A 57,671-nucleotide genomic window follows, 5' to 3' on the forward strand; every position below is an offset into this window, starting at 1 on the left:
TGCTGACTGCAGGCGGTCTGCATATCATTGGCACCGAGCGCCATGAGTCGCGCCGTATCGATAACCAGCTACGAGGCCGTTCGGGCCGTCAGGGTGATGCTGGCTCAAGCCGTTTCTACCTGTCGATGGAAGATAGCCTGATGCGTATCTTTGCTTCGGACCGGGTTGCGGGTTTGATGAAGAAGTTGGGTATGGAACATGGTGAAGCGATTGAGCATCCATGGGTCACCCGTGCGATTGAAAATGCACAACGTAAAGTTGAAGGGCGTAACTTCGACATTCGTAAACAGCTTCTCGAGTTTGATGATGTCTCAAATGATCAGCGTAAGGTGGTCTACGAGCAGCGTAACGAGCTGCTTGACGAGGGTGATGTTAAAGAGACGATTGATGCGATCCGTGAAAGCGTCGTTGATGGTGTGATTAGCGAGTATATACCACCACAATCTTTGGAAGAGATGTGGGATGTACCAGGCCTAAGCGAACGTTTGAAAGCGGACTTTGCCATCGGACTACCGCTGCAGCAGTGGCTGGATGAAGATGACAAACTACATGAAGATTCGCTGCGTGAGCGGATCATGAGTTCCATTGTTGAAGCTTGTGACAAGAAAGAAGAGATGGTGGGTGTTGATGTTTTACGCCACTTCGAAAAGGCCATCATGTTGCAAAGCCTGGATAGCCATTGGAAAGAACACCTGGCGAACATGGATCATCTGCGTCAAGGGATCCATCTGCGCAGCTATGCGCAAAAGAATCCGAAGCAGGAGTACAAGCGTGAAGCGTTCGAGCTGTTCTCTAACATGCTGGAAGCGCTGAAAGGCGACGTTGTCTCCATCATCAGTAAGGTGCAGGTGCGTGCTCAGGAAGATGTTGATGCCGTTGAAGCCAAGCGTCGTGAGAATGAAGAGAAGGCACGTCGTAGCTATCAGCACGCCCAAGCGGGAGCGATTGCTGAAGATCAGAACGCCGCAGCAGACGGACAGCATGGTACGTTTATTCGCGAAGACAAGAAGGTCGGCCGTAACGAGCCTTGTCCGTGCGGATCAGGTAAAAAGTATAAACAGTGCCACGGCAAGTTGAGCTAAATAGGCTTTCTGCAAGGAACTGAACAGAAACGGCGGCTTATCCCGCCGTTTTTTATATCTGGGGTTTGTCAGCAGTATATCAATGACGCTAGACGAGCACCGCCAGAACAAATCGAGAGCGATATGAAAACGATAGAGATAGCAGTTGGTATCGCTATTCGCGAAACCGATAGTATGGAGGTGCTCGTGGCGCAACGGCTGCAGGGCAGCCATTTAGCTGGGAGCTGGGAGTTTCCCGGGGGAAAAATAGATTCTGGAGAATCGCCCGAAAGCGCATTAGTTCGTGAATTTTCTGAGGAGCTGGCGGTTAAGCCGACGCATTTTGAGATGTTTACTCAGATTGATCATCGTTATCCGGAGCGTGAGGTTTCATTAAGCTTCTATCTGGTCACTCAGCTTGATGGTGAGCCGGTGGGAGCAGAAGGGCAACGCATAGCTTGGGTCAATATGGCTGAACTGGCAGAGCTGGATGTACCAGCAGCCAATCAACCTATTATTGAAAAGTTACAGGCTTATCTTGGGCGGGATTAACTCTCTCTTACCAGTAAAATGAGCTTAAACTTCGTAAAGCGGGTTCAACTTTCATCGCTGCTGGCTAAACCTACTGTTCAGCTTTGCCATGAAGCAGCTTGGCCGCTAACGCTTCTATCTGTTCTTCGCTCATGGCATCAACATCCTGAAGCAGATCAGCCATAGGGTTGTCTTCTTTGGCTGCAATTTTGTGTTCTTCATCTGCCCATTGTCCGAGATCTATCAATTGACAGCGTTTACTGCAAAAGGGGCGGTACTTGCTTTCGTTGCCCCAAATGACTGCTTTGGCGCAGTTCGGGCAATCGACAACTATTGGTTGCTTCGACATCTATAGATGGTCCTAGGTGTTAGCAGGCCGCGACCTGAAAGTTAACATCTTGCTCCAGCGCCCGCTGGTTTTCATCATCGAGCTGATGAAAGCGGATCGTATACCTTAGGCGGTTACCACTGACCGTAGGGTAACAGTGGAGATCCTGCGGTAATTGAATTCTGACCATCTGCACATCTTCTGCGCTGGCTTGATAAAAGCCACTGCGAGCGATGGTGGCCGCCAAATTGGTCTTCTCTCGTATCAACTGTAGGTTGAGCGCGATCCCTCGGCTAAGTAGAGACAATTGCCTTAACCATTCTGCCATCTGTTGGCTGCGCGTGCCCTGAGGTTGGTGCAGCCAAAGATGTAGTTGCGGTAAGTCGAAACAGCAGTGTCCACCGGGGATAGCGAAGCGTTGTCGTAACGCTGCCAGGAATTTATCCTCTCGCAGTGACTGACCTAATCGTGGCTCGGCGCGTAAACCTGTGATCAGCTGTTGTAGTTCACCTTTTAGCTGTTGCAAGGCATGCTGATCTACGCCCGGGGTGCCTTCCCATCGTTCGAGGCCGATCTGTTGTTTCTCCAGATCTTTAATTAGCTCTTGCCGTAAGTCGCCGCGTTCCAGTAGTTCGAGCAGTTCAAATACGGCGCGAAAGAATCCCAGGCAGGCGCTACTGGTCTCGGCACCAGCGTCTCGCATCTGATGGACCAGATACTCCACTCTGAGTTGGCTGCGGATCTTTTCGTTGAGGGGGTATTCAAACAGCAAGGCTGCGTCCTGCAGATAAGGGTTATGGGATAATGATAGCGCGTCACAACGCATTTTTTAATCGTCTTGTGACTATTTAGTGTTGGCTAAGCTGCAAATAGTGTTGGTGTAGCGTGGATACATCTCTCTTCACCTCAGAAAGCGGGCGGCTGTTATCGATTACGTCATCAGCAACGGCAAGACGTTGTTGCCGTGATGCCTGGGAAGCGAGCACCTGCTCTATTTGCGCTATAGATTGCCGATCACGAGAAGCGGCGCGAAGCTTTTGTTGTTCGACGGGGAGATCAATGACCAGCACTCGGTCTGCTTGTTGGTATAGCTTGTTTTCGACCAATAGTGGCACAACCCAAAGCACATAAGGTGATGAAGCAGCCTTTAACTGGACTTGCATCTCTTGGCTTATCAATGGGTGGAGTAACTGGTTTAGCCACCGGCGCTGTTGTTCATTGTTAAAAACAGCAGCGCGCAGTGCCGCACGATCTAAACTGCCATCCGTAAGGATGACACTATCACCGAAATAATATTGGATCTGTTGCAGTGCCTGGCTGTTGGGGGCAACAACATCTCTGGCGACGAGATCTGCATCGACAACATCGATACCCTGTCTTTGAAATTCAGCGGCAACGGTACTTTTACCGCTGCCGATACCGCCTGTTAAGCCGACGATGAACATGCTCTGATTAGAGTCTCATCAGGTACCACTGGGTGATCTGTTCGCCCCAGAGTAGAGCGATAAAGCCAGCGATAGCTAAGTAAGGGCCAAACGGCATTGGCTGCGCTTTGTCTCGGCCTTGCACCATGATCATAGTGATACCCAAAACGGCACCAACACCAGCGGAGAGTAATATAATTAGCGGCAGTTGTTGCCAACCTAACCAAGCGCCGAGTCCAGCCAGTAGTTTGAAATCACCATAACCCATCCCCTCTTTGCCTGTCAGCAGCTTAAAGCCCCAATAGACGCTCCACAATGCCAAGTAACCGGCAACTGCACCAATCACTGCATCGTTTAGAGAGACAAAGGTGCCATCCAGGTTAAACAGTAAACCTAACCATAACAGTGGATAGGTCAATTGGTCCGGCAGAAGCATTTTATCGATGTCGATAAAAATCATCGGTAGCAGCAACCATAAGAACAGCAGCGCACCGATCCCTTCGGCAGTAAAACTAAACTGCCAGGCGACATAGCCGCTTAATACGCCAGTGAGTAGCTCTATGGCAGGGTAACGTTTGGAAATAGCCGCTTTACATTGGCTGCACTTGCCTCTTAACAGCAACAACCAGCTAACGACAGGAATATTCTCTAGCGCTGTGATTTGATGACCACAGTGCGGACAAGCAGAACGAGGCACGACTAGATTATAAGGGGTTGGTAGCTTATCAATATCGTTATCAGGCAATGTCGCTTCCGGATAGCTTTCGCGGATATCACGGCGCCACTGGCGCTCCATCAGCAGCGGCATACGGTGAATAACAACATTGAGGAAACTGCCGATGAGCAGACCCATAACGGCAACCAGCAGCCAATAGGCTGCTGGGTATAGTTCAAATAACAAGATAAATTCTTTAAGCATGATTTATACAACAGCGCCCATGCCAAAAATGGGTAGGTACATGGCCACAATAAGTCCGCCTACAAGCGTACCCAACACCACCATGATTAAGGGTTCAAGCAGAGAGGTTAAACCATCGACGGCGTCGTCCACTTCCATTTCATAGATGTTGGCGATTTTTGCGAGCATCCCATCCAAGGCTCCCGATTCCTCACCAATCATCACCATCTGAGTGACCATATCAGGGAAGATACCGGTCATGCGCATGGCGACATTCATCTGCATGCCGGTCTGTACTTCTTTCTGGATCGACATAATGGCACGACGATAAACAGCATTACCAGAGGCGCCTGCAGCAGACTCCAGCGCACTGATCAGTGGCACACCAGCAGCAAAGGTGGTCGATAGGGTGCGAGCAAAGCGAGCAATCGCGGCTTTGTGGAGGATAGCGCCAATAATGGGCAGCTTTACTACTGTTTCATCAGTTTTATCACGAACCGCAGGGTATTTAGCGTGAGCTTGCTTAAAGGCGTAACCGGCAACTATCGTACCACCTAATATAATGTACCAGTAGGCCTGCATAAATTCGGAAATACCGATAACCATCAGTGTAAACCCAGGCAGTTCAGCGCCAAAACCGTCAAAGATATCTTTAAACTGTGGCACAACAAAAATCAGCAAAATACTGGTAACGATAAGTGCAACAACGAGTACTGCTGCGGGATAGAACATCGCCTTCTTTATTTTTGATTTTAGTTGTTCTGCTTTCTCTTTATAGGTGGCGATACGGTCATATATTGTGTCCAGAGCTCCCGATTGTTCACCGGCATCAACCAGGTCGCAATAAAGGTCATCAAAGTGTTTCGGATGTTGCTTCAAACATTCTGAAAACGGGCGGCCAGCTTGTAGCTCCACTAAAATTCCAGATAAGAGTGTTTGCATCGCTTGTTTCTCGTGGCCCTTGGCGATCATCTCTATCGACTGCACTAAAGGTACACCGGCCGATAGCATGGTGGCTATCTGTCGGGTAATAATCGCGATATCGGCGGCACTGACCGAGCCACCTCCTGCGCCGAACAAGGATTTAGGTTTCTTCTTTACCTTTGATGGTGTGACCCCTTGGCTACGAAGCTGAACTTTTATATCCGTAGGGCTAGCGCCACGCAATTCGCCAGAAACTTTGTCGCCTTTCTTATTAACCCCGTGCCAGACGTACAGTTCGGAAGCTGGCCCCTTGTTTTTCTTTGCCTTACTTGCCGCAGCTACAGCCATAACTAACTCTCTCTTATATATACGTTGGCTATATAATTAATAGGTATTGTTAGATTAGAAGGAGGTGATCCTTTCAACTTCAGAGATACTAAGTAACCCAGCCATCACTTTTTTTAGTGCCGACTTGCGAAGATCATCGACCCCTTCTGTTTCCGCTTGTTTGGCGATATCCAGTGAGTTGCCATCTTCCATGATTATTTTGGCAATGGCATCACTGATCTTCATCACTTCATAAACACCTACCCGCCCTTTATACCCGCCGGTACACTTGTCGCAACCTACAGGCTTGTAAACTGTGAAGTCTTGGGCGATCTGTTCGTCGTTAAAGCCCAATTCCTTCAGTGCTTTTGGTGTTATCTCCTCTGGGGCCTTGCATTCACCACAGAGCTTGCGCCCCAAACGTTGGGCGATAATCAGGGAAATTGAGCTAGCGACGTTAAATGAGGGTACGCCCATATTGAGTAAGCGGGTTAAAGTTTCAGGTGCTGAGTTCGTATGCAGAGTGGATAGAACTAAGTGGCCGGTTTGTGCCGCTTTAATGGCGATTTCTGCAGTTTCCAAGTCTCGGATCTCACCGACCATCACCACGTCGGGATCTTGACGAAGAAATGAACGCAAGGCGCTGGAGAAGGTCAATCCAGCTTTTGGGTTCATATGTACTTGATTGACCCCAGTTAAGTTAATTTCTACCGGGTCTTCTGCGGTGGCGATATTTCGTTCAGGTGTATTCAGGATATTCAAGCCAGTATACAAGGACACGGTCTTACCCGAACCTGTTGGCCCGGTGACTAGGATCATCCCTTGGGGCTGACCTAATGCTGCCATATACATCTCTTTTTGATCGGCTTCGTACCCAAGCACATCGATGCCTAGCATGGCACTGGAACTATCCAAAATACGCAGTACGACCTTTTCGCCCCAAATCGTCGGCAGTGTCGATACACGAAAATCGATCGATTTATTGCGAGATAACCGCAGTTTAATCCGCCCATCTTGAGGTACCCGGCGTTCCGCAATGTCCAGCTTAGACATCACCTTTAAGCGAGCAGATAGGCGACCAGATAAGGAGACTGGTGGTGAAGATATTTCGTGCAAAATACCATCTATACGAAAGCGTACCCGGTACGATTTCTCATAGGGTTCAAAGTGCAGATCCGATGCGCCTTTACGGATCGCATCCATCAATAGCTTGTTAATATAGACAACGATGGGAGCGTCATCTTTCTCTTCGCCAACCAAGCCCTCTTCATCTTTGCGCTCAGTATCGGCGACTTCCATGCTGCCGAAATCGCCATCGCCCATCTCCCCCATATCCAGGTTGGCGATATCCCCTTCGACAATCGTTTCGATAATAGGGGCTAGTTGGGCAATATTGGCAAGCAGCGCTTCAGTGCGAATACCAGTGCTGAACTGAAAATCTTCCAGCGCAGCTAGATTGGTCGGGTCGGCGAGGGCGATAAAAAGGCGGTTGCCACGCACCTCAAAGGGGATGGCATGATGCTGCGCGATTAGTTTTTCGTTAACGTATTCTTCTGGCAGTGTTTTGTGGTCATAGTCACTCAGGTCACAGGTGGGAATACCGTAGCTATCCGCCAGAACTTCGAGTGCTTTGGAGCCGTCAATCTTACTTTTTTCATGTAGATAATGAATAAAGGATTGCTTGTTCTCGGCAGCGAGTAGCGCTTGATTTTTGGCATCAGCTTCGTCAATTAAGCCTTTTCGGGCGAGCAGTGATGCGAGTGAACTGTTGGCGTTATAAGACATAAAGCGACATAACAAAAAGTAGGTAACAGTAAGTTACCATTTTACCTTTGCGTTTGCGTGAATTGAATTATAAAAGGTCGGTGTAGCTAACAAAAAAGGAGGCTAATGCCTCCTTTCTTAAGTGAAAACTATCTTATCTACATTCAGCTGGTACAAATTTCTCTGAACCTGCAGCAGTCGAACAAGCCCAAGCTACTGGAGCTGTAGCACTTAAAGTCGGTGTTAAAGAAATAGCAACGCTTTGAGCTGATGCATCCATTGATACCGCGATAACACCACTGGTATCATCACATGCTATAGTAGCTACTGCACCTGCAACATTTAGGTTGGCACCAGCACAAAGAGTAGTCGTAGTTGGATCGTTAGCATAGTTTTCTGCAACAACCGTCTTAATGCCTGACGCTAAACTTAGGCCTTCGGTTACACGAGCACGAACAGTGTAATCTTGGTAAGCAGGCAACGCGATGGCTGCCAAAATACCGATGATCGCTACAACGATCATCAATTCAATCAATGTAAAACCTTTTTGTACTGCTTTCATTTGGATGTCTCCCTCAGGGTTTTGCTAAATCTTACTGTTACGTGGCTAATTGTAGTGGCCATGTTCAGCGAGAACTGCAGTTTTGATCAAAGTTTTAGCTGCAATCAATAACATTTTGATAACAATTGTTAACTTTGTGATCGAAAACCACGTCATAGCACAATGCTATGGCGCGGAATCTATCAAAGGAAGCGCATAGAAAGGTCGATCGCGCGCACATGTTTGGTGATTGCTCCAACGGATATACGGTCAACGCCGGTTTCTGCGATCGATCTCACCGTGTCCAGATTTACATTCCCCGATGCTTCTAACAAGCAGCGACCAGCCGTCAGCTTGACGGCTTTACGCATAGTGGTTAGATCAAAGTTGTCCAGCATAATGATGTCGGCGCCAGCGTCGATGGATTGGTTAAGTTCATCCATGGTTTCGACTTCAATCTCTATCGGCTTCTCTGGATTGAGTTGTTTGGCTTTGTCGACGGCCTGAGCAATACCACCGCACGCGGCGATATGGTTCTCTTTGATCAGATAAGCGTCGTGCAAACCGGCGCGGTGGTTGTGGCCACCACCACAGGCGATAGCGTACTTCTGTGCAGCCCTTAGGCCGGGAATAGTTTTACGGGTATCAAGTAGTGCCAGCGGCTTCTCTAAACCTTGCAACTTATCGATGTAAGCGCGAACGGCGGTGGCGGTTGCTGACAACATCTGCACGAAATTCAGTGCTGCGCGTTCACCTGTGAGCAATAGCCGAGCAGAGCCTCTTAGCATAAAGAGAGGTTGGTTGGCCTCGACGCATTCGCCATCTTTAACCAACCATTTAATTTCAACCTGTTCCGCCAGGTTTGCCGTTAACTGGGCAAACACCTCCTCAACAAAAGGTTGACCGCAAAACACGGCTCGCTCACGGCTGATCACCCGTGCTTCGGCCATGTTTTCTGCTGGAATAAGTTGTGCGGTGATGTCGTTATCTGCGGAATAGTTGTTTTCTGCTGCAGTATGCAGCGCTAAAGAGCCACCGAGATCTTCGTTTAACGCCATGCGTACGTTATCTGTGATGATATGGGCTGGGATCTTGTTTGCTGGCAGGGAGTGTGGCGTCTTCAATGGCTTCTCTTGTATGCTTAGTCGGCTATATGAACAGAATCAATCGGTTAGTAATGATTGATGTGTGGTGTTAATAATAGCACTGGAAACGGTATCTGATTTGCGGTGTATTCTAATGGCATTAGCAACGGTTATTGAAGGGAATGATGGAAATTCCACGTATTTGTTGCCTGTAAAGTAGCGGTTTCTGCTTTACATGAGTGGTTATTGTTTGCTGCCGGGTGATGGATTAATAGCTGAGCGTCCTGCAGTGTTCCATTTCTTAGTTAGATCACATGAGGGACTGGCAGCCTAGTTTCCTCTATTAAGGAGAGAAACATGTTTTGCTCTATTACACTGTCAAGGTCAGATATAGGACGTTACAGTTACTTCTCTTACATGGGGCCCTGCTCAAATAGTTTGTTTCTGTGCAGATGCTTTCAACTAGAGATTGATAACTAGAAACACTGCATACGACTGGGGAGTCATCGAGTTTGCCAAAGATCAGCCCACACCATGATGAGCGTCCAGCAGGAGAGAACATATCCTTGTTGGTGATCCATAACATTAGCCTGCCGCCAGGTCAGTTTGGTGGGGCCTATATCGATGATCTGTTTATGGGGCGTTTAGACTCGCAAGCGGATCCCTTCTTTCAACAGATTGCAGGCCTGCGAGTTTCTGCCCATTGCTTGATCCGCCGTGACGGTGAAGTCGTGCACTATGTGCCGTTTGATAAACGCGCCTGGCATGCGGGAGTGTCATCATTTGCCGGTCGCGAGCGTTGTAATGATTTTTCCATAGGTATTGAATTGGAGGGAACCGACACGGTTGCTTATGAAAAATCTCAATATCGTGCGCTAGTTATGCTGACACAGGAGATCATGGCGCGCTATCCTATGATCACGCGGGAAAGAATTGTGGGTCATAGTGATATCGCGCCGGGCAGAAAAACGGATCCGGGGCAAGCTTTCGACTGGGACTACTTCTTCTCTTTACTGGATGATTAACCGATAAGGATTGAGCAGCATGGTGTTGTTCTGCTTGCTGTTAGCAATATTTTTAGAGCGTGTACTGCATTTGGGGCCGCAATGGCAGTTCCATTGGTATATGCAACATTATATGGACCGCACAGGCCAAGTCTCGGCGTTGGCAAAACTGAAAGATAGTTTTGCTGGCACGCTAGTGGTTATTGCTCTGCCTGCCTTTGCTGTACTGGTGTGGCTGCGCTTGGTGGAAGGGATGCTGTTTGGCTTAGTAACGTTGATGAGCTGGATGGTGATTTTGCTGGTTTGTTTTGGCTGTGGCTTTTACCGTCGACAGTATAAAAGTTACTTGAAGGCGAGTTGCCGAGGCGACGAACAGGCCTGTTTTGAGTTTGCGAAAGTCATTGAACACACCGTCAATGAGCAAGATCATCGCAGTTTACCCGCATCGTTGGGTCAACGCTTGGCTTGGATTAACTATCGCTACTATGGCGCGCTGATCTGCTGGGTGGTGTTGCTAGGCCCCGCTGGTGCCGTATTCTACTGTGGTTGTCGTTACTATTTAGCGCAGAGCGACAACGAGCATAGCGGTGATGCGGAGCTGGCTGATGTGCCTGTTGACGATAATGCGGGCGAGGAAGTGGTTGAACTCGAGACCGTGGTCGCGCCATCAGATGCGCAGCGCTCTATTGCTCATCTCATGCATTGGATGGATTGGTTACCCGTAAGAGTTGTCACATTAGGTATGGCGCTGGTTGGACATTTCAATCGAGCGTTTCCGATCTGGTTAGAACACCTGTTAGATATGAAATTATCAGCCCGAGAGTTTGTCTATAAAGTCGGCGATAGTACGCGAGATATGGACGCGTCATCCGCTGTTTGCGTTGCTGAGGCCACCCACATGGTATCGCTTGTGAAGCGAAATATTGTGATGATGCTAGCAATGATTTCAGTGTTGACGCTTTATGGTTGGTTATCGTGATAAGCTAAATCCACTTCAATAATTGGTCAGACCAATTACTTGAATCGTAGAAAAGCCGCATAGATAGCGGCTTTTTTCTTTTCTAACCAAAGATTGAGCCAGCTCAATCTTTTTTTTGCCCTTTAGCGGTATGGACTCCCACCTTTTCTTCTGTTAGTTTCTGCTACCAATTGTGTCAATTGGTAAGACCAATTGACTTGGCGCAAAGATATTTTGATAAATCGGTTGTGCCAGTACCTAATTAGTCAGTGAGAATCCTGCTTAGATGACGTTTCAAAAAATCAAACAGCCTCGAATCGCTGATGTGATTGTTGAGCAGCTAGAGCAGATGATCCTTGAAGGCTCCATGAAGCCTGGACAGAAATTGTTGCCTGAGCGAGAACTGGCCGCTCAGTTTGAAGTCTCAAGACCATCGCTGCGTGAAGCTATCCAAAAATTAGAGGCGCGTGGTTTGCTGGTTCGTCGACAAGGGGGGGGAACCTTTGTCGCTGAAAAACTTAGAGACTCTGTCAGCGAGCCACTGTTTGAATTGTTGGCAAAGAATCCGGAAGCGCAATTTGATCTGCTTGAATTCCGCTTAGCGATGGAAGGCATTTCAGCATACTACGCGGCGGTTCGTGGTACCGAGGCTGATTTTGCGCAGCTAGAAAGTTGTTCTGCTGCAATTAATCAAGCACATGAGCAGGGCGACGCCCAGGCTGAAGCGCAAGCAGTGATTGCATTTTATGAGCGTATCGCTGAAGCGTCACACAATGTCGTTATTTTGCAGTTGGTGTTAGCGATGCGGCCACTGCTACTGGGTAATGTGGAACAAAATTTACACGTGTTATACCGGAAGTCAGGCGTGGCCTCGACACTGGCAGAACACAGGCGGTTGGTGTTGGCAGCGATTGTCCAGCGGCAGCCAGAGCAAGCCCGTCAGGCGACATTAAGTCATCTGGCGTATATCGAAGAGACACTGCTGTTGCTGGGGCAAGAAAGTAACCGTCAGCAGCGTTCGTTGCGGCGAATGCAGCAGCAGGATGAAAGTGAAAGTAATACTGAGTGATAGGGCTATTTTGCCGTTATCGCGGTATTTCTGAACTATCGTATATGAACCGATTTAATCACTAACGATTGAACCTAGAAGATAAGGAACCCGCCATGTCTGACATTATCAATCACGACGTGGATCCACAGGAAACGCAAGAATGGCTTGAAGCTATGGAAGCCGTTCTTGAGGCAGAGGGCACTGAACGTGCTCACTACCTGTTGGAGAAGCTGATTGACAAGGCCCGTCGTAACGGCGCTCACTTACCGTATGACGCTACGACAGCGTATCTGAACACCATTCCTCCTGGACAAGAGCCACAAATGCCTGGTGACATGGCGATGGAGCAGAAGCTCCGTGGTTACATCCGTTGGAATGCGTTGGCGATGGTACAGCGTGCTTCAAAGAAAGATTTGGACCTGGGTGGACATATCTCCAGCTTCGCTTCTTCTGCCACTTTGTATGATGTGGGTTTCAACCACTTCTGGCGTGCGCCAAATGATATTGATGGTGGCGATCTTATCTATTTCCAGGGACATATCTCTCCGGGTATCTACTCCCGCTCTTTTCTTGAAGGTCGTTTGACCGAAGAGCAGATGGATAACTTCCGTCAGGAAGTTGAAGGTAAGGGCCTCAGCTCATATCCGCATCCTAAGTTAATGCCTGACTATTGGCAGTTCCCGACTGTATCGATGGGTTTAGGCCCGCTGACGGCTATCTACCAAGCGCGCTTCCTTAAATATTTGAATGACCGTGGCATCATGGATACCTCACGTCAAAAGGTGTGGGCATTCCTGGGCGACGGCGAAATCGATGAGCCAGAATCATTGGGCGCCATTGGTCTGGCTGCACGTGAAGGCTTAGATAACCTGATCTTCGTTGTGAACTGTAACCTGCAGCGTCTCGATGGCCCTGTACGTGGCAACGGCAAAATCATCCAGGAGCTGGAAGGCTCTTTCCGTGGTGCTGGCTGGGAAGTGATCAAAGTTGTTTGGGGTCGTTACTGGGATGCGCTGCTGGCCCGTGATACCTCAGGTAAGTTATTGCAGTTGATGGAAGAGACCGTTGACGGTGAGTATCAGAACTGTAAAGCCAAAGGCGGCGCTTACACGCGCGAGAAGTTCTTCGGTAAGTACCCTGAAACTGCCGAGATGGTGGCCAATATGTCTGATGAAGATATCTGGCGCTTGAACCGTGGTGGTCACGATCCTTCAAAAGTATATGCTGCATACGACCGTGCCGTGAAGACCGTTGGTCGTCCGACTGTGATCCTGGCGAAAACCGTAAAAGGTTATGGTTTGGGTGATGCCGGTGAAGGTCGCAATATTGCGCACAACGTGAAAAAGATGAACATTGACGCGATCAAGCATTTCCGTGATCGTTTCAACATTCCGGTAGATGATAACGAGATTGAAAATATCCCGTACTTCCGTCCAGCAGAAGACAGCCCTGAAATGCAGTACCTACGTCAGCGCCGTGAATCTCTCAGCGGTTATCTGCCTCGCCGCCGGGTGAAGTTCTCTGAAGAGCTGGATATCCCGGGACTGAAAAGTTTTGATGCCTTACTAAAAGGCTCTAATGGTCGTGAAATCAGCTCAACCATGGCGTTAGGCCGTTTGTTGACTGCAGTGCTGAAAGATAAAAATATCGGTAAGCGCGTCGTGCCAATCATTCCTGATGAAGCACGTACCTTTGGTATGGAAGGCTTGTTCCGTCAAGTGGGTATCTATGCCCATGGTGGTCAGAAATATGTACCACAAGATGCAGATCAGGTGGCTTACTACCGCGAAGACAAAACCGGTGCGGTATTGCAGGAAGGGATCAACGAAGGCGGTGCGATGTCTTCATGGGTGGCTGCTGCAACTAGCTACTCGGTAAATGATACACCGATGATCCCGTTCTATATCTACTACTCCATGTTTGGCTTCCAGCGTATTGGTGACTTGGCTTGGTTGGCGGGTGATGCCCGTGCCCGTGGCTTCCTGATCGGTGGCACAGCAGGTCGTACTACATTGAACGGTGAAGGTCTGCAGCACGAAGATGGTCACAGTCATATCATGGCAAACACCATTCCAAACTGTATCAGCTACGATCCGACATTCGGTTACGAAATCGCTGTGATCGTACAAAACGGTATGGAACGTATGTACGGCCAGAAGCAGGAAGATGTGTTCTATTACATCACCACCATGAACGAAAACTACGTTCATCCTGCGATGCCAGAAGGTGCGGAAGAGGGCATCATCAAGGGTATCTACAAGTTGGATGCTGTGGCTGGCAAAGGTAAGACCAAGGTACAGCTACTCGGTGCCGGTACGATTTTGCTGGAAGTACAAAAAGCAGCAAAAGTGTTGGCTGAAGAGTACGGTGTCGATTCTGATGTTTACTCTGTGACTTCATTCAACGAGTTGGCCCGTGATGGTCTGGATGTTGACCGTTACAACCTGTTGCACCCGGAAGCAGAGCAGAAAGTGGCATACGTCACTAAGACACTTGAAGCTGACGTGCCTGTGGTTGTTGCGACTGACTACATGAAGGTGCATGCGGATCAACTGCGTAACTTCATTCCAGCATCATACCGTGTGTTAGGTACCGATGGTTTCGGTCGCTCTGACAGCCGTGAAAACTTGCGTGCACACTTCGAAGTCGACCATCGCTATGTGGTATTGGCTGCTTTAACTGAGTTGGCGCAAAAAGGTGATCTGGACAAGAAAGTGGTTGCGGAAGCAATTGCCAAGTTCGAGATCAATGCTGACAAAGTTAACCCACTGTTCGCTTGATAGAGGATAGAGACTGATGGCCGACATCAAAGAGATTCTGGTACCGGATATTGGTGCCGATTCCGCCGACGTCACCGAGATCCTGGTGGCTGTGGGTGACACTATCGAACCTGAACAGGGTTTGATCTCCATCGAAGGCGATAAGGCCGCGATGGATGTACCTGCACCGTTTGCCGGTGTGGTGAAAGAGATAAAGATCGCTGTGGACGACAAAGTGTCTGAAGGCACTTTGATTTTGGTAGTGGAAGCTGTAGGTGCCGATGCGCCAGTGGCAGAAGCACCGGCTGCGGCAGCGCCCGCGGCGGCTCCTGCGCCAGTAGCTGCACCTGCTCCTGCCCCCGCGCCTGCTGGCGGTGGTGCGGTGCAGGAAGTGACCGTGCCTGATATTGGCGCAGACAGCGCCGATGTTACCGATCTGTTAGTTGCCGTAGGCGACAGCATTGAAGCGGATCAAGGCTTAATCACCATTGAAGGCGATAAAGCGGCGATGGATGTACCTGCGCCGTTTGCTGGTGTGGTAAAAGAGATCAAGATTGCCGTGGGTGACAAAGTGTCGGAAGGCACTTTGATCCTGCTGGTTGAATCGGGTGCGGCCCCTGCTGCCGAGGCGCCAGTCGCTGCGGCTGCGCCGGTTGCTGCTCCTGCACCTGCCGCTGCGGCAGAAGTAAAAGAAGTCACCGTGCCGGATATCGGTGCTGATAGCGCCGATGTCACCGACGTATTGATTGCGGTAGGCGATACTGTTGAAGCCGATCAAGGTCTGTTGACTATCGAAGGCGACAAAGCGGCGATGGATGTGCCTGCACCGTTTGCTGGTGTGGTGAAAGAGATCAAGATTGCTGCCGGCGATAAGGTGTCGCAAGGTACGCTCATTGCTTTGATTGAGACGGTAGCATCAGCTACTGCCCCAGCACCCGCTGCAGCACCGGCATCTGCACCTGCACCTGCACCTGCTCCGGCAGCTACGCCAGCGCCTGCTGCGAAAGCTGATCCTGTGCCACATCATCCCCATGCGGCGAAGACGCAGGGTAAAGGTGCGGCACATGCGACGCCTTCGGTGCGCCGTATTGCTCGCGAGTTCGGTGTTGACCTGAGTAAGGTGAAGGGCTCGGGCCGCAAAGGCCGGATCTTGAAAGAAGATATTCAGGCGTTTGTTAAGTTTGAACTGTCTCGTCCTAAAACCTCGGGTGCAGTGACAGGAACTGGACTGGCCGTTGCAGCACAACCAAAAGTAGATTTCTCCAAGTTTGGTGAGATTGAAGAGGTTGCACTGTCGCGGATCCAGAAAATTTCTGGCCCGGCACTGCATCGCAACTGGGTGAGTATTCCTCATGTTACCCAGTTTGATGAAGCGGATATCAGCTCTGTAGAAGCGTTCCGTAAAGAGCAGAATGTGATCGCAGAGAAGCAGAAGTTGGGCTTCAAGATCACACCGCTGGTATTCATCATGAAAGCCGCTGCGAAGGCATTAGAAGCGCATCCTAAATTCTGCAGCTCACTGTCGGAAGATGGCGAGTCACTGGTGATGAAGAAATATATTCATATCGGTGTGGCAGTGGATACGCCTAACGGGCTGGTGGTTCCAGTGTTCCGCGACGTCAACAAGAAAGGCGTGTTTGAGCTGTCGAAAGAGCTGCTTGAAGTCAGCGCCAAGGCGCGCGAAGGCAAGCTGACGGCCAAAGATATGCAGGGCGGATGTTTTACTATCTCTAGCCTTGGTGGTATCGGTGGCACGCAGTTCACGCCAATCGTCAATGCACCAGAGGTGGCTATTCTTGGCGTTTCTCGTTCTGAGATGAAGCCAAAGTGGAACGGCAAAGAGTTCGTCCCACAACTGACGTTGCCATTAGCATTGTCGTATGACCATCGGGTGATTGATGGTGCTGATGGAGCACGCTTTATTACAACACTCAGCGGTGTCTTATCTGACATCCGCAGGTTAGTGCTGTAATCATAGGCTGACAAAGGGGCGTGCCGCTAAGGTAACGCCCCTTTTCGTATCACTTGTTTTCGTCTTGCCGTAAGGCAGGTAGACTGACCGGACAAAAGATATAGCAGACACTTGTTGAAACAAGTGCAAATGTTCCGGCTAAAGAACACACAGGATTAAAGAGGACATAATGAGCAACGAGATCAAAACACAGGTAGTGGTACTCGGTGCCGGCCCTGCTGGCTACTCAGCAGCGTTTCGTGCAGCAGATATGGGCTTGGAAACGGTTCTGATTGAACGTTTTGATACCTTAGGCGGCGTTTGCTTGAACGTTGGCTGTATCCCATCAAAAGCCTTGTTGCACGTGGCGCAGGTGATCGAAGATGCCAAACATCTTGGCGCCCACGGTGTGGTATTCAACGAACCCACCACAGATATCGACAAGATCCGTATCTGGAAAGACAAAGTTATCACTAAGCTGACTGGCGGCCTGGCAGGTATGGCCAAGATGCGTAAAGTGAAGGTGGTCAATGGCTACGGTAAATTCACCGGTGCCAATACCCTGGCAGTAGAAGGTCCAGACGGTGTTACCACCGTTAATTTCGATAACGCTATTATTGCGGCAGGCTCACGTCCGGTGACGTTGCCATTTATTCCCCATGATGACCCTCGTGTTTGGGATTCAACTGATGCGCTGAAACTGGAAACTGTGCCAGAGAAGATGTTGATCCTGGGCGGCGGTATTATTGGTCTGGAGATGGGTACCGTTTATCACTCATTGGGTTCGAAGATTGAAGTGGTCGAGTTTATGGACCAGTTGATCCCAGCAGCCGATAAAGATGTCGTGAAAGTCTACACCCGCGAGATCAAAGACAAGTTCACTTTGATGCTGCAAACCAAAGTGACAGCGGTTGAAGCCAAAGAAGACGGTGTCTATGTCTCTTTTGAAGGCAAGAATGCGCCAAATGCAGCGATCCGTTATGACGCTGTGCTGGTGGCCGTCGGCCGTGTGCCAAACGGTAAGCTGCTGGATGCTGAGAAAGCTGGTATCAATGTTGATGAGCGTGGCTTTATTACCACAGATACCCAGATGCGCACTAACGTGCCTCATATCCACGCTATCGGCGATATCGTCGGCCAGCCAATGTTGGCGCACAAAGGTGTGCATGAAGGCCATGTCGCTGCCGAAGTGATTGGTGGTAAGAAGCATTACTTCGAACCTAAGGTGATCCCATCAATTGCTTATACCCATCCGGAAGTCGCATGGGCGGGTCTGACCGAGAAAGAAGCAAAAGAGCAGGGCATTAACTACGAAACATCAGTATTCCCATGGGCGGCCAGCGGCCGTGCTATCGCTTCTGACGCCGATACCGGTATGACTAAACTGATCTTTGATAAAGACAGCGGTCGTATTCTCGGTGGCGCTATCGTGGGTACCAATGGTGGTGAGTTGCTTGGCGAGATTTGTTTAGCAATTGAGATGGGCTGTGACGCAGAAGATATCGCGTTGACGGTTCATGCTCACCCAACCTTGCACGAATCGGTTGGCTTGGCGGCAGAGATCTTCGAAGGTTCAATCACCGATTTGCCAAATCCAAAGGCAAAGAAGCGCAAATAATGCGTCGGTAAGCTGATTTTATCATTACGAAGCCCCGCCAATGCGGGGCTTTTTATGTTCAGGACGAACGGTCGAAAAGTGCTCCAGGCATTTTCGACATTCCCGCCATTCATGGCGGTCCTACGCCCACAGTGCTTGCTGCAAAAACTAGGCAATATTTGGTTTCTTTGCTGTTGGCTCCCGCTAAGGCTTGCCTTTATTCGCTGTTTTGTAACCAGAGGTTTCAGAACCCGCAACTTTCTACCTGCTGACTGGTCAGTTTTGTCTTAGCTGGGTAATATCGATGCGTTTAACGTTTTGATAACAGAGCACGACCACGTGCCAGTACACTCCAGAGGATAAATAGATGAACCGTCTGACAACCACCGCATTAGCCGTGGCGTTTGGCCTTGGCTTAACAGCCTGCCAGGACGCCCCAGAAGATAAAGCGGCTGCACCAGCAGCACCAGCTGCGACGAGTGAAGCGCCTGTACCCACCGTGACCGAAGTGAAGCCCGTTGCGCCAAAAGTACTGACTTCCGGTATCGATAAAGGTAATTTTGACGAACATATCCGTCATCAGGATGACTTTTTCCTGTCTGTTAATGGTAGCTGGTTAGCGCGCACCGAGATCCCTGCTGATCGCTCTAACTATGGCTCATTCACCGAGCTATTTGAGAAAAGCGAAACCATGTTGAAAACCATCATGGAAGACGCTGCGCTGCAGTCTTCAACGCCGGGCTCTGATGTGCAAAAGCTCGCTGATTTCTGGAAAGCTTACATGGACAGCGAGCGGGTTGAAAATGTGGGTATGGCAGCATTGCAGGCGCAGTTTGATGCCATTGAAAATGCTAAAACCCATGAGCAGATCGCTGCGTTGATGGGACAATTGTTGGTTGACGGTGTGTCTGGGCCGTTTGGTTTTTACGTCAATAATGACGCTAAGCAATCAGATCAATATGCCGTGTATTTGTATCAGGCGGGTATCAGCATGCCTGACCGTGACTACTACCTCAATGAAGATGAAAAGTTCGTCAAGCTACGGGAAAGCTTACGCCTGTTAGCTGCGGATCTGCAGGCGCAAAGTGGGGTAGCGCAGCCAGAGGCCGCTGCTGATTCGGTGCTAGCCATTGAAACAGCTATTGCCAGTGCACAGTGGAGCCGGGTTGAAAGCCGTGACGCGAATAAGACCTACAACAAGATGAACTTGGCTGAATTAGCGGCACTCATGCCGGGCTTTGATTGGCCCGCGTACGCAAAAGCCGCTGGTTTAGGTGATGTGGACTCAGTGATTGTGCGTCAGCCGAGCTATATGACTGGCTTTGCCGAGCTGTTTGCTAAGACGCCTGTGGCTGCCTGGAAAGCTTATATGCGCCACCAGTTGGTGAGTGCCTACTCTGATTACTTGCCACAGTCGGTTTCTGATCGTGCATTTGCTTTCTACGGTACAGAACTGAAAGGTGTTACTGAGCAGAAGCCGCGTTGGAAGAAGGCTGTGATCGCTGCAGATGAACAGATTGGCGATCTGTTAGGTAAGGCTTATGTTGCCGAAGCCTTTAAGCCTGAGGCGAAAGCGCGGATGGAGCATCTGATCACCAACTTGCTCGGTGCGTTTGAAGTCTCGATTAAAGATCTTGCATGGATGACGGAAGAGACCAAAGTTAAAGCGTTGGAAAAGCTTTCCAAGTTTTCACCAAAAATCGGTTATCCAGAAAAGTGGAAGGACTACGCCACATTAGAGGTGAAAGCCGATGATCTGTTGGGGAACTACCGTCGCGCTGCTAATTGGGAATACCAGCGTATGCTGGCGAAGCTCGGTCAGCCGATCGATGATACCGAATGGCACATGACACCACAGACAGTCAATGCTTATTACAACCCTGTGATGAACGAGATTGTGTTCCCTGCGGCGATTTTACAGCCACCGTTTTTCGATATGGATGCCGATGATGCAGTGAACTACGCCTCGATTGGTGCAGTGATTGGGCATGAGATCAGCCACGGCTTTGATGATCAAGGTAGCAAGTATGATGGTGATGGCAATTTGTCTAACTGGTGGACAGATGCTGACCGTGCTGCGTTTGATAAGCTGGGTAAGCAATTGGTTGCGCAATACAGCCAATACGAACCGTTGCCAGGGCATTTTGTTAACGGTGAATTGACCTTGGGTGAGAATATCGGTGACTTAAGTGGTTTGCAGGTGGCCTACAAGGCATACCAGATGTCACTGGCGGGCGCTGATGCTGAAGTTATCGATGAGCTAACAGCCGATCAACGCTTCTTTATGGGCTGGTCACAGATCTGGCGCCGGAAATATCGCGAAGAAGAGTTGTTGAGCCGCTTGAAGTCTGATCCACATTCACCTTCTCACTATCGGGTGATCGGTATTGTGTCGAATATGCCTCAGTACTATGAAGCGTTCAATGTTGCTGAGACTGATCAGATGTATATAGCCCCAGAGAAGCGTGTGAAAATCTGGTAAGCGCATGTTGTAACGCTGTTAAAAAGCGTTATTTTTCAGTGAGAAAGGGCCGTTTTTAATTGACTGGTCTAACCAAGGCCGCTATCGTTCGCGACAGCGGCTTTTGTATGCTTTCTAATCGATGGACGCTTCATATAGTTAAGCTTTATATAGGGAGTGGCAGTTATGCGCGAGCACGGTGAGTTTAGTTTAACCCGGCAGGGCAGGTTACTCAGGTTTAGGGTGAAAGGTGCCCTGAATCTGCAAACCGTTCAGCACAGCTTTGATGCTTTTAAACAGTTGGTTCCGCAGTTAGGCGGGCAAACTTGGTGCTGTGTATCGGATATCCGCGAATGGGAGCTGTTTACGCCAGAGTGTTTAGTATTGGCGCAGGAGATTAACCTGTGGTGCCATGCCAATGGCTTAACTCACGAGGCCGTCATCGTCTCTCATGCGTTAATGGAAAATATTTCAAAGAAAGCCCGCCCTGAAGCACACCCTGTCGAGACACGTTATTTTACTAATGAATTTGACGCAAATGCTTGGCTGGCCGAAGCAAACTGTGCTTGCTTCGACCAAACAGAGTGTTGTGCTGAAGGGGGCTAGCAGATCACCGAACGGATCTCTGGATCTTTACGATCCAGGTAGTGCGTGGATTGGATCTTACGCACCGTCCGTGACTTACCGCGAATAACCAAGGTTTCTGTCGTCGCTAGATTTCCCTCACGGGTCACCCCTTCAAGCAGATCCCCTTTGGTAACGCCAGTGGCAGAAAATATCACATTGTCGTTATGAGCCAGTTGATCAAGATGCAGTACGGCATTGACCTCGATGTTCATCTCCTCACAACGCTGTATTTCTATCGCTGATAGTCGCCGATTTTCCTCATTGTCGCCTTTCACTTGGCAGCGTGGCAGTAGGCGACCTTGCATATCACCGTCCAAAGCACGGATCACTGCTGCCGAGATAACGCCCTCTGGAGCGCCACCGATACAGTACATCATGTCAACTTCACTGCTGGGCATGCAGGTGAGGATAGACATGGCAACGTCACCATCCGGAATAGCAAACACCCGCACGCCCATCTTTTGCATCTCTGCAATGACTTCATCGTGGCGCGGCTTGGCTAAGGTGATCACGGTTAGATCAGCAATCTCTTTACCTACCGCCTTGGCCACCGCTTGGATGTTTTCACTTAACGACTTCTCGAGATCGATATGCCCTTTGGCAGCGGGGCCAACAACCAGTTTTTCCATGTACATATCAGGCGCTTTGAGGAAGGTGTCTTTGTCGCCGACGGCCAATACAGCGATAGCGTTTGACTGGCCCATCGCGGTCATGCGGGTCCCTTCGATTGGATCTACTGCGATATCCACTTTATCGCCACCGCGACCTACTTTTTCGCCGATATAGAGCATAGGGGCTTCATCGATTTCACCTTCACCGATAACGATTTCGCCGGAGATCTCAACCTTGTTCAACATAGCGCGCATTACTTCAACGGCGGCACCGTCTGCAGCGTTCTTGTCACCGCGGCCAAGCCACTTATGGCCAGCCAGGGCTGCTGCTTCGGTTACGCGGGAAAACTCAATCGCCAATTCTCGTTTCATACTTGGGCTCGCAATCTTGAAAGGTTGGGCGCGCAGGGTACAGTTCCCTCGCACAGACACATAGGATCCTAGTCAAACTTAGGCTGGCTTGCGACCAATTTCATCTTTGCTTCACGATTTTATTGGGTTTGCGTGACGTAGCCGTTTTCCAGAATGATACGGTTGGGAAAACGTGGCGTCGCTGGGGTAAAGATCCACTCTTTGGTGACGTTATTCCCGCCCGCAGGGTAGATGGTTTCACTGTGCTGCTTGTTACCAATGATGCGCTTGGCTTGTGCCTCCGTCATACAGGGCACTATCTCTAAAAAACGTAGACTCTGCTTTATCTGCTGGCGCTGCTTGATTGACAGATCCCGACACATAACCGGCACGGAGTGATCCACAGGCTGTTTCACGTCGATACTGCTGGTTTCATCAGGTACGCTGGGAAGTGGCTTAACAGACTTTGCCGTATTCGTTTCGGGTATTTCGATGATCTTGCTGCCAGGGCAGGGTTTGTCGCTGAATGTGCCATCTGCGCATTGGTAAAGCGTCGCACTATTTGATGCGAAACTCAGCATTAGCCATGTCAGCAGGCAATATGGTAAGTACACTTTCGACATCATCGTCTGGCTCCGTGTTTTTATCCTGTCGTACCGTTTAAATATTTCCCACCGTGAAGCAATTATATCGTCGATATCAAGTCGAGTGAAAACTACTGTTGGGGTAACTTGTACGGCTAGCCTACTTGTTCGATCTTTTTGAAGAACACACCCTACAATTCAAACGCATGTTTGAAAGTTCACTCTTCAACCAAAACTCTATATACTGCCCGCACCCCATAAGAGGGAAAAATAACAAAACCGTCAGGGATTGTTGCTGCAACTAGCAACTTAAAGCTAACAAGAGGAACTCACCGTGTTAGAAGCCTACCGTAAACACGTTGAAGAGCGAGCTGCTCAAGGCGTTGTTCCCAAGCCACTGAATGCTGAACAAACAGCACAGTTGGTTGAATTACTAAAGAATCCACCTGCAGGTGAAGATGCAATTTTACTGGACCTGCTGGAAAACCGTATCCCCCCAGGTGTTGATGAAGCGGCGTATGTAAAAGCCGGTTTTCTAGCTGCCGTCGCTAAAGGCGAAGTTAGCTCTCCTATTGTTGATGCCGAGAAAGCCACTCACCTGCTAGGTACCATGCAGGGTGGTTATAACGTACAACCGTTAGTTGATCTGTTGGATGTCGATGCACTGGCTCCGCTGGCTGCGACGGCGTTGTCTCACACTTTATTGGTGTTTGATGCGTTCTACGACGTGGAAGAGAAAGCCAAAGCAGGTAATGCTTTCGCGAAGCAGGTGATGGAGTCGTGGGCAGATGCTGAGTGGTATTTGAGCAAGCCAGAAGTCCCTGAGTCTGCGAAGCTAACTGTATTTAAAGTTACCGGCGAAACTAATACCGATGACCTGTCTCCGGCTCCTGATGCATGGAGCCGTCCTGATATCCCTCTGCACGCGTTAGCTATGCTGAAAAACGCCCGTGAAGGGATCAACCCTGATGAGCCAGGTAGCATCGGCCCAATGAAGCAGATTGAAGCGCTTCAGGCTAAAGGTAATCCTTTAGTTTATGTGGGTGATGTTGTTGGTACAGGCTCAAGCCGTAAGTCAGCCACCAACTCAGTGTTGTGGTTGATGGGTGACGATATTCCATACGTGCCGAATAAGCGCGGTGGTGGCTTCTGTTTAGGCGGAAAGATTGCGCCTATCTTCTTTAATACCATGGAAGATGCAGGTGCATTACCTATCGAGCTGGACGTTTCCAAGTTGGAGATGGGTGACGAGATCGTTATCTATCCTCACGCTGGCAAGGTCGAAAAGAACGGTGAAGTGGTTTCTGAGTTTGAACTGAAAACCGATGTGTTACTTGATGAAGTGCGTGCCGGTGGCCGTATTCCATTGATCATTGGCCGTGGTTTAACTGATCGTGCCCGTGAAGCCCTTGGTTTGCCAGCGTCAGAAGTCTTTAACCGCCCAGCGGTTGTGGCTGATACTGGCAAAGGCTACTCCTTAGCCCAGAAAATGGTGGGTAAGGCGTGTGGCGTAGACGGTATTCGTCCAGGCCAATACTGCGAACCTAAGATGACCACTGTGGGATCTCAGGACACCACCGGTCCTATGACCCGTGATGAGCTAAAAGATCTGGCGTGTTTAGGCTTCTCAGCCGATCTCACCATGCAGTCATTCTGTCACACCTCGGCTTATCCTAAGCCGGTGGATGTCACGACTCATCACACCCTGCCTGATTTTATTATGAACCGTGGCGGTGTTGCACTGCGTCCAGGTGATGGCGTGATCCACAGTTGGCTGAACCGTATGTTGTTGCCTGATACCGTGGGTACCGGTGGTGACTCTCACACCCGTTTCCCAATCGGTATCTCGTTCCCTGCGGGCTCAGGTTTGGTGGCATTTGCCGCAGCCACTGGCGTTATGCCGTTGGATATGCCTGAATCAGTCTTGGTTCGTTTCAAAGGTGAGATGCAACCGGGCGTGACGTTGCGTGATTTGGTACATGCCATTCCACTGCAGGCGATCAAAGAGGGTCACCTCACCGTAGAGAAAGCGGGCAAGAAGAATATCTTCTCAGGCCGTATCCTTGAAATTGAAGGCGTTGAATCGCTGACCGTGGAGCAGGCGTTTGAATTGTCAGATGCTTCTGCGGAGCGTTCTGCTGCGGGCTGTACGATCAAGCTGGGTGAAGATCCGATCATCGAATATCTCAACTCTAATATCGTGATGTTGAAGTGGATGATTGCCGAAGGCTACGGTGACCGCCGTACTATTGAGCGTCGTATTAAGGCGATGGAAGCATGGATCGCTGATCCACAGCTGATGGAAGCCGATGCCGATGCCGATTATGCTGCCGTGATCGAGATCGATCTCAATGAGATCAAAGAGCCTATTCTTTGCTGCCCGAACGACCCTGACGATGCGAAGACTTTGTCGGAAGTTGCTGGTGTTGGCATCGATGAAGTGTTTATCGGTTCTTGTATGACCAATATTGGTCACTTCCGTGCGGCTGGTAAGTTGCTAGAGAAGCATTCCGGTCAACTGCCTACTCGCTTGTGGGTGGCTCCGCCAACCAAGATGGATGCAAGCCAGTTAACAGCTGAAGGTTATTACAGCATCTACGGTAAAGTTGGTGCGCGTACTGAGTCTCCAGGTTGTTCGCTGTGTATGGGTAACCAGGCGCGAGTGGCTGATAATGCCACGGTTGTGTCTACGTCTACCCGTAACTTCCCTAACCGTTTAGGTACGGGAGCCAATGTGTATCTGGCGTCAGCTGAGTTAGCCGCCGTGGCTTCTATTATTGGTAAGATCCCAACAGCAGAAGAGTACGGCGTATACGCGAAATCTATCGATGCGACAGCTGAGGACACTTATCGTTACCTCAACTTCCATCAGATGGAAGAGTACACCAAGAAAGCGGACGAGGTGATTTTCCAGACCGCTGAAGTGTAGTGCTCCACTGCTATTAAAAAACCCGCTGCGGCGGGTTTTTTTGTTTGTCACTACTCGCTTCGTGAGCTATCTAAAGCTACTCAGGTGGGCGCTTGTTATACGGGGTGTTGGATTCAGTTAATTGATTCACTGCCATATTGACATCCACCTGATGGCTACGACAAACATCGAACGCTAGATTGAACATCGCTTTGCGATCACGATCCAGCGGCTCCTTAAATGCTTTGTTTAGTGCTTGGGTGCAAACAGCTAAGGCATACTCAGCTTCTAGTGCAGGTAAGGTGGCATTTGCCGCACTGGAAATTGACCACGCCAATAAAACCAGTCCGACAGTGGGTAACGACAGTTTATTCACGATATCACGCTCTAATTATTTTCTTTGGTCACTTTTCGGTTGATACAACAGCGGCAAACATGATCCTGAGCCGTTTGTCATGGTGTAGCAGCTATGGTGCGCGGTTGATATCTTTACGGTTTATCACCATCGCACACCATCGATCCTTAGAGGGCGTGATGTTGCAAAAGGTTCCAGTGTCGGATGACGTTTTACTATCTGTTGATAGCGTATTGGCGTGACATATTTAAGTGCAGCCATACGGTTTAGGTGACTGGGACGGACCTGAATTTGGCGTAAAAGCAGTGGCATCTGCGCAACCCACCTTGGATCGGTATCGCCCTCGGCTAATCGCTCCAATAATGCATCTAGGGGATCGCTGGCTCTGGGTTCCTGGTTGTCAATCACAGACTGCTCTACCAGCCAATAGGCTAACTCTGGGTAGCCGTTTTGAATGGCTAGAAAGCCTAGGGGGCGTCCGGCGTCATCATGATAACTATTGAGATCTAACCCAGCGATCTGCAGAGCTTTCAGAGTGGCTATGCGGTTGAATGACACCATGGAAAGAACGGCTTCGCCGGTCGGTTGATAGCCTTGGCTGATTAATGCTGAAAGTTCTGTATTTTCGAGTCCCTGTGTCATTCTCGAGTAGGCCAGCTGGTAGAGGCTCTCTATTTGGTCATTGCTTAACGGCTGTTTTTCTAGATGTGCCGCGAGTTGTTCTGACCAATCGCTACCTTCTTGCTGTAATGTTTCGAGTAGGGTAATAAAGTTCGCTTCTAGTAGCTGGGCTTCACTCGCTTGAGCGTTGGGTTCAGCTTCTTCATAGGCATTGAGAGCGGTATTACTGCCTTGAGAGATCAGCCGCGCATCGACCAGACTTGGATCTTGAACATACAGCTTATCTAACAGGGCTTCTTCGGCAATTGGCTGTTTTTCCGCGGCCGAGAGAATTTCAAAGCTATCAATTTTTTGCCAGTTGGCATCCGAGTGTTGTAACAGCTCGGCTAAATTTTTCTCACAAGCCTGTTGCGCACCTAGGGCATCTTCGTTTTTTTGCCACAATGCCAGCATCGGAGCTAGCTCATTGCGCAGTAACTGTAACCGTTGCAGTTGTTCGCCACTTAGTTGGCGAACAAGATCTCGCTGAGGTATTGAAATAGCTTCCAGTTGCTGCCGCATCTCCGCAGAGAGATCGTGGCCCCAGCCCCAAAGGTGCCACTGATCATACTGCTCATCGGGTAGGCGATAAGCGGCACTGTCTCCCTGCTCAATAAGCAGCTCAATCATAGGCTTGAACTGCTGCTCAAAGCTTGCTTTATCTTCGATGCTGGAGCGAGCATAGCCTGCCAACGCATGCTCTAACGGCGTGGCTTCATCTGGTGAGCTTTGGATGGTGGCGCCAAGTTCAAATGCTTGTTGTGCCAGTTCCATATTGCCTTGCTGAGCTGCGGCCTTAAGTAATAGATCCGGATCGTAATCGCCTTGCGTCACCCCTGCTTGGTAACGGATGAGCCAGCGATTGTTAGCCGAGAGGCCGTCATTATTAGCATCCATGATCAATAAGCTGATTAGCTCGCGCTCATTTGGGCGATAGCGTTCGGCGATAGCTTCTAGGAGAGGAGAGGGAAAGCGATTGCCGCGATCTAACATCAGCATCACACCCAAGGTGCGTTGGATATCAATCTCTGGGTAGTCTATTTCCAATCCCGGTAACCCAACCCAGTTACTGATGGAATATGAGAGATCGATAGTGCCATTTTCAATATCAGCAAGAAACTTATCCCAATCTTCCGCTTCCACATGGGACTTTAAACGACTGACCAAGACTAACCGCTCTATGTCGGGGGGCTCTACATGGATATCTTCAGGGGTTGCTGTTGCACGTGATATTTGCCATAGCTGATACGGCTGCAACTCTTGTTTTAATGCCTGCAGAGTGCCCAAGGATAAACCGTTGTTGATAGCGCTCTGCAGCGTTTGCTGAGCCTGAACATGGACGGATAGTTGTTGTGTTGCTAGCTCTAGCTTCTCTTGTTCGCAGCTGGCTTGCGTTGCTACGATATTTTCAAGTGGTGGCAAGCGTGTTTGGGTTTGTGGCTCGGTAGCAATTTGCGTTAGCGGCTCTGGCTTTAATGCTGGATTTAATGTCGGTGGCGAAGGTAGCTGGCTCGGCCACAGCATCAATACGCCCAGCAAGCCGAGGATAACAATTCCGAAGATAATCAGGCCACGCAGTAAAGGCATACGCCAATTCCGTTTGATTTTTAACCGATACTAGCATGGCTGAGAATTGCAAAAAGATCAGCTGTCACATAACCGGTGAATGCCACTACTCCTCTTGCTTGTGTTTATCCTGCTGTTGTTTCAGTTCGGCATTAAGTGCGGGTAATGGCAGTTCTGCTTTTGCTTTTTTCATCTCTGCATACCAGAACGCCATAAATTTCTCCGTGATCTCTTGCTCTATGCGAACGGCCTCTTGGGTTGGACAAAACAGGGTGATGGTAAACAGGTTTTTAGCCGTGGCATTGGTGCTGATGCGGACATCTGCATGGGGTCCGCTGATGGGGATCCCCAAGCGTTTTTCAATCATAGCATTGTAGCGTTCGGCGACGTCTTGGAACGGCTCACAGCTGGCGTTAGTGCAGTCTAGAATATATTGCTTCGCTGCAAAGACGTTAACCCAATCGGGATCGCGAACAATGGTAAATGAATGGGCAACATAACGGCGCATGAAGTTCAGATTATGAACGCCTTTTGTGGCAAATAGGTTGTTCGGTAATATCAATGTCTTGCCACTGTAGCCATAGCTTTGGCTTTCGAGATCTATCTCTAATAAGCTGGTGGTTAGCCAATCACTACTCACGACTTCACCGCTGTAATCACCCACCTGGATCCAGTCACCGACCACAAATGGACGTGTGCTTGCGATGTAGATTGCACCGAGCATGCATTGAATATATTCACGGGTGGCGACAACAAATGCGACCGCAAATGCAGCCATCGATAGTGCGAAATATCGCAGTTCCGACATCCAGATCGCAATGAGCCCAACCATTAATAGCAGGCTGGTTGCGTTGTTGAGGCCATTGATCCGTCTTTGGGGGAGGTCTTCCTCGTGCTTTTTGCGTTTACCTATTAGACGGAGCAACAACCAGCGTAGCAGTAACGCAGTGATAACTAAGATAACGGAGGCGATAAGTTTATTATCGACGATTAACTCATGTATTGGCATGTGCGATAGATGCTCTGGCAACATCACTTTAGAGGTGACTTAAGGTTTTGGCTAAAGTTACGTCGAGTAAGCAGTTAACGCAACGAAAGATTGCTTGGTTGCTTCACCCTCCTAGAGAACCGGCTTTGGCACACAGGGCAAGATCAGCCAAAGCCGAGGGAGAGCTATTTTTTCATTAGCTGTTTAGTGGCGGTGATAAGCGCCTCGTCATTGGGATCCGAGGTGTTGGTGACGTACACCAGGTAACCTTCGCTATCAATGAGCAGGGTAGTGGGTGTGCCTCGGACGCCATAAAGCGCGGCGACTTGTTCACCCTGAACGGCCGTCTTAAAACTGATCCCCCGTTGTTTCAATACTGCCCCTGGGGTGGCGTCATCATCTTCACGGAAGCTAATCGCTACCGCAGCAAGTCCCTGCTCTTGATATTGCTGATAGAGGGCATCTAACCCTGGCTGGACTTTCTTACAATACGGGCACCATGTCGCCCAGAAATGCAGGATAAGTGGCTGACCATGAAAGTCGGCTAATTTGATCGTCTCACCGGTATCAGTTTGCAATGCCCAGTCCGGCGCTTTTACCTTTGCTTCGGCAGCTTGCACTGTGCTGATTGCCAGTCCCATCAGCAGCACGACGGTGTTTATGCTGAAGAGAAAATAGCGTTGAAACAGGTGGCTGATGGAACGACGGTGGGACATTGCATACCTCGATTTTTAATGGATTTCTGCTCTCGCTTAACTAGACAGAGAAAAGCGAGGTTTTATTTCATCGATGAAGATAAGCGCTGCCGCCACATACGTTTGAACTTGTCCCGGCGCAGCCACAGCAGAATAAAGACGATAGCAAAGTATATCAGTGGCTCGCCGATATACGCTTTTACTGACCAGTAGTAGTGCACCACGATGGCGGGAAGTCCTAGATAGACCCAGTTATGCAGCTGTTGCCAGCGTTTACCCAAACGCCGCTGCATACTTTTGGTTGAGGTGATGGTGAGCGCCAGTAGTACCAGATAAGCCGCCATCCCCAAGGTGATATAGGGACGTTGAATCACCTCTGAAATAAATAGCGCAAACGCCAGTTGCAGATCAAACCAGAGAAAACTGAGGATATGTAACGAAGCAAAGAAAAAAGCATACAACCCCAGTAGTCGACGTAGGCGGAGCCAGAGGGGCTCGCGACGCCACCGACTCAGCGGGGTGACACACAGAGTCAGGATCAGTAAGTTAAGCGATGCTTTGCCGTAAAAATGAATGATCGCCTTAACCGGATCGCCACCGAGCTGGTCAGTGATGCCGAGATAGAAAGCACCCACGGCGGTCAGTAGGCAGGCAAGATGAGTAAAGCTCTTTAGTGCCAACAAGCGTGGCTGAGTAGAGAGTATCCGCATCAGTAATCTTTGCTTAGGTCCATATTGTTATACAGCGCAGCGACTTCGCCAGCGTAGCCATTAAACAGTTGTGTTGGTACCCGCTGTTGGTCGAATAGACCACCGCTGGTTAGCAGGCGCTCACTGGCTTGAGACCAGCGTGGATGACTGACTTTGGGATTGACGTTGGCATAGAAGCCATATTCATAGGGGGCTAATATGTTCCAGGTTGTCGGTGGTTGATAGCTGGTAAAACTGATCCGTACAATTGATTTAATGCTCTTAAAGCCGTACTTCCATGGTACCACCAGGCGCATAGGAGCGCCGTTTTGTGGTGGTAGCGTTTTGCCATACATACCGACAGCCATCAATGTCAGAGGGTGCATCGCTTCATCAATGCGCAAGCCTTCCACGTAGGGGTAGTCGATCCCTCCGCCTTGCCAGGCATTACGCTGCCCAGGCATCTGCTCGGGATCAACCAGCGTTTCGAAGGCGACATAGCGCGCTTTGGACGTGGGCTTAAACTGTTTCAGCAGCTCTCCTAAGGGAAAACCTACCCAGGGGATCACCATGGACCAGGCTTCGACGCAACGCAGACGATAGATACGCTCCTGTAACGACACTTTCTTCAGGATATCTTCATAGTCGAAGCGACCAGTGATCTCCGCTTCACCATCAATAGTTACTTGCCAAGGGCTGGTGCGGAATTTCTGTGCGTTGTTGACCGGGTCGTCTTTGCTCGTGCCAAATTCGTAGAAATTGTTGTAACTGATCGCTTTCTTTTCCGCGGTTATCACCATATCTTCCGCGCGCGTTTGTGGCTTGAATTTGAGAGTTTGACGCGGGGCTGCAACATCATCATCGCTGCCAAACCAACCCGCTGCATGTGCGCTGTTGGGCAGGGCAGAGGCGATCGATACGCCTCCCGCCGCCCCTGCCAGCTGTTTGATGAACTTACGCCGTTGCTGGTAAACCGCCTCATCCGTAATATCTGCCTCGGTGAGCTCACTGGCTTTTGGTGATCGGATCAGCATCTCTTTACTCCATCGTTGGCCGTTGGCCAATTGGTTATGATGATTTTGGCGCTTATTCGTTGATTGAGTAGACCGTATCAGAGCGAGAACTATTTCAAGACTTTGAGTATAACGGTCTCATACTATTTAGGTCGTCACCCAGGGGATACTGATTCTGTGATCCGAGTCATGACCTCATGGTGAGGTTTACGGCAGGCTAGCCGACCCAGATCGCAACAGGTGGGTGAAAGCGCGAGAAGCGTGCGCGCCTCCCTGTTATTCTTCATCTATTGATGAATGCCATCGAGCCTTAATTTGTAAGGAGCTGTTCATGGATTTCGCCACACTCAAGCAACTGCCCAAGGCAGAATTGCATCTGCACATCGAAGGCACCTTAGAGCCGGAAATGTTGTTTCAACTGGCGGACAAAAATCAGGTGGTGCTGCCCTATGCAGATATCGACGCTGTGCGCGCCGCTTACCAGTTCAACTCATTGCAGGATTTTCTCGATCTCTATTATCAGGGCATGTCTGTGTTGCAGACGGCCAGTGATTTTTACGATCTGACATGGGCGTATCTGGAGCGTTGTCAGGCTGATGGCGTGGTACATACAGAGATCTTTTTTGATCCCCAGGGGCATACGGTTCGTGGTATCGCGATTGATGTGGTGATCGATGGTATCAGCCGGGCGATCGCTCAAGCTCACACCCGGCTCGGTTTATCTGCCAGCTTGATCCCCTGTTTTTTGCGCCATTTAAGCGAACAGGATGCCCTTGATACCTGGCAGGAGCTGCAACCTCACCTAGCGCATTTTGTTGCTGTGGGTTTAGATTCATCAGAGTTAGGACATCCGCCTGAAAAGTTCGAACGGGTATTTGCTTTGGTGCGAGATGCGGGGTTGAAAGTGGTTGCTCATGCGGGTGAAGAGGGGCCTGCCGCATATATCCTTGGCGCGTTGGATAGTCTGAAAGCCAACCGCATCGACCATGGGGTACGTTGCTTGGAAGACAAAGCACTCGTTGATCGTCTGGTGGCAGAGCAGATCCCGCTGACGGTGTGTCCGTTTTCCAATATCAAGCTTAAAGTGTTTGCAGATCTGGCGAGCAGCAATCTGCAAGCGCTGTTGGATGCGGGACTCTGCGTCACCATTAACTCTGATGACCCGGCCTATTTTGGTGGTTATATCAATGACAATATTTTGCAGGTTGCCGCAGCGCAACAACTGAACGACGAACAGATCCGAGTGTTGCTAGGGAATAGCTTCAAGGCGAGTTTTTTACCCGAGGAGCAAAAGCAGGCGTTCTTACAACAGTTAGCTGAATGCTGATGAGCGTGTCTCTGCTTGCTTAACTTGTTGACTTGTTAGTGGCCTGCTTATCGGTGATGAGGCTAGAATAATCAGTGCCGCGACAGATTTGAATCGCCTCCTAGTGAACCGAAAAACCGGCGACTCACTAAGCATCCTCCAAAAATTAAGCTCACGATCATGCCCATTAAGTAGCCTACTAGGATGCTTAAAGGGCTAATAACCACCAGAAATATAGTCAGTGCAGCGGCCGCTTGCTCAAGCTTGACGCTGGAGCCGTTCACCGCATTACTGAATCAGAAAAAGGTCTCTTTTCGCACGGGGATTAGCCTCCAGACCGAGCACCGTGAATATTCTTTCAGACTGTTTTTTCTATACGAGTGAAAAAAGGTTATCAAACTTCACGCAATCAAAATGCGTCCTGTCTCGTCTTTATCTGTGACATCAATACTATTGTTACTGACGGAGCAACCCTATGAGCAACTTGAATAAACTCAATACCACCCTGGCTGGCGTGATGGCCGCGACTTTCACTCTGGCGTCGGGTCAGGCGCTGGCAGTACCTGATCAGCCGAAGAATTGGGAGAAGTGTGCCGGTGTGGCGAAAAAAGGGATGAATGATTGTGGCGCACTGGATGGTAGTCATGGCTGTGCGGCGCAGGCCCCAGTGGATAACAGCCCAAATGAGTGGGTTTACGTGCCAGAAGGTACCTGTAAGAAAATTGGTGGCAGCGTGGCAAAAATTAAGCCGGCAAAAAGCTAATGTCTGGGCAAAAGGTTGGCGGCATTCCAGCCGCCTCTGCATCAATTAGCGTGCGAGAAGCGCATCTCCTTGAGCTACTTGCCAGCGAGCCTTCATTGCCGTTTGTTGAAGTGCTTGCTGATAATTTTTTGGCGATGCGGGGAAGGCATTATCAATTGATTAGGCAGGTCGCCGAGCGTTATCCCGTGGTTTTGCACTGTGTCGGTATGTCCGTTGGTTCGATGCATGCGCCAGCAGCCGGTTATGTCCAACGCATTGCCGCGCTGGCACGGGATCTGAACGCCTGCGCAGTGTCTGATCATCTCAGCGTGAGTGCTGTGGCAGATGAATTTGTTCATGATCTGCTGCCAATTCAGTACCGTGAAGCATGCATACCAAGGCTGGTTAAGCATATTCGACAGGTCCAGGAGTATCTGCCGGTGCCATTGCTACTGGAAAATATCTCCCGCTACCTGGCTTACCGCAGTGATGAAATATCTGAGGGGCAGTTGTTTGGCGAGCTCCACCGACAGACGGGCGTAGGTTTGCTGTTTGACGTCAATAACCTCTATGTCACTGCCCACAATTTACAGTGCGATGTGCGCCAGATGTTGAATGAGTACCCGATAGACGCGGTGCAGCAGTATCATTTGGCGGGCTATCAGGAGCGTCCCCCCTTGTTAGTGGATACCCATGGCAGCCCAGTATCCCCGCCAGTGTGGGAACTGTATGCCCTTGCCTTAGTGCGGTTTGGAGCAAAGCCAACCATTATCGAATGGGATAACGATCTGCCACCGTTGGCAGAACTTTTGTCTACGGTAGCTAGAGCGCAGCGCCTAATGATGCCACTAGCGGGAGTGGCCTGATGCATCGAACTCATGATCAGAGTGAGCCACCGACGTCGCCGCAAGGCTGTTATCAACAGCGAGGGGCGGACGGCTTTGCTAGGCCACCGCTTGACGGTTTGAGCGCCGCAGACCCTAAGGCAGTTTCCGCTGCAGATGATTACCTGCAGGCGGCACTGCAGGTGTATCAGCAAAATCGCCTGGGGATCCTGCTGCGCACACTGTCTGCGACATATCCTCATACCCGCACTTTGTTGGGCAATACGCTGTTTACCCAAATTTGTCACGCTTACCTGAAAGCCGTTGCCGTGACTTCGGTATTGACCGGCATTGGTGAAAGCTTTCCCCGCTGGTTACGGCAGCAACGGCAGGCGGACGCTCTGTTTGCTGATTACCCTTTTTTAACAGCTTTGCTGCGCTTTGAATGGGGATGTCATCAGGCGTATCACGCTTGGCAGCCTGAGGCGGTGGATCTGATTCAGTGTGACCGTTGGCTAGCGCTTAGCGCCGAGCAGTTAATGGCGGGGCAGACCAATTGCGAGCGGCCACCGCCCTGGCGTTTGCAACCGGCGCTGCAACTGGTGAGTTCACGCTACCCGATTGTTGATATATGTGAATGCTTGCAGTTGATAGCAGATGGTCAGGATGCCGAGTTAATGATTGCGCCCGGACAGCGTACCACTTGGCTGATATGGGCCGCACCAGATCAGACCGGCATTACGACGATAGACCGCTTTATGCTGCAGCTGCTGCGCTGGCTACAAGCGCCATGGCGTTGCAAACGCTCTGTCGCCCAGTTAACCGCGCAGTTCGCTTTGTTGCCGCAAGTGCTGCAATCAGGCTGGCTGGTAGCGAACTCGACTGATTCGGCGGCTAATGCGACTGATAGCAAACGGGATAAGGGGGCTCACCATGCAATTTCCTGCTGAGCTACTCAATCGTCTGTTCCGTTACGGTTATGCATTTACGCTGCAGCGCGACAGCGCTTTGGACTTGGTGCAACAGGCGTGTGAAAAAGTTCTGCGCAATCCGCCAGCTGATCCGCTGAAATTGGAAATCTACCTGAAAGTGACGTTACGAAATTTATACTTAGATGGTTGGCGTAAACAGCAGCAGTACCCGCTTGAACTCTTCGTTGAGTCTGAACATGTGGCGGACTCAGAGCAAAGTGTGGAGCAAAGCTTTATCAATCAGCAACAGCTTGAGTTGCTGTTACCTCGCTTGTCGCCGCAGCAGCGTGAGGTGCTCTATTTATGGGCAGTAGAAGGGCACAGTACGTCAGAAATCGCCGCGCATCTTGATGAGCCCCGCGGCACGGTGTTGGCTCGGCTTAGCCGGATCCGCAGTCTATTGTCGGATCTGCCCCGCGATGCCTATGGAGTTCGTCCATGACAGATTCTCAACCTCGCCCATTTAAACAAGCTTGCCAAGACTATTTTGCTGCGGTGCAGCTTGATGAGCAGGAGCTAAAGCAGCTGCATAAGCGTTTTCAAAGCGTGCCGGAAGCTGTATCCAACGCAACAGAAGCGCCTCAGCGACATCGCCAAGATAACAAAGAGCAGACGATCCAGCGGCGAATGTGGTTGGGCTTGGCTGCGACCCTTTGTGCGTTTGCTCTGGTGTTATGGCACAACTTGCCGATGCAAAGTACCACAGCACTCAATCTGGCACAGCTGATTGCCGATGAGGTGGTGGCAAATCACCGTAAGTTGAAACCATTGGAGGTTCAGGGGCAAGAGCTGAAGCTGGTTCGTGGCTATTTTCGCCAATTAAGTTTTCAACCAATCGACAGCGCACAGTTGCAGCAGTGGCAACTGACCGGTGGACGCTACTGCTCTATTCAGGGGGTGGATGCTGCGCAGTTACGTTATACCGACAGCGAAGGAGGGTTAAGTACCTTGTATCAAATTGCGTTGCCGACAGGGTGGGGCAAGGAACTGTTTGCAGAACGTGCTGCGCCTGCGGTTATGTTATACAGCGCGGGCTATCGTGTGCGGATCTGGCAGGAAAAAGGCCTCTTGTTAGCCCAAGTGACTGCCGACTAAGCGATGGCAGATCGGCATCGTCTATCCGGTTGTTTCGGGCTAAACTGAACAGGTGTCCTGCCAATAGATATATTAGACGTCATTATGGATTTTCAGTTTAGCCGTGATCCGATCACGCAACTCCCGATCGCTCGTTTGTCGATGGAACAGGAAGCGTTAGGGCAATGGCTCTCGGAAGAGGTAAGCACCGATCAGGTGCTCTTGGTTGAGATCATGCGCTATGCCGAACAGGTGAGAAGCCGAGCAATACCTCAATGGCAGTATGTCGGTCGTGAAGCGACCCTGTTATTGGAAGATGGAGCGGCTGAGATCTTTCCAAATCGCAATGATGATGAACTTGAAGCAATCGAAGATCCGAGCTTAGAACTGTCCGACTGGAATGCTGTAACTAGTTGTGGTGTCGAGGATTTTATTCATTTATTACGCTCATGGCAGAGTTACTTGCTTGCTTAGGGTGCACCAATTCGGTGCTTTGCTGCTGGTGAAAATGTGATCACCTGTCGATATGCACGATTTTGGTGATCTCCTTGCACCTGTTTTGTTCTTTCTGTGAATTTTGTTTTTTCAATATTCCCCGTAAATTTATCTAATCCCTTGATGTGTCGTGCTTTTTTAAAGTTGGCACAGCCTTTGATAACACTCCTGTTACAAATAGCTTTAGCTAATTAAAACTTATCGTTCCTAGGGAGTGCAGCAATGAAACTAGTCAGTGCAATCATCAAGCCTTTTAAGCTAGATGATGTCCGGGAAGCCATCTCGGAGATCGGTGTAGAAGGTTTGACCGTGACTGAAGTAAAAGGCTTTGGTCGCCAAAAAGGTCACACCGAACTTTATCGGGGTGCCGAGTATCAGGTGGATTTTCTGCCGAAAGTTAAGTTAGAGATCGCCACCAGCGACGAGCAGGTAGAGCGTCTGGTTGAAGCCATCAGCAAAGCTGCTTACACCGGTAAGATCGGTGATGGCAAAATTTTTGTTTATGAGTTGCAACATGCCGTACGTATTCGTACCGGCGAAGCAGATGCTGACGCGCTATAACGTCCGGCAGACACTGAATTAAATGACTCGGGGGAGTTAATAATGCAAGACCAAATTTTTCAGTTGCAGTATGCAATGGACACCTTCTACTTCTTAGTGTGTGGTGCCCTGGTAATGTGGATGGCAGCGGGCTTCTCAATGTTAGAAGCTGGCTTGGTACGTTCTAAGAATACTACCGAAATTTTGACCAAGAACGTCGCACTGTTTGCGATCTCTTGTGTGATGTATCTAATTGTTGGTTACAGCATCATGTACGATGGCGGGATCTTCCTGTCTGGTATCGAAACTGTTGATGTAGCAGGTGTATTAGCTGAATCTGCAGAAGCCGGTTTTGACGGTGATTCCGTGTACTCTGGTGCTTCAGACTTCTTCTTCCAGGTGGTATTCGTAGCTACGGCAATGTCGATTGTCTCTGGTGCGGTTGCTGAGCGCATGAAGCTGTGGTCTTTCTTGGCTTTCTGTGTCGTGATGACTGGTTTCATCTACCCAATGGAAGGTGCTTGGACTTGGAACGGTGCTGACGTATTTGGCCTGTACAACCTAGGTGACCTTGGTTTCTCTGACTTCGCTGGTTCAGGTATCGTTCATATGGCCGGTGCTGCTGCTGCTTTGGCTGGTGTATTGCTGCTGGGTGCTCGTAAAGGTAAGTACGGTGCTAACGGTGAAATCAACGCTATCCCTGGTGCAAACCTGCCTTTGGCAACCTTAGGTACGTTCATCCTGTGGATGGGTTGGTTCGGCTTCAACGGCGGCTCTGTCCTTAAGCTTGGCGATGTTGCTAGCTCACACTCTGTTGCCATGGTGTTCCTGAACACTAACGCTGCTGCAGCTGCAGGTGCTATCTCTGCACTGGTTCTGGCACGTATCTGGTTTAAGAAAGCTGATTTGACCATGTGTTTGAACGGTGCTTTGGCTGGTTTGGTCGCTATCACTGCTGAGCCATCTACACCGACTGCGCTGGAAGCGTCTATCTTCGGTGCGATTGCTGGTCTGATTGTGGTTGCTTCAATCATCACACTTGACCGCTTGAAGATTGATGATCCAGTAGGTGCTATCTCTGTACACGGTGTGGTTGGTTTCTTCGGTCTGATCATCGTTCCAATCACTAACGGCGATGTGACTTTCTCTGGCCAGTTGATTGGTGCCCTGACTATCTTCACTTGGGTATTCGTATGTAGCTTGATTGTTTGGGGTGTGATTAAAGCAGTCATCGGTGTACGTGTTACCGAAGAAGAAGAGTTCGAAGGTGTTGATATGGCGGAGTGTGGTATGGAAGCATACCCAGAGTTCGGTACTATCAAGAAGTAACCTGCTAACAAATATAGCTAGTCCCTTATTTAACCCGGCCAATTGGCCGGGTTTTTTAAGTTCAGTGCCATCTGTTGATTTTTCCTGCATGGCCTAAGGTGTGGATTTTATAGCGTTATTTAGTGGCAGTATCGCAACATGCCCGATATAAGCTGCTAAGCTTATTAGATTATCTTATGCATTCTTCATTCACTTAACCGTCGCATACTAAGAGGGCATGATGTCTGACTCTTCGAGTCCCTTTAAACTAAAAGCCAAGATCAACCCCCCTGTTTTTTATAGCGCAACCCTATTGGTTTTTCTTATCGTGGTTAGTGCTGTGTTGATGCCGGAAAAATTCAACAAACTCTCCACTGACATGCAAGCGTCCATTGTGACCAATGTCAGTTGGTTTTATGTTGCGGCGGTGGCGATCATCCTTATGACGGTTGCGTATTTAGGGATAAGTCGGCTCGGCGATATCAAGTTGGGGCCGGATCACTCGGCACCGGATTTCAGCAATGGCTCTTGGTTTGCCATGCTTTTTTCTGCCGGTATGGGTATCGGTTTGATGTTTTTTGGCGTTGCTGAGCCGGTAATGCATTACTTGTCCCCCCCTACGGGTGACCCTGGTAGCGTGGAAGCGGCACGGGAAGCGATGAAGCTGACCTTTTTCCATTGGGGGCTTCACGCTTGGGGGATCTACGCCATGGTAGCGTTGATCCTCGCGTATTTTGGTTATCGTCATGGTTTGCCGCTTACCTTGCGCTCCGCTTTGTATCCGCTGATTGGCGATAAAATTTATGGCCCGATCGGTCATGCCGTGGATGTATTTGCCATTCTCGGCACCGTGTTTGGTGTGGCAACGTCATTAGGTTATGGCGTGTTGCAGGTTAATTCTGGTCTGAACTACCTGTTTGATCTGCCAGTGAACGAAACGGTACAAGTGGTGCTTATCGTCGTTATTTCTGGGTTGGCGGCGATCTCAGTGGCGACCGGACTGGATAAAGGGATCCGCATTTTGTCGGAGATTAATCTGCTATTGGCCGTTGCCTTAGTTGGGTTGGTGTTGCTGTTGGGGCCGACGGTGCTGCTACTACAGATGTTTCTACAAAATACCGGCGGTTACCTCTCTGATATCGTCAATAAGACCTTCAATCTATTTGCCTATCAACCCACCGATTGGCTGGGCGGATGGACACTGCTGTATTGGGGCTGGTGGCTTTCCTGGTCGCCATTTGTGGGGATGTTTATCGCCCGCATCTCCCGTGGTCGCACCATCCGTGAATTTGTGATTGGCGTACTTTTTGTACCGACCGGTTTCACCTTTTTATGGATGACGGTGTTCGGGAATACCTCCATCGATATGATGTTGCAAGGCACCGGTGATGAGCTGGCAGCCGTGGTCAATCAGGATGTGTCATTGGCGTTGTTCAAGTTTCTTGAAGCATTTCCTATGTCATCGTTCTTATCAGTGATCGCTATCATCATGGTGGTGGTGTTTTTTGTTACCTCCTCTGATTCTGGCTCCATGGTGGTTGATATGTTGGCGTCAGGCGGTACGGACAAAACCCCAGTTTGGCAGCGGGTTTTTTGGGCTTCGATGGAGGGGGTAGTGGCGATCGCCTTGCTGCTAGCTGGCGGACTCGGTGCTTTGCAAACGGCGACGATTGCCAGTGCCTTACCATTTTGTATTGTGCTTTTGATCTCTGCTTATGGCTTGTTGAAGGCGTTGCGTATTGATGCGACGAAGCGGGTCAGTTTAGATCAAGTGATCCATCCACCAAGGGTCGACAGCAGCCTGGTAGGTTGGGAGCGCAGGTTGAAGAATTTAGTGCTGTTGCCGCGGCGAAAAAATGTCGGTCAGTTTATTGCCGATGTGGTGATCCCAGCGATGGAGTCGGTAGCCACTGAACTGGAAAAGCATAGTGTGGATACGCGATTTGCGGTTGATGAAGACAGCCTGAGTGCTCGCTTTGAGGTGTTCCATGGTGATGAACAGGATTTTCTTTATCGGGTGCGGCCTAAAGCGTATCTGCAGCCCAGTTTCTTGGTCGAAGAAGATGATGATGAAGCGCGTAAGTACTTCCGTGCCGAGGTTTTTCTGTTGGAAGGTGGGCAGGACTACGACATCATGGGGTGGAGTAAAGAGCAGGTGATCAGCGACATGATTGATCAGTATGAAAAACATATGCACTTTTTGCATCAGGTGCGCTGATCTCATGAGCATCTTGAAGGCCGCTTTTTGCGGCCTTTTTTATGTCTACTATCTAAGGTGGCGTATGGCTGTTTTTTTAATGAGGTTCTATGGAAGTCACGATTAGAAGTGCTGAAAAGTCTGATGTTGCAGGGATCAAAGGGATCTATGCTCAACCCCATGCATACTCGGGCACACTGCAGCTTCCTTATCCCTCAGAGGCACTGTGGCAATCACGTTTCGATAACGCTTCTGCGGATTACCATAACTTGGTGGCGATCACTAACGGCAAGGTGATCGGTCAACTTGGTTTGATGGTATCAACGCGGCCTCGGCGTAAGCATGTCGCTGGTTTTGGTATGGCGGTGTGTGCCTCCGTCTTAGGTCAAGGCGTTGCGACGCGATTGTTGGAAAGCGCGCTGCATATGTGTGATAACTGGCTCAATATCGAACGTGTTGAATTAGAAGTGTTTACTGATAACAAAGCAGCGATCGCTTTATACCGAAAGTTTGGCTTTGTTATCGAAGGAGAGCACGTTAGTTCGGCATTTAAAAATGGTGTCTATGCTGACGTGTATAGCATGGCTAGGCTACGTGCAGCCGTTGTCGTTAAGCCTTAACATCGATAGGTAGCTGGTTATATGCATCGATTGCTAGCTTACCTAGGTGATTTGCACCTGACTTCCTGCTAAGTGATACTGGCGGTTAATCAATCGCTTATGGAGTCGTTTCGATGCGCTGCTGGCTACTGTCTCTGATCCTATTAACTGCTTTTCCTACGATAGCTTACGACCGTATCACCGGTGCACACTTCGCCAGTCGCTCTGAAGTGATCGCGCAACATGGTATGGCGGCAACCAGTCAACCATTGGCTACTCAGGTGGCGTTGGACATACTTAAAAAGGGGGGCAGTGCGGTTGATGCTGCCATTGCCGCCAATGCGATGCTTGGTCTGGTTGAGCCGACGGGTAGCGGTATTGGCGGCGATCTGTTCGCTATTGTCTGGGATGCAAAAACGCAGCAGTTATATGGTCTAAACGCATCTGGGCGCTCGCCTAAGTCTCTTACTTTGGCACACCTGCACTCCTTGGGGCTCGACTATTTACCACCTTATGGGCCGTTACCTGTATCCGTACCGGGGGCGGTGGATGGTTGGTTTGAATTACACGGCAAGTTTGGCAAGTTGCCGATGACCAAGCTGCTGCAACCCGCGATTGATTATGCAGAACAGGGATTTCCTGTGAGTGAGTTGGTGGCTTACTACATGCAACGCAGTGCGCCACGTTTGTCTGAGTATCCCGGCTTTGCTCAAGTTTTTATGCCGAATGGTAAAATGCCAGCCAAGGGGGAACTGTTTAAAAACCCCGCGCTGGCAAGTACTTATCGCCAAGTTGCCCAAGGTGGACGCGATGCTTTTTATAAAGGGGATATTGCAGTCAGTATTGCCGCTTTTATGAAACAACATGGTGGTTTTCTGAGTTATGAAGATCTCGCCTCCCATACCTCTGAGTGGATTAAGCCTGTCTCCACTAATTATCGAGGTTACGATGTGTGGGAGTTACCCCCGAATGGCCAAGGGATAGCGGCACTGCAGATTCTCAATATTTTGGAGCCATACGATATAGCCGCCATGGGGTTGGATAATCCGGAGTATGTGCATCTGTTTGTTGAAGCAAAGAAGCTCGCATTTGAAGATCGCGCCAAGTATTACGCCGATCCCGCGTTTAATCAGATCCCCGTGGCCGGTCTGATCGCAAAATCTTATGCCAATGAACGAGCAAAACTGATTAATCCGCGACGCGCCAGTCAGCGCTTGGATGCTGGCAACCCAGCGCTGTACCACGGTGATACTATCTACCTGACCACCGCAGACAAAGATGGCAACATGGTGTCGTTGATCCAAAGTAACTACCGCGGCATGGGCTCGGGGATGACACCGCCTGAGCTCGGCTTTGTACTGCAAGATCGCGGTCAGTTGTTTAGTCTGCAGGAAGGGCATTTTAATAGTTACGCGCCTGGCAAACGCCCGTTTCATACTATTATTCCTGCCTTTGTGACCAAAGAGGGCAAGCCTTGGCTCAGTTATGGTGTGATGGGCGGCGCAACTCAGCCACAGATGCATGCGCAGATCCTGGTCAATATGATCGATTTTGGTATGAATCTACAGGAGGCGGGGGATGCGCCACGTATTTTGCATACCGGCTCCAGTCAGCCCACAGGCGAACAGATGACAGATGGCGGGCATGTTAGTTTGGAGAACGGTTTTTCTGCTGGTACTCGCCGTACACTGCTGCAGATGGGGCATACCTTAAAAGAGGAGTCAGGTCCTTACGGTGGCTATCAGGCGATCATGCGCGATCTTGCAACCGGCGTTTACTACGGTGCTTCCGAAAGTCGCAAGGATGGGCAGGCAGCAGGCTACTGATCTCGGTTGATGATTTAGCCTGTAGGTTTGATCCTAAACAGTACAACTTCCTTGGCGGCGCCTACAATGGCGCCGCTATGCAGCATACTCCTCAACTTTTTCACAGCTTTGGTTACTATTTAAAGCAGCAGTTTGGTCGCAAGATCCGCAAGCTGTCACTGCACGGTGATTTTAGCTGCCCCAATCGCGATGGCACCCTTGGCCGAGGGGGCTGTACTTTCTGTAATGTCGCTTCTTTTGTCGATGAAACAGCTCGTGCAGCACCTATCTCTCAACAGTTGCAGCTGCGCGAGCAAGAATTAAAGCGTAAAGCGGATGCTTATTTGGCGTATTTTCAGGCGTACACCAGTACCTATGGTGAGCAGGTTCAACTGCAAAAGCTGTATGATCAGGCGCTGGCGGCGAAAGATATTGTTGGATTGTGTGTCGGTACCCGTCCTGATTGTGTGCCCGATGGTGTGCTCGGGATGTTGGCGGAGTATCAGGCTCAGGGTCAAGAGATCTGGCTGGAGCTGGGGTTGCAAACGGCGAATGATCAAACCCTGAAGCGAATTAATCGTGGCCACGATTTTGCTGCCTACCAAGATGCTGTCGCACGAGCCAAACATTATGGACTAAAAGTATGCACTCATCTTATTGTCGGTTTGCCAGGTGAAGATCAGCAAGATGCTTTGCAGACCTTGGATAAAGTGCTGATGGTAGGAGTGGATGGTCTAAAGCTGCATCCATTGCACATTGTTGAGGGGAGCGTGATGGCGAAAGCGTGGCGTGCTGACCGCTTGGCAACTATTAGTTTAGAAAGCTATGCAGAAACAGCAGCGAAGATGATCCAGGCGACCCCTGCGCAGGTGGTCTTCCATCGGGTGTCGGCTCACGCCCGTCCGCCCACGTTACTGGCACCTGATTGGTGTGAGGATCGTTGGCTAGGGCCGCAAGCTATTCAAGCAATATTGGCAGCGGAAGGGGGACAGGGAAGCGCAACGGCAGCTCCTTTTCGTGCTTCCTTGCCTGAGTCGATTTAATGCACTGAGTTAGCTGGAAAAAGCGAACAGAGATTTTACGGCGCTGACCGTTTTGCTTATCTCTTTCACGTTGGTTGGCGTAATGAAAATAGTGTCATCGCCGGCGATGGTGCCGAGTATCCCTTCCGCTTTGCCTAATGAATCTAATAGTCGGGCAATCAGCTGAGCAGCCCCAGGACTGGTACGGATAACGATAGCGACTTCGTTGTTGTCGATATCTAAAACCAGGTTTTTAAGCTGACTAGAAGTGGTTGGGACGCCGAGTTCGATAGGTAGGCAGTACACCATCTCTTGTTTGGCATTACGTGTTCTTACTGCGCCAAACTTGCTTAACATGCGGGAAACTTTCGACTGGTTGATATTGATAAAGCCTTGCGTTTGCAGCGCTTTAACTATCTCCCCTTGGGAGCCGAAACACTCTTCCTTCAACAGGTTCTTGAACGAGCGGACCAAGTCTTCCTGCTTACCGTAATTCATGTCGTCGAAAGGTTATCTTCTGAAAAAGTTATGCAGTCATTCTGCATAAAATTGCAATATCCTGCAAGCTGCCCGTATCACAGCGGGGCAATTATTTTGGCACTAATGGTTTACGCTTGTCGCGCACTATCTGTTACGGGTTCAATCCGTGATCTGAGTTGTGTGACATTGATTGTATTTATCCCCTCCTTGGATTAATGTTTTTGCAGCCCTGTACTGGGTTGGAAAGCTATGTCTCCTAAGATTCTCCACAAGAAGGGAACCCCACATGAAAGTCGCTGTATTAGGTGCTGCTGGTGGAATCGGCCAAGCACTGTCGCTGTTATTAAAAACTCAATTACCTGCAGGCTCTGAATTAGCGTTGTTTGATATTGCACCAGTAACGCCAGGTGTTGCTAAAGATCTCAGCCATATCCCAACACAGGTAGCGATTGAAGGTTACGGTCAGGATGGCCTCAATGATGCTCTGAAAGGTGCAGATATTGTGATGATCCCTGCCGGTGTGCCGCGCAAGCCGGGCATGGATCGCGCCGATCTGTTTAACTTCAATGCCGGTATCGTTAAGAACCTGGTTGAAGCGATTGCCGAGCAGTGCCCTAAGGCTTGCATCGGTATTATCACTAACCCAGTGAATACCACGGTTGCTATTGCTGCCGAAGTACTAAAGAAAGCTGGTGTTTACGATCCGAAGAAACTGTTTGGTGTAACAACGCTGGATGTTATTCGCGCCGAAGCTTTTATTGCTGAAGCCAAAGGGTTAAACCCGGAAGAAGTGAACATTAATGTTATTGGCGGTCACAGCGGTGTCACCATTCTGCCTCTGTTGTCGCAGTTGGGCTTGGATTTCTCAGACGAAGAGATTGCCGCCTTGACTGATCGAATTCAGAACGCTGGTACTGAAGTCGTTGAAGCCAAAGCTGGTGGTGGCTCTGCTACCTTGTCTATGGGACAAGCAGCAGCACGCTTCTGCCTGTCTCTGGTGAAAGCGATGCAGGGTGAACCTGTGATTGAATGTGCTTATGTTGAAGGCCCTGGTGAACATACCAAGTTCTTTGCCCAGCCGGTTAAACTGGGTGCCGAAGGCATTGAAACTGTATTGCCATACGGTGACGTTAGCCCGTTTGAACAAGCGGCGCTGGAAGGCATGATGGACACGCTGCAAGGTGATATCCAGAAAGGCATTGAGTTTGCTGGCTAAGCCAGACGACAATAAGTAAAAAGGCGCCTGAAGGCGCCTTTTTTAATACTTGTTTGTTGAGCAGATTAGTGATCCCGTTGTACTGCAATACGTGCCAGCGCGATCAGTGCGCTTTTGTATTCGCTATCGGCGAGGCAATCAAGTGCCTTTACTGCTTTCATCGCTTCCTCGTCGGCTCGTAGACGGGTATAAGCAAAGGCATCGGTTGATTCAATGGCTGCGACAATATTCGGTAACTGCTCTACTTCGGCACCATGTTCGATGGCATGACGAATGATCTTCTGTTGTGCTTCAGTACCGACTTGCATGGCGCGGATCAGCGGCAGGGTCGGTTTACCTTCTGCTAGGTCATCTCCTAGATTTTTACCTAGGGCATCGGCGTCAGCGGTGTAATCGAGGAGATCATCAATCAGTTGGAACGCAGTGCCTAAATAACGGCCATAGTCCGCCATTGCCTGCTTATTGCTTTCAGATTCGCCAGCCAGCTCTGCCGCCAAGTGAGTCGCGGCTTCAAATAATTTAGCGGTTTTGCAGTAGATCACTTCCATGTAGCGCGCTTCATCGGTATCGGGATCGTTGCAGTTCATCAACTGCATCACTTCACCTTCTGCGATCACATTGGTGGCATCAGCGAGAACCTGCATAACGCGCATTGAGTCCAGCGTCACCATCATTTGGAATGCCCGGGTATAGAGAAAGTCACCGACTAGCACACTCGCCTGATCGCCGAACATGGCGTTAGCGGTCTTACGGCCACGGCGCATGGTTGATTCGTCAACCACATCATCGTGGAGCAGGGTGGCAGTATGGATGAACTCTATGATTGCAGCGAGGGTTTGGTGTTGTGTGCCATCATAGCCAACCGCACGTGCGGCAAGGGTGGTTAGCAAGGGACGTAGCCGCTTGCCACCACTATTGACGATGTAAAAGCCAAGTTGATTGATCAACGCCACGTCAGAGCTGAGCTGCTCCATAATTGCATGGTTTACTTGCTGCATATCGTCTTCGGCAAGTAACCGAATTTGCTCGAGATTCATGTCGCTCCTGAGAGGGTCGTTATTTTTATTGGCGGCAATTTTGCTACGGACTATAGAAAGGCCAGATTCTAGCGCTAAATGTTGCACTACAACAGCCTGATGTCGCGCCTTATCTGGCTTGAATGAGATATGGCTCAGTAAACTGAAATTAGCCTTGATCGTTGGTTATCTTTTAAGTAGAATGCGCGCCCTATTGTGATTAGTAAATCGTGTCCAGCCGACCAACAATGAAATGTCGATGCTAGGGCGCGTATACCAGCGGAGTTATAACCATGTACGCTGTTTTCCAAAGTGGCGGTAAGCAACACCGTGTAGCCGAGGGGCAAACCGTTCGCTTAGAAAAGCTGGACGCGGAGACCGGAGCTACTATCGAATTCGATAAAGTGCTGATGGTAGCAAACGGTGAAGATATTAAGGTGGGAGCACCTTACGTTGATGGCAGCAAAATTACTGCTGAAATCGTAACTCACGGTCGTGGCGCTAAGGTCAAGATCGTTAAGTTCCGTCGTCGTAAGCACTCTCGTAAGCAGATGGGCCACCGTCAGTGGTTCACTGAAGTCAAAATCACTGGCATCAGTGCTTAAGTTTCAGGAGTAGAGTCAGATGGCACATAAAAAAGCAGGCGGTAGTACCCGAAATGGACGCGATTCAGAAAGTAAGCGTCTGGGTGTTAAGCGTTTCGGCGGTGAATCAGTATTAGCCGGTAACATCATCGTTCGTCAGCGCGGAACTAAGTTCCATGCTGGTAACAACGTTGGTATCGGTAAAGACCACACTTTGTTTGCAACTGCCAATGGCAAGGTGCTTTTCGAAGTTAAAGGTCCTAAGAGCCGTAAGTATATTAGCATCGTTGCTGAATAAGCATTGATGTGGTGAAAAGGCCTCGCTTTGTGCGAGGCTTTTTTGTTTCTGCAGCCTGCCCAAGGGTTATGCTAAGGTTACCTTTGTCAGCCGAGCTCCAATATCGGCGCTGGATATTCCGAGAATAAGTCCATGAAGTTTGTAGATGAAGCAGTCATTCGCGTTGAAGCGGGAGATGGCGGCAACGGTATTGTCAGTTTCCGTCGTGAAAAGTATGTACCTAAGGGTGGCCCAGACGGTGGTGATGGTGGTGATGGTGGTGATGTTTATTTAGTCGCCGATGAGAACTACAACACCCTGATCGATTTTCGTTTTGAACGTTTTCATCGCGCAGAGCGCGGTACCAATGGTCAAAGTGCTAACTGTACCGGTAAGCGGGGTGAAGATTTAGAGCTGCGAGTCCCCGTAGGTACCCGGGCCACTGATCAGGACACCGGTGAAGTGATCGGTGATCTGACGAAACATGAACAGAAGTTGATGGTGGCCAAGGGCGGCTATCATGGTTTGGGTAATGCACGCTTTAAAAGCAGTACCAACCGAGCGCCACGCCAAAAAACCATGGGTACGCCGGGTGAAGTGCGAAGCTTGAAGATGGAGCTGATGTTGCTGGCCGATGTGGGGTTGTTAGGTTTCCCTAATGCCGGTAAGTCGACCTTTATCCGTTCTGTCTCAGCGGCCAAGCCAAAAGTGGCGGATTATCCGTTTACCACTTTGGTACCTAATCTGGGGGTGGTTCGTCCCGAATCCCATCGCAGCTTTGTTGTTGCTGATATCCCCGGACTGATCGAAGGCGCTGCAGATGGTGCTGGTCTGGGTATTCGCTTTCTTAAGCACTTAGAGCGTTGCCGGTTATTGCTGCATGTGGTTGATATCTGCCCTGTTGATGGCACTGATCCCGCAGAAACAGCTGTTGCCATCCTCGATGAATTAGCACAGTACAGCCCCAAGCTGGCGAGCAAGCCGCGCTGGTTAGTCTTTAATAAGACCGATTTGCTACTGGAAGATGAGGCTGACGAGGTGGTTGATCGCGTAGTCGCAGCTCTGGATTGGCAGGGCGATGTGTATCGCATGTCGGCGTTCAACAAAGAGGGCACGGATCCACTTTGTTGGAAGATCTTGGAATATCTGGAATCGCTACCTGCAGATCGTTTAGCGGAAGTGGAAGAAGCGGAGAAGGTCGAGTTCCAATGGGATCATTATCATAAAGAGCAGATCGAAAAATTTGTCGATGATGATGACGATGATTGGGATGATGATGACGATGATCATGATATGGAGATCATCTACAAACCATAGTTGTTTATCGGTTGTGCAAGGGTCGTTAGATGTCTGCCTCGAATAACAAACCTCAGCTTTCGCTGGAACAGCATGAAGAAGCTACCCGCCTCTCTCTATGGGGCGGGCAGCTATTACTGCAGTATGGTGCGGAAAGCCAGCTGGTAGAAACGCTCACTCATCGCCTGGGGACCGCCCTTGGCTGTGACTGGATGGATCTGGCCGTCTCTCACAATGCCATCGTACTCACGTCTGTATCCGGCCCCCGTTATCTCACCAAAACACGGCGTATTGTTGACCGAGGCATAAATATGACCACGGTAAGCCAGATCTGCCGTTTGGTGGTGATGGTCGAAAAGGGACTGAAAGACGCCCGTGATGTGCGCCAGAAACTTCGAGAGTTGAGCGACAAGCAGTTTCATTATAATCGCTGGTTAATGGTGGTGATGGTGGGGTTGTCCTGCGCCTGCTTTGCCCGTTTGCAAGGTGGTGACTGGCCGGTATTTGGCGTTACCTTTATGGCGTCAGCCGTAGCGATGTTTGTGCGGCAGGAGTTACATCACCGTGGCTATCACCTGTTGATGAACTGGGTATTATCCGCTGCTGCTGCGACTGCCGTCGCGAGTTTAGGGCCAGCATTTAGTTTGGGTAATAAGCCTGAGTTGGCGATGGCGGCCAGTGTGTTGCTGCTGGTACCAGGCTTCCCGTTGATGAATGCGATCTCTGATATGGTCAAAGGCCATGTGAATGTCGGTATTGCTCGGTGGACCTGGGCTTCTATGATGACGCTGAGTGTTGCCCTCGGGATCTTGCTGGCGATGAACCTGACAGGTGTTTGGGGGTGGCTGTAATGGAGTTGCTGATTAACCTGCTGGACGACGCTTTTTTCAGTGCTATTCCCGCCGTTGGTTTCGCTATGCTCTTCAATGTGCCGAAAAAAGCACTGATTTACTGTGCCTTGGCCGCAGCTATTGCCCATAGTTTGCGTACCCTGCTGATCAGTTTGGGGATCTCTGTGGAGCTGGGATCATTTTTGGTCTCTGTTTTGGTCGGTGTTTTAGCTTTCCACTGGGCAAAAAAGAAGTTGGTGCCAGAACAAGTGTTTACGGTCGCGGCGATCATTCCGATGATCCCCGGCAAGTTTGCCTTTGCTACCATGGTTGGCTTGGTACAGCTTAATATTGATGGTGCTGTGTCTCCTTGGTTGCTGGGGGATGTTATCGACAATGGTTTGAAGACGCTGTTTATTCTCGGCGCGTTGAGTGTCGGTCTCGCCATGCCACAGCTTTTCCTGCAACGTAGTAAACCCGTGGTGTAATGCTTCGGAGATAGGATTTTAACGATGATGATTTCACTGGTTGCCGCCATGGCAAACGGACGAGTGATAGGTAGAGATAATAAGATGCCTTGGCATCTTCCTGCTGATTTAAAGCACTTTAAAGCCACTACGTTAGGTAAGCCGGTGGTGATGGGGCGCAAGACCTTCGAATCGATAGGGCGGCCGTTACCGGGACGTCAAAACATAGTGATCACCCGTGATGCGCAGTGGCATGCCGACGGCGTTACTGTGGTTCATGGGGTTGAGCAAGCGCTGGTTGCCGCAGGCCCTGTCGAAGAATTAATGGTGATAGGTGGTGGCAATATCTATCAACAGCTGTTGCCCCGTGCCGAGCGTCTCTATCTGACTTTTATCGAGCTTGATACCCAAGGGGATGCCTGGTTTCCGGACTATCAGCCGGAGCTTTGGCGTGAAATCGACTCCGTAGCCCACCAACCAGATGAAAAAAATCCCTATCACTATCGTTTCGTGACTCTTGTACGCAAGTGATACTAGCGATAGTTGCTTGTTACAAAGAGCCAAGGGGCATAACGGCCCGTGGTTACTCAGTGAGCTCGCTGAAACAAAGAGGAGCTGCGGCTTACGATATCCGTGCTGCTAGCTGAGGTTATTTATCCGGTTGCGTACCATTTCTATGAAGTAACCGAGGTAGGTAAATGCTAATGCTATGAAGTGTATCTACTTTGCTTGCAGAGGGCAGGGTTGGCTGATCAGTGTCTCTGTTTCCCAACAGTAGAGAGAGAGGCTATTTCCCCATACACAACCTGTATCCAGGGCGATAACGTTTGCTTGGTTGGTTACCCCTTCCAGTGATGCCCAGTGGCCAAAGAAAATCACCGGATCATCATGTTGCGCCCGGCACTGAAACCAGGGGACAAGTTGTTTGTCATCAACGGTTGCAGTCTTATGAGCCATATCCAGAGCGTGGTCGTTTTTATCAACAAAGCGCATTCGGGTAAGAGCATTGATGGTAAATCGATCCTGCTCTACTTCAGACAAGTCCTTATGCCATAAATTAGGACCGTTACCATACATCTGTTTGAGCAGTGTCGGGAAGGCTTCGCTTCTGAGTTTATTCTCAATCACTCTGGCAGCTTTTTTTGCTTGTTTGACGCTCCACTGTGGTGGAATGCCCGCATGGGTCATAACGAAGTTATACTGCTCATGTTTTGCCAGTAAAGGTTGATGCCGGAGCCAATCCAGTAGTTCGTCACGATCAGTGGCTTGCATCAAATCGTCGAGTAGATCCTTGGCTTTAACTTTGGCAAATCCTTTGGCACAGGCAAGCAGGTGCAGATCATGATTACCGAGCACGGTGACCGCGGAATCTCCCAGAGATTTAACAAAACGCAGTGTTTCTAGCGACTTTGGCCCTCGGGCAACTAGATCTCCGGTTAGCCAAAGCTGGTCATTAGTCGGATTAAACTCAACTTGTGCCAACAGCTGCTGCAGCTCGTCAAAACAGCCTTGAATATCCCCTGTGAGATAGGTTGCCATAGTTAGTTAACCGAGCAGGGAAGAGCCAGCCGGAAAGCGGGGATCGGCGCATCAAACTGGGCACCAGAGGCGGTTTGCATCAGGTAGTGCCCCTCCATAAAGCCAATTGGTGTGGCAAAGGCGGCACTTGATGTGTACTGATATGACTCGTTTGGTTCGATTACCGGTTGTTCGCCAACTACGCCAGGGCCATGTACCTCATTACTCTCACCGTTGCCGTCTGTGATGATCCAGTTGCGTTCCAGCAGTTGAAATGCTTCATCACCTAGGTTTTCGATAGTGATGGTATAGGAAAACAGATAATGCTGTTTTTCTGGTGCAGAGTGTTCTTCCATAAATGCCGGCTCAATGGTGATGCTGACGGAAGGACGGCTCATGCTGTTTCCTCTTGTTCGGTGACGGCGTTGGCGATAGCGACAAACTGGGCCACAGTGAGCTCCTGCGGGCGCAAATTATTATCGATACCCAGTTGCGCTAAGATTTCCAGTGGTAAAAGTTGCTTGAAACAGTTGCGTATTGTTTTGCGGCGCTGGTTAAAGGCCTCTAAACAAACCCGATTCAACGTTTTCACCGACTTGACCGGATGTGGTGGCGTCAAGTGAGGGATCAATCTAACCACCGCTGATTCAACCTTGGGTGGTGGCTGAAAGGCACCGGGAGGCACATGTACCACAGGCATCACCTGACAGTAATATTGGGTCATGACGGTTAAACGGCCAAATTGTTTTGTTCCTGGGCCTGCAGCCATACGTTCGACCACTTCTTTTTGCAGCATGAAGTGCATGTCTTTGACATGGGGGAACTGATTAAACAGGTGGAACATCAGTGGGGTCGAAATATTGTAAGGTAGATTACCGAAAATACGCAGCGGTCCGCCGAGTTCTGCAGCAAGCGCGGCGAAATCAAATTTCATCGCGTCGATTTCATGAATGGTCAATTTACTGGCCATAAATGGATGATGACGCAGTCGCTCGGCCAGATCTCTGTCTAGTTCGACAACGTGCAGGTGGTCAATTTCATCGACTACCGGCTCGGTAAGGGCGCCAAGGCCCGGGCCGATCTCTACTAGGGGTTCACCTGGTTGCGGATTAATGGCAGCGACAATCTGCTCAATAACGTAGTCGTCATGGAGAAAGTTTTGACCAAAACGTTTACGAGCCGTATGGCCCAAATGCTTTTTACCGTGTGCCATTTCGTGTTGCCTGTCTGTTGACCATATCGATTGCTTGACTGAGTGCCACTAGCATACTGCCGGGATCTGCGTCGCCCTGAGCAGCAAGCTCAAGTGCGGTGCCGTGATCGACAGAGGTACGAATAAAAGGTAAGCCAAGGGTGATATTCACTGAGCTTCCAAACCCTTTATATTTAAGTACCGGCAAGCCTTGGTCGTGATACATGGCCAAAACAACATCGGCCTCATCGAGATATTTAGGCTGGAATACGGTATCAGCAGGGAAGGGACCACGTAGATCCAACCCTTCTGCGTTAAGGCGTTCCATCACCGGTTGAATGACGTCTATCTCTTCACGCCCGAGGTGGCCATCTTCACCCGCATGGGGGTTTAGGCCGCAAACAAATATTTTCGGTGTTTCAATCGCAAATTTTGTTACCAAGTCATGGTGCAAAATACGGATGATATTTTCCAGTCGTTCATCGGTAATTGCTTTTGACACATAGGCGAGGGGAATATGTGTGGTGACAAGCGCCACACGTAAGCCCTCTGTTGCCAACATCATCACCACATCGTTGACGCCAGCTTCTTGGGCGAAATATTCAGTATGGCCACTGAATGGAACGCCAGCGCGATTGATGACACCTTTATGCACGGGGCCGGTCACAATTGCGGCGAATTGACCATCCATGTTGCCATGGCAGGCGATACGTAGCGTTTCGACAACGTATTGACCATTCTGCTCGTCGAGCTGTCCTGGGGTGCTCGTGGTATTAAGCTTCACCGGTATCACGTTAAGTGTGCCTGCTGCCTGCGGCGATGGCTCTGTGCTTGCGTCGTAATCGATTAGGGTGATCGGTAAACCCAGCTGCTTCGCGCGTTGACGCAATAGCTCAGGATCGGCGATCACGACGAGTTCGGCGGCCCATGGCTGTTGTGCTATCTGCAGCACTAAGTCTGGGCCAATACCTGCAGGTTCACCTGGGGTTATGGCAATTCTATGGGTAAGGCTATTAGTCATTGATTACCCTTGAATATCTTCATCAAGAATCTCTATATAGGCCTCGGCGCGAATTTCACCGAGCCAGATACCTTGTTGTTCGATAAACTTACGGTTAAAGATCAGCTGATATGCTTTTTCTTTTGCTCTTTCCTCTGTCGCATCACTAATCCTACGGTCAACTAATTGCACGATGTGCCAGCCGTGTTGGGTACGAAATGCGTCGGATATCTGCCCCGGTTGCAGTTCGCTAAGTGCGCGTTGAAATGCGGGAACATAAACGTTTGGATCGCTCCATCCAAGTTCGCCACCGTTTGCAGCTGAACCAGGGTCATCAGAATACTTGCTGGCGAGCTCTGCAAATTTACTGTCATCGGCTCGTAACTCTTTAGCAAATTTGTCGAGCATCTCTTCGGCTTTCTCGTCGCTCAAGATGATAGAAGGTTTGATCAGGATGTGACGGGAATTTATCTCTTCGACTTCAATCACTTCGACGCCACGCATATCGAAAATCTTCACTAAGTGAAAGCCTCGGCTGGTACGAATAGGGCCGATAATTTCACCTTTTGCAGCTTCACTGACGATTTCCGAAAATAGCGTCGGCATCTCGTTGATATTCATCCAACCCCAATCTCCCCCCTCAAGGGCTTTTGGACCCGCAGAACTAGCGATCGCAGTACGTTTAAAATCTGCGCCGTCATCAAGCAGTTTTAGCACCTTGTTCGCTGTTTCCTCCGCAGCGGTCATCTCTTTTGAATCCGCCTCATTGGAAACGCCGATCATTATATGCCCGACATGGTATTCAACGTCCTTAGCACCCTCTTGGTTCATTTGGCGAACCAGACTATCAACCTCTTGGGGGGTAACATTAATACGGCGACGGACATTGATCCGTCTTACATCACCGGTGATCAACTCTTCTCTAACTTGGTTTCGAAACTGTTCGTAGCTTTGGCCTGAGCTTTCTAATTTGGCACGAAACTCTGTTAGCGTTAGGCCATCGTCTTTGGCGATATTTTCCAGCGTCTGTTGCAGCTGTGAATCAGCGATCTGCAAGCCCATTCTTTCTGCCAACTGCAGCTGTAGGCTTGTCATTATTAAACGGTCTAGCACCTGGATCTTTAGTGCTTGGTCGGAAGGAAGCTCCTGACCCGCTGCGGCCGCGCCCTGTTTAATACTGGCAACCATATCGTCCATCTCACTTTGTAAGACGACGCCTTCGTTAACGATGGCTATCACTTTATCCAACAGCTGGGGCTCTGCGTTGGCTTGGGTTAGCCAGCACAACGATGTGATTAGCAGGACTATCTGTTTCAGGCTGAGCAATTTCATACAGACTTCTTTATTAAATTATGGGCTGCAAAAAGAGGTAACCCGCCATAGACGGCGGGTCGGTTAGTCTATCATAAGCCGCTTTAGTTGTTGATATACTCGTTGCGGACGTCACCAAAGATGCTGTCGGCTTCCATCTCTTGATATCCAGGCGTTGATGCGCCACCAAAGCCCTTAATAACAAAATTAATCCAGACGCCACTATCAAATGCGTCACGTGACGATGCTGGTGCATCGTCGTCTGGGAAGTTGGTATTCAGGTGGCGGTGGTAGCCCACACGAATAGCATAACAGCAAGATTCAAATTGCAGGCCGACGTATGTTTCAATGGTGCGATTTTCCACTAAATCTTTGTACCAGGTGCTAACCAACTGAATGTTGGGTTGGATCGGCCAAGTCGCCAGTACGCCTAATTGATTGATCTCATCAGACTCTGTTATCTCTGGTAGGTATCTGTGATTGAGCTGCAATCTTTTGTTCGGTTCAGGCTGATAATTGATCATCGAAGCATTTTTAATGGTACGGCCATTGTTGGTGTCAAATTGCAGCTCATTATGGAAATACCAATTTTGGTCTAAGAATATATCGAGTTCGCTGGCGATGGCTGAGTGATTTTCTGTGACTTGGGTGTCGTCATCGGCTAACCGCACATCACTGTCGGAAAGATAAAATATCTGTCCCAGACTGAATCTCAGCCGTTCGCGATTCTTGGCGTCGATATAGCGCGTCGTTGCACCGACGGTAAGCTGGTTAGCGTCAGCAATTCGATCTAGACCAATGAAACGGCGTGCACGAAACAGTGCGTCATAGTCGTATTGCAATAGGTTCGTGTCGTAAATGCCAATTTCATCCTGATTTTCATAGGGTACATATACGTATTGGATCTGGGGCTCTAAGGTCTGTAGGTATTGATCACCAAACAGGCTGGTGTCGCGTTCAAAGTTCAGCGAGCCTAGCAGGCGCACAGAGGGGAGCGTTCGGCTGACAGAACTGTCCAGTACCTCGTTAAAGGGCGCATCCTTGGTGTTTTGGTCATAAAATGTTTGATACAGCTTGGTTTCCGCCAACAGGTTGTAGCTCGGACCACCAAAAGGGATGCTCAGCGTTGGCTCAAGGTGTAATCGTGAGGTGGTAGGGATCTCGTTTTTACTGTGGTCGAAGTAAACGGCTTCGCTATACCAGTCAAAATTTACGTAAGGGAAAATCTCAGGTTTGTGGTAGATAGCTTCAACGGCAGGCAACATACGGTGCGAACTGAAGGAATCACCAAGTTCTTCATAGTCTAAAAGGCGGATGTTGACCTGATAGCTCTTTTCAAAATAGCCAATATTGGCTGTCCGCTCGAGACGATTATCAGTGCTTGATGCGACATCTGAGCCTAAGTCATTCAGGTAGTTATCATCACTGATGGTGGTGTAATCAAAATAGCCGCGCCAATGTTTGTTCCAGCGTGTCTCTTGTTCCCAATGGAAGAGGTAGCGCTCATCCTTATTGATGAGTAACTTATCTTCATTCATATATTCAAGATTGAACTGGCCGTAATGCCTTTCTGTTAGGTAACGATACTCGGTCAGGAGTTGAGGCCCGCGTTTATCCATGTACCTAGGGGTTATCGTCGCATCCATGTTGGGCGCGATATTCCAATACCAGGGGGTTTCCATTTCAAAACCGTTGTCAGAACTGCTACCGACGCTAGGGAAGAGAAAGCCGCTCTTACGTTTGCTACTCACAGGAAAGGAGAAATAGGGGACGTATATTACCGGCGTATCCTTCACATACAGCCAGCTTCCCCACGCCTCGCCCCACTCTTCATCACCGTTAATCAATATCTCATCAGCTTGCAGATCCCAGCTGTTATCTCCTTCCGGG

The 57,671-nt window shown here is 49.7% G+C and carries 55 protein-coding genes (2 of these 55 cut by a window edge); 31 read left to right on the forward strand and 24 right to left on the reverse strand.

Annotated features, from left to right (window positions below):
* A protein-coding gene (secA, locus tag EZV61_RS08610) for a preprotein translocase subunit SecA (RefSeq protein WP_131415028.1) crosses the window boundary here: on the forward strand, positions 1–1,082 show its 3' portion. It extends 1,642 nt beyond the left edge of the window; 1,082 of the gene's 2,724 nt are visible here — the last part of the coding sequence; its start codon lies off the left edge, out of view; it ends in the stop codon at positions 1,080–1,082.
* A gap of 123 nt (positions 1,083–1,205) precedes the next feature.
* Positions 1,206–1,613, forward strand: coding sequence for an 8-oxo-dGTP diphosphatase MutT (mutT, locus tag EZV61_RS08615; protein ID WP_131415030.1), 408 nt, complete (start codon positions 1,206–1,208; stop codon positions 1,611–1,613).
* A gap of 70 nt (positions 1,614–1,683) precedes the next feature.
* On the opposite strand, the gene yacG is transcribed toward mutT, so the two are convergent.
* The 8 genes from yacG to nadC all read right to left on the reverse strand — a co-directional run bounded on the left by yacG (position 1,684) and on the right by nadC (position 8,856).
* On the reverse strand, positions 1,684–1,941 hold the full coding sequence (yacG, locus tag EZV61_RS08620; protein WP_131415032.1) for a DNA gyrase inhibitor YacG: 258 nt from the start codon (positions 1,939–1,941) through the stop codon (positions 1,684–1,686).
* Between the two features lie 19 nt (positions 1,942–1,960).
* Positions 1,961–2,746, reverse strand: coding sequence for a cell division protein ZapD (gene zapD, locus EZV61_RS08625; RefSeq protein WP_131415034.1), 786 nt, complete (start codon positions 2,744–2,746; stop codon positions 1,961–1,963).
* A 22-nt stretch (positions 2,747–2,768) separates the two neighbouring features.
* Positions 2,769–3,365, reverse strand: coding sequence for a dephospho-CoA kinase (coaE, locus tag EZV61_RS08630; protein WP_131415036.1), 597 nt, complete (start codon positions 3,363–3,365; stop codon positions 2,769–2,771).
* 7 nt (positions 3,366–3,372) lie between these two features.
* Entirely contained in the window at positions 3,373–4,263 is an 891-nt protein-coding gene (locus EZV61_RS08635) for a prepilin peptidase (protein ID WP_131415038.1), read from the reverse strand.
* A 3-nt stretch (positions 4,264–4,266) separates the two neighbouring features.
* On the reverse strand, positions 4,267–5,514 hold the full coding sequence (locus tag EZV61_RS08640) for a type II secretion system F family protein (RefSeq protein ID WP_131415040.1): 1,248 nt from the start codon (positions 5,512–5,514) through the stop codon (positions 4,267–4,269).
* 54 nt (positions 5,515–5,568) lie between these two features.
* On the reverse strand, positions 5,569–7,278 hold the full coding sequence (gene pilB / locus EZV61_RS08645; protein WP_131415042.1) for a type IV-A pilus assembly ATPase PilB: 1,710 nt from the start codon (positions 7,276–7,278) through the stop codon (positions 5,569–5,571).
* A 133-nt stretch (positions 7,279–7,411) separates the two neighbouring features.
* On the reverse strand, positions 7,412–7,819 hold the full coding sequence (locus tag EZV61_RS08650) for a pilin (protein ID WP_131415044.1): 408 nt from the start codon (positions 7,817–7,819) through the stop codon (positions 7,412–7,414).
* 182 nt (positions 7,820–8,001) lie between these two features.
* The gene (gene nadC / locus EZV61_RS08655) at positions 8,002–8,856 is read right to left on the reverse strand and encodes a carboxylating nicotinate-nucleotide diphosphorylase (RefSeq protein WP_131415280.1); all 855 of its coding nucleotides are present in this window, start codon (positions 8,854–8,856) and stop codon (positions 8,002–8,004) included.
* A gap of 539 nt (positions 8,857–9,395) precedes the next feature.
* Between nadC and ampD the strand changes: the two genes are divergently transcribed.
* The 8 genes from ampD to EZV61_RS08695 all read left to right on the forward strand — a co-directional run bounded on the left by ampD (position 9,396) and on the right by EZV61_RS08695 (position 21,270).
* Positions 9,396–9,908, forward strand: a complete 513-nt coding sequence (gene ampD / locus EZV61_RS08660) for a 1,6-anhydro-N-acetylmuramyl-L-alanine amidase AmpD (RefSeq protein WP_240695174.1) — start codon at positions 9,396–9,398, stop codon at positions 9,906–9,908.
* 19 nt (positions 9,909–9,927) lie between these two features.
* Positions 9,928–10,866: a beta-lactamase regulator AmpE gene (gene ampE / locus EZV61_RS08665; protein WP_131415048.1), complete on the forward strand. Its 939-nt coding sequence runs from the start codon at positions 9,928–9,930 to the stop codon at positions 10,864–10,866.
* Positions 10,867–11,131: 265 nt separating this feature from the next.
* Positions 11,132–11,914, forward strand: a complete 783-nt coding sequence (pdhR, locus tag EZV61_RS08670) for a pyruvate dehydrogenase complex transcriptional repressor PdhR (RefSeq protein ID WP_114338191.1) — start codon at positions 11,132–11,134, stop codon at positions 11,912–11,914.
* 95 nt (positions 11,915–12,009) lie between these two features.
* Positions 12,010–14,676, forward strand: coding sequence for a pyruvate dehydrogenase (acetyl-transferring), homodimeric type (aceE, locus tag EZV61_RS08675; protein WP_114338192.1), 2,667 nt, complete (start codon positions 12,010–12,012; stop codon positions 14,674–14,676).
* Between the two features lie 16 nt (positions 14,677–14,692).
* Positions 14,693–16,627, forward strand: a complete 1,935-nt coding sequence (gene aceF / locus EZV61_RS08680; RefSeq protein ID WP_131415050.1) for a pyruvate dehydrogenase complex dihydrolipoyllysine-residue acetyltransferase — start codon at positions 14,693–14,695, stop codon at positions 16,625–16,627.
* A 169-nt stretch (positions 16,628–16,796) separates the two neighbouring features.
* Positions 16,797–18,224 carry a dihydrolipoyl dehydrogenase gene (lpdA, locus tag EZV61_RS08685; RefSeq protein WP_131415052.1) on the forward strand — a complete coding sequence of 476 codons (1,428 nt, stop codon included), beginning with the start codon at positions 16,797–16,799 and terminating at the stop codon, positions 18,222–18,224.
* A gap of 346 nt (positions 18,225–18,570) precedes the next feature.
* Positions 18,571–20,685, forward strand: a complete 2,115-nt coding sequence (locus EZV61_RS08690; protein ID WP_131415054.1) for a M13 family metallopeptidase — start codon at positions 18,571–18,573, stop codon at positions 20,683–20,685.
* A 165-nt stretch (positions 20,686–20,850) separates the two neighbouring features.
* Positions 20,851–21,270 carry an STAS/SEC14 domain-containing protein gene (locus EZV61_RS08695; protein ID WP_131415056.1) on the forward strand — a complete coding sequence of 140 codons (420 nt, stop codon included), beginning with the start codon at positions 20,851–20,853 and terminating at the stop codon, positions 21,268–21,270.
* On the opposite strand, the gene glpX is transcribed toward EZV61_RS08695, so the two are convergent.
* Both glpX and EZV61_RS08705 read right to left on the reverse strand, forming a co-directional pair.
* The gene (gene glpX, locus EZV61_RS08700) at positions 21,267–22,274 is read right to left on the reverse strand and encodes a class II fructose-bisphosphatase (RefSeq protein ID WP_131415058.1); all 1,008 of its coding nucleotides are present in this window, start codon (positions 22,272–22,274) and stop codon (positions 21,267–21,269) included. The genes EZV61_RS08695 and glpX overlap by 4 nt on opposite strands.
* A gap of 119 nt (positions 22,275–22,393) precedes the next feature.
* Entirely contained in the window at positions 22,394–22,879 is a 486-nt protein-coding gene (locus tag EZV61_RS08705) for a DUF4124 domain-containing protein (RefSeq protein WP_131415060.1), read from the reverse strand.
* Positions 22,880–23,171: 292 nt separating this feature from the next.
* Between EZV61_RS08705 and acnB the strand changes: the two genes are divergently transcribed.
* The gene (acnB, locus tag EZV61_RS08710) at positions 23,172–25,766 is read left to right on the forward strand and encodes a bifunctional aconitate hydratase 2/2-methylisocitrate dehydratase (protein WP_114338202.1); all 2,595 of its coding nucleotides are present in this window, start codon (positions 23,172–23,174) and stop codon (positions 25,764–25,766) included.
* Positions 25,767–25,842: 76 nt separating this feature from the next.
* On the opposite strand, the gene EZV61_RS08715 is transcribed toward acnB, so the two are convergent.
* The 6 genes from EZV61_RS08715 to msrP all read right to left on the reverse strand — a co-directional run bounded on the left by EZV61_RS08715 (position 25,843) and on the right by msrP (position 31,732).
* Complete coding sequence (locus EZV61_RS08715; RefSeq protein WP_130567094.1) at positions 25,843–26,121, reverse strand: hypothetical protein; 279 nt, start codon at positions 26,119–26,121, stop codon at positions 25,843–25,845.
* 123 nt (positions 26,122–26,244) lie between these two features.
* Positions 26,245–28,347 carry a hypothetical protein gene (locus EZV61_RS08720; RefSeq protein WP_131415062.1) on the reverse strand — a complete coding sequence of 701 codons (2,103 nt, stop codon included), beginning with the start codon at positions 28,345–28,347 and terminating at the stop codon, positions 26,245–26,247.
* 85 nt (positions 28,348–28,432) lie between these two features.
* A complete protein-coding gene (locus tag EZV61_RS08725) occupies positions 28,433–29,335 on the reverse strand; it encodes a mechanosensitive ion channel family protein (RefSeq protein ID WP_130567092.1) in 903 nt (300 codons plus the stop codon).
* 164 nt (positions 29,336–29,499) lie between these two features.
* Positions 29,500–30,030 carry a peroxiredoxin family protein gene (locus tag EZV61_RS08730; protein WP_240695175.1) on the reverse strand — a complete coding sequence of 177 codons (531 nt, stop codon included), beginning with the start codon at positions 30,028–30,030 and terminating at the stop codon, positions 29,500–29,502.
* Between the two features lie 62 nt (positions 30,031–30,092).
* Positions 30,093–30,719: a protein-methionine-sulfoxide reductase heme-binding subunit MsrQ gene (msrQ, locus tag EZV61_RS08735; RefSeq protein WP_131415064.1), complete on the reverse strand. Its 627-nt coding sequence runs from the start codon at positions 30,717–30,719 to the stop codon at positions 30,093–30,095.
* A complete protein-coding gene (gene msrP / locus EZV61_RS08740; protein ID WP_131415066.1) occupies positions 30,719–31,732 on the reverse strand; it encodes a protein-methionine-sulfoxide reductase catalytic subunit MsrP in 1,014 nt (337 codons plus the stop codon). Before msrP ends, msrQ begins: the two co-directional genes overlap by 1 nt.
* 310 nt (positions 31,733–32,042) lie before the next feature.
* Here msrP and EZV61_RS08745 point away from each other — a divergent pair, with 310 nt between their 5' ends.
* The 13 genes from EZV61_RS08745 to mnmL all read left to right on the forward strand — a co-directional run bounded on the left by EZV61_RS08745 (position 32,043) and on the right by mnmL (position 44,615).
* The gene (locus tag EZV61_RS08745; RefSeq protein WP_131415068.1) at positions 32,043–33,038 is read left to right on the forward strand and encodes an adenosine deaminase; all 996 of its coding nucleotides are present in this window, start codon (positions 32,043–32,045) and stop codon (positions 33,036–33,038) included.
* Between the two features lie 454 nt (positions 33,039–33,492).
* Positions 33,493–33,780, forward strand: a complete 288-nt coding sequence (locus EZV61_RS08750) for a BufA1 family periplasmic bufferin-type metallophore (RefSeq protein ID WP_114338210.1) — start codon at positions 33,493–33,495, stop codon at positions 33,778–33,780.
* Complete coding sequence (locus tag EZV61_RS08755) at positions 33,780–34,625, forward strand: MbnB/TglH/ChrH family RiPP precursor modification enzyme (protein ID WP_131415070.1); 846 nt, start codon at positions 33,780–33,782, stop codon at positions 34,623–34,625. The genes EZV61_RS08750 and EZV61_RS08755 overlap by 1 nt, the downstream gene beginning before the upstream one ends.
* Entirely contained in the window at positions 34,625–35,533 is a 909-nt protein-coding gene (locus EZV61_RS08760) for an HvfC/BufC family peptide modification chaperone (protein ID WP_131415072.1), read from the forward strand. Before EZV61_RS08755 ends, EZV61_RS08760 begins: the two co-directional genes overlap by 1 nt.
* Complete coding sequence (locus tag EZV61_RS08765; protein ID WP_165419359.1) at positions 35,517–35,996, forward strand: RNA polymerase sigma factor; 480 nt, start codon at positions 35,517–35,519, stop codon at positions 35,994–35,996. The genes EZV61_RS08760 and EZV61_RS08765 overlap by 17 nt, the downstream gene beginning before the upstream one ends.
* On the forward strand, positions 35,993–36,649 hold the full coding sequence (locus tag EZV61_RS08770; protein ID WP_130567084.1) for a hypothetical protein: 657 nt from the start codon (positions 35,993–35,995) through the stop codon (positions 36,647–36,649). Before EZV61_RS08765 ends, EZV61_RS08770 begins: the two co-directional genes overlap by 4 nt.
* An 84-nt stretch (positions 36,650–36,733) precedes the next feature.
* Positions 36,734–37,102 carry a YacL family protein gene (locus EZV61_RS08775; protein ID WP_130567083.1) on the forward strand — a complete coding sequence of 123 codons (369 nt, stop codon included), beginning with the start codon at positions 36,734–36,736 and terminating at the stop codon, positions 37,100–37,102.
* 243 nt (positions 37,103–37,345) lie between these two features.
* Positions 37,346–37,684, forward strand: coding sequence for a P-II family nitrogen regulator (gene glnK, locus EZV61_RS08780; RefSeq protein WP_114338216.1), 339 nt, complete (start codon positions 37,346–37,348; stop codon positions 37,682–37,684).
* A gap of 42 nt (positions 37,685–37,726) precedes the next feature.
* On the forward strand, positions 37,727–38,992 hold the full coding sequence (locus EZV61_RS08785) for an ammonium transporter (RefSeq protein ID WP_114338217.1): 1,266 nt from the start codon (positions 37,727–37,729) through the stop codon (positions 38,990–38,992).
* A gap of 220 nt (positions 38,993–39,212) precedes the next feature.
* On the forward strand, positions 39,213–41,189 hold the full coding sequence (locus EZV61_RS08790) for a BCCT family transporter (RefSeq protein WP_131415074.1): 1,977 nt from the start codon (positions 39,213–39,215) through the stop codon (positions 41,187–41,189).
* A gap of 89 nt (positions 41,190–41,278) precedes the next feature.
* Entirely contained in the window at positions 41,279–41,788 is a 510-nt protein-coding gene (locus tag EZV61_RS08795; RefSeq protein ID WP_114338220.1) for a GNAT family N-acetyltransferase, read from the forward strand.
* A 113-nt stretch (positions 41,789–41,901) separates the two neighbouring features.
* Positions 41,902–43,593 (forward strand): gamma-glutamyltransferase, encoded by a 1,692-nt coding sequence (gene ggt, locus EZV61_RS08800; RefSeq protein ID WP_130567080.1) that lies wholly within the window; start codon positions 41,902–41,904, stop codon positions 43,591–43,593.
* Positions 43,594–43,670: 77 nt separating this feature from the next.
* Positions 43,671–44,615 carry a tRNA modification radical SAM protein MnmL/YtqA gene (gene mnmL / locus EZV61_RS08805; RefSeq protein ID WP_131415076.1) on the forward strand — a complete coding sequence of 315 codons (945 nt, stop codon included), beginning with the start codon at positions 43,671–43,673 and terminating at the stop codon, positions 44,613–44,615.
* A 9-nt stretch (positions 44,616–44,624) separates the two neighbouring features.
* Here mnmL and argR read toward each other — a convergent pair whose 3' ends face one another.
* Positions 44,625–45,092 (reverse strand): transcriptional regulator ArgR, encoded by a 468-nt coding sequence (gene argR, locus EZV61_RS08810; RefSeq protein ID WP_114338223.1) that lies wholly within the window; start codon positions 45,090–45,092, stop codon positions 44,625–44,627.
* Between the two features lie 268 nt (positions 45,093–45,360).
* Here argR and mdh point away from each other — a divergent pair, with 268 nt between their 5' ends.
* Positions 45,361–46,290, forward strand: coding sequence for a malate dehydrogenase (gene mdh / locus EZV61_RS08815; protein WP_114338224.1), 930 nt, complete (start codon positions 45,361–45,363; stop codon positions 46,288–46,290).
* A gap of 65 nt (positions 46,291–46,355) precedes the next feature.
* On the opposite strand, the gene ispB is transcribed toward mdh, so the two are convergent.
* On the reverse strand, positions 46,356–47,327 hold the full coding sequence (gene ispB, locus EZV61_RS08820) for an octaprenyl diphosphate synthase (protein WP_130567078.1): 972 nt from the start codon (positions 47,325–47,327) through the stop codon (positions 46,356–46,358).
* Between the two features lie 272 nt (positions 47,328–47,599).
* Here ispB and rplU point away from each other — a divergent pair, with 272 nt between their 5' ends.
* The 6 genes from rplU (at position 47,600) to folA (ending at position 51,291) form a co-directional block, all read left to right on the forward strand.
* On the forward strand, positions 47,600–47,911 hold the full coding sequence (gene rplU, locus EZV61_RS08825) for a 50S ribosomal protein L21 (RefSeq protein ID WP_114338226.1): 312 nt from the start codon (positions 47,600–47,602) through the stop codon (positions 47,909–47,911).
* 19 nt (positions 47,912–47,930) lie between these two features.
* On the forward strand, positions 47,931–48,188 hold the full coding sequence (rpmA, locus tag EZV61_RS08830) for a 50S ribosomal protein L27 (RefSeq protein WP_114338227.1): 258 nt from the start codon (positions 47,931–47,933) through the stop codon (positions 48,186–48,188).
* Positions 48,189–48,320: 132 nt separating this feature from the next.
* On the forward strand, positions 48,321–49,484 hold the full coding sequence (cgtA, locus tag EZV61_RS08835) for an Obg family GTPase CgtA (protein WP_114338228.1): 1,164 nt from the start codon (positions 48,321–48,323) through the stop codon (positions 49,482–49,484).
* Between the two features lie 29 nt (positions 49,485–49,513).
* Positions 49,514–50,314: a threonine/serine exporter family protein gene (locus tag EZV61_RS08840; protein ID WP_114338229.1), complete on the forward strand. Its 801-nt coding sequence runs from the start codon at positions 49,514–49,516 to the stop codon at positions 50,312–50,314.
* Positions 50,314–50,781, forward strand: coding sequence for a threonine/serine exporter family protein (locus EZV61_RS08845; RefSeq protein ID WP_114338230.1), 468 nt, complete (start codon positions 50,314–50,316; stop codon positions 50,779–50,781). The genes EZV61_RS08840 and EZV61_RS08845 overlap by 1 nt, the downstream gene beginning before the upstream one ends.
* A 24-nt stretch (positions 50,782–50,805) precedes the next feature.
* The gene (folA, locus tag EZV61_RS08850; RefSeq protein WP_131415078.1) at positions 50,806–51,291 is read left to right on the forward strand and encodes a type 3 dihydrofolate reductase; all 486 of its coding nucleotides are present in this window, start codon (positions 50,806–50,808) and stop codon (positions 51,289–51,291) included.
* Positions 51,292–51,480: 189 nt separating this feature from the next.
* On the opposite strand, the gene EZV61_RS08855 is transcribed toward folA, so the two are convergent.
* The 6 genes from EZV61_RS08855 to EZV61_RS08880 form a co-directional block, all read right to left on the reverse strand.
* Positions 51,481–52,299: a symmetrical bis(5'-nucleosyl)-tetraphosphatase gene (locus EZV61_RS08855; RefSeq protein WP_131415081.1), complete on the reverse strand. Its 819-nt coding sequence runs from the start codon at positions 52,297–52,299 to the stop codon at positions 51,481–51,483.
* Positions 52,300–52,301: 2 nt separating this feature from the next.
* Positions 52,302–52,676 carry a Co2+/Mg2+ efflux protein ApaG gene (apaG, locus tag EZV61_RS08860; protein ID WP_114338233.1) on the reverse strand — a complete coding sequence of 125 codons (375 nt, stop codon included), beginning with the start codon at positions 52,674–52,676 and terminating at the stop codon, positions 52,302–52,304.
* The gene (gene rsmA, locus EZV61_RS08865) at positions 52,673–53,491 is read right to left on the reverse strand and encodes a 16S rRNA (adenine(1518)-N(6)/adenine(1519)-N(6))-dimethyltransferase RsmA (protein WP_131415083.1); all 819 of its coding nucleotides are present in this window, start codon (positions 53,489–53,491) and stop codon (positions 52,673–52,675) included. Before rsmA ends, apaG begins: the two co-directional genes overlap by 4 nt.
* On the reverse strand, positions 53,478–54,491 hold the full coding sequence (gene pdxA / locus EZV61_RS08870; RefSeq protein ID WP_131415085.1) for a 4-hydroxythreonine-4-phosphate dehydrogenase PdxA: 1,014 nt from the start codon (positions 54,489–54,491) through the stop codon (positions 53,478–53,480). The genes rsmA and pdxA overlap by 14 nt, the downstream gene beginning before the upstream one ends.
* A gap of 3 nt (positions 54,492–54,494) precedes the next feature.
* Positions 54,495–55,802, reverse strand: coding sequence for a peptidylprolyl isomerase SurA (surA, locus tag EZV61_RS08875; protein WP_131415087.1), 1,308 nt, complete (start codon positions 55,800–55,802; stop codon positions 54,495–54,497).
* Between the two features lie 83 nt (positions 55,803–55,885).
* On the reverse strand, positions 55,886–57,671 hold the 3' portion of the coding sequence (locus tag EZV61_RS08880; protein WP_131415089.1) for an LPS-assembly protein LptD. 503 nt of this gene lie beyond the right edge of the window; only the last 1,786 of its 2,289 coding nucleotides appear in the window; its start codon lies beyond the right edge, outside the window; its stop codon occupies positions 55,886–55,888.

It is taken from the genome of Corallincola luteus, assembly GCF_004336975.1.
GTDB lineage: Bacteria > Pseudomonadota > Gammaproteobacteria > Enterobacterales > Neiellaceae > Corallincola > Corallincola holothuriorum.

Bases quoted from the DNA above. Each gene is read 5' to 3' on its own strand.
- mutT (WP_131415030.1), top strand. From the start codon at position 1,206: ATGAAAACGATAGAGATAGCAGTTGGTATCGCTATTCGCGAAACCGAT.
- yacG (WP_131415032.1), bottom strand. From the start codon at position 1,941: ATGTCGAAGCAACCAATAGTTGTCGATTGCCCGAACTGCGCCAAAGCA.
- zapD (WP_131415034.1), bottom strand. From the start codon at position 2,746: ATGCGTTGTGACGCGCTATCATTATCCCATAACCCTTATCTGCAGGAC.
- coaE (WP_131415036.1), bottom strand. From the start codon at position 3,365: ATGTTCATCGTCGGCTTAACAGGCGGTATCGGCAGCGGTAAAAGTACC.
- EZV61_RS08635 (WP_131415038.1), bottom strand. From the start codon at position 4,263: ATGCTTAAAGAATTTATCTTGTTATTTGAACTATACCCAGCAGCCTAT.
- EZV61_RS08640 (WP_131415040.1), bottom strand. From the start codon at position 5,514: ATGGCTGTAGCTGCGGCAAGTAAGGCAAAGAAAAACAAGGGGCCAGCT.
- pilB (WP_131415042.1), bottom strand. From the start codon at position 7,278: ATGTCTTATAACGCCAACAGTTCACTCGCATCACTGCTCGCCCGAAAA.
- EZV61_RS08650 (WP_131415044.1), bottom strand. From the start codon at position 7,819: ATGAAAGCAGTACAAAAAGGTTTTACATTGATTGAATTGATGATCGTT.
- nadC (WP_131415280.1), bottom strand. From the start codon at position 8,856: ATGGCGTTAAACGAAGATCTCGGTGGCTCTTTAGCGCTGCATACTGCA.
- ampE (WP_131415048.1), top strand. From the start codon at position 9,928: ATGGTGTTGTTCTGCTTGCTGTTAGCAATATTTTTAGAGCGTGTACTG.
- pdhR (WP_114338191.1), top strand. From the start codon at position 11,132: ATGACGTTTCAAAAAATCAAACAGCCTCGAATCGCTGATGTGATTGTT.
- aceE (WP_114338192.1), top strand. From the start codon at position 12,010: ATGTCTGACATTATCAATCACGACGTGGATCCACAGGAAACGCAAGAA.
- aceF (WP_131415050.1), top strand. From the start codon at position 14,693: ATGGCCGACATCAAAGAGATTCTGGTACCGGATATTGGTGCCGATTCC.
- lpdA (WP_131415052.1), top strand. From the start codon at position 16,797: ATGAGCAACGAGATCAAAACACAGGTAGTGGTACTCGGTGCCGGCCCT.
- EZV61_RS08690 (WP_131415054.1), top strand. From the start codon at position 18,571: ATGAACCGTCTGACAACCACCGCATTAGCCGTGGCGTTTGGCCTTGGC.
- EZV61_RS08695 (WP_131415056.1), top strand. From the start codon at position 20,851: ATGCGCGAGCACGGTGAGTTTAGTTTAACCCGGCAGGGCAGGTTACTC.
- glpX (WP_131415058.1), bottom strand. From the start codon at position 22,274: ATGAAACGAGAATTGGCGATTGAGTTTTCCCGCGTAACCGAAGCAGCA.
- EZV61_RS08705 (WP_131415060.1), bottom strand. From the start codon at position 22,879: ATGATGTCGAAAGTGTACTTACCATATTGCCTGCTGACATGGCTAATG.
- EZV61_RS08720 (WP_131415062.1), bottom strand. From the start codon at position 28,347: ATGCCTTTACTGCGTGGCCTGATTATCTTCGGAATTGTTATCCTCGGC.
- EZV61_RS08725 (WP_130567092.1), bottom strand. From the start codon at position 29,335: ATGCCAATACATGAGTTAATCGTCGATAATAAACTTATCGCCTCCGTT.
- EZV61_RS08730 (WP_240695175.1), bottom strand. From the start codon at position 30,030: ATGTCCCACCGTCGTTCCATCAGCCACCTGTTTCAACGCTATTTTCTC.
- msrQ (WP_131415064.1), bottom strand. From the start codon at position 30,719: ATGCGGATACTCTCTACTCAGCCACGCTTGTTGGCACTAAAGAGCTTT.
- msrP (WP_131415066.1), bottom strand. From the start codon at position 31,732: ATGCTGATCCGATCACCAAAAGCCAGTGAGCTCACCGAGGCAGATATT.
- EZV61_RS08745 (WP_131415068.1), top strand. From the start codon at position 32,043: ATGGATTTCGCCACACTCAAGCAACTGCCCAAGGCAGAATTGCATCTG.
- EZV61_RS08750 (WP_114338210.1), top strand. From the start codon at position 33,493: ATGAGCAACTTGAATAAACTCAATACCACCCTGGCTGGCGTGATGGCC.
- EZV61_RS08755 (WP_131415070.1), top strand. From the start codon at position 33,780: ATGTCTGGGCAAAAGGTTGGCGGCATTCCAGCCGCCTCTGCATCAATT.
- EZV61_RS08760 (WP_131415072.1), top strand. From the start codon at position 34,625: ATGCATCGAACTCATGATCAGAGTGAGCCACCGACGTCGCCGCAAGGC.
- EZV61_RS08765 (WP_165419359.1), top strand. From the start codon at position 35,517: ATGCAATTTCCTGCTGAGCTACTCAATCGTCTGTTCCGTTACGGTTAT.
- EZV61_RS08770 (WP_130567084.1), top strand. From the start codon at position 35,993: ATGACAGATTCTCAACCTCGCCCATTTAAACAAGCTTGCCAAGACTAT.
- EZV61_RS08775 (WP_130567083.1), top strand. From the start codon at position 36,734: ATGGATTTTCAGTTTAGCCGTGATCCGATCACGCAACTCCCGATCGCT.
- glnK (WP_114338216.1), top strand. From the start codon at position 37,346: ATGAAACTAGTCAGTGCAATCATCAAGCCTTTTAAGCTAGATGATGTC.
- EZV61_RS08785 (WP_114338217.1), top strand. From the start codon at position 37,727: ATGCAAGACCAAATTTTTCAGTTGCAGTATGCAATGGACACCTTCTAC.
- EZV61_RS08790 (WP_131415074.1), top strand. From the start codon at position 39,213: ATGTCTGACTCTTCGAGTCCCTTTAAACTAAAAGCCAAGATCAACCCC.
- EZV61_RS08795 (WP_114338220.1), top strand. From the start codon at position 41,279: ATGGAAGTCACGATTAGAAGTGCTGAAAAGTCTGATGTTGCAGGGATC.
- ggt (WP_130567080.1), top strand. From the start codon at position 41,902: ATGCGCTGCTGGCTACTGTCTCTGATCCTATTAACTGCTTTTCCTACG.
- mnmL (WP_131415076.1), top strand. From the start codon at position 43,671: ATGCAGCATACTCCTCAACTTTTTCACAGCTTTGGTTACTATTTAAAG.
- argR (WP_114338223.1), bottom strand. From the start codon at position 45,092: ATGAATTACGGTAAGCAGGAAGACTTGGTCCGCTCGTTCAAGAACCTG.
- mdh (WP_114338224.1), top strand. From the start codon at position 45,361: ATGAAAGTCGCTGTATTAGGTGCTGCTGGTGGAATCGGCCAAGCACTG.
- ispB (WP_130567078.1), bottom strand. From the start codon at position 47,327: ATGAATCTCGAGCAAATTCGGTTACTTGCCGAAGACGATATGCAGCAA.
- rplU (WP_114338226.1), top strand. From the start codon at position 47,600: ATGTACGCTGTTTTCCAAAGTGGCGGTAAGCAACACCGTGTAGCCGAG.
- rpmA (WP_114338227.1), top strand. From the start codon at position 47,931: ATGGCACATAAAAAAGCAGGCGGTAGTACCCGAAATGGACGCGATTCA.
- cgtA (WP_114338228.1), top strand. From the start codon at position 48,321: ATGAAGTTTGTAGATGAAGCAGTCATTCGCGTTGAAGCGGGAGATGGC.
- EZV61_RS08840 (WP_114338229.1), top strand. From the start codon at position 49,514: ATGTCTGCCTCGAATAACAAACCTCAGCTTTCGCTGGAACAGCATGAA.
- EZV61_RS08845 (WP_114338230.1), top strand. From the start codon at position 50,314: ATGGAGTTGCTGATTAACCTGCTGGACGACGCTTTTTTCAGTGCTATT.
- folA (WP_131415078.1), top strand. From the start codon at position 50,806: ATGATGATTTCACTGGTTGCCGCCATGGCAAACGGACGAGTGATAGGT.
- EZV61_RS08855 (WP_131415081.1), bottom strand. From the start codon at position 52,299: ATGGCAACCTATCTCACAGGGGATATTCAAGGCTGTTTTGACGAGCTG.
- apaG (WP_114338233.1), bottom strand. From the start codon at position 52,676: ATGAGCCGTCCTTCCGTCAGCATCACCATTGAGCCGGCATTTATGGAA.
- rsmA (WP_131415083.1), bottom strand. From the start codon at position 53,491: ATGGCACACGGTAAAAAGCATTTGGGCCATACGGCTCGTAAACGTTTT.
- pdxA (WP_131415085.1), bottom strand. From the start codon at position 54,491: ATGACTAATAGCCTTACCCATAGAATTGCCATAACCCCAGGTGAACCT.
- surA (WP_131415087.1), bottom strand. From the start codon at position 55,802: ATGAAATTGCTCAGCCTGAAACAGATAGTCCTGCTAATCACATCGTTG.